At 60.7% G+C, this 52,458-nt stretch carries 46 protein-coding genes and 5 pseudogenes; 22 read left to right on the top strand and 29 right to left on the bottom strand.

Features of this window, described 5'->3' with window-relative positions; translation table 11 throughout:
• Nucleotides 1-158, bottom strand: a pseudogene (locus M3I54_RS32865) (IS5/IS1182 family transposase); the annotation flags it as partial.
• An 89-nt stretch (nucleotides 159-247) separates the two neighbouring features.
• Here M3I54_RS32865 and M3I54_RS32860 point away from each other — a divergent pair.
• The 3 genes and pseudogenes from M3I54_RS32860 to M3I54_RS32850 all read left to right on the top strand — a co-directional run.
• Nucleotides 248-841: pseudogene (locus M3I54_RS32860) on the top strand (glutathione S-transferase family protein); the annotation flags it as partial.
• Between the two features lie 179 nt (nucleotides 842-1,020).
• The gene (locus tag M3I54_RS32855) at nucleotides 1,021-2,103 is read left to right on the top strand and encodes an alpha-hydroxy acid oxidase (protein WP_254343328.1); all 1,083 of its coding nucleotides are present in this window, start codon (nucleotides 1,021-1,023) and stop codon (nucleotides 2,101-2,103) included.
• Between the two features lie 94 nt (nucleotides 2,104-2,197).
• Nucleotides 2,198-2,896 carry a substrate binding domain-containing protein gene (locus tag M3I54_RS32850; RefSeq protein ID WP_254343322.1) on the top strand — a complete coding sequence of 233 codons (699 nt, stop codon included), beginning with the start codon at nucleotides 2,198-2,200 and terminating at the stop codon, nucleotides 2,894-2,896.
• Nucleotides 2,897-3,246: 350 nt separating this feature from the next.
• Here M3I54_RS32850 and M3I54_RS32845 read toward each other — a convergent pair whose 3' ends face one another.
• Nucleotides 3,247-3,561, bottom strand: coding sequence for a helicase (locus M3I54_RS32845; protein WP_254343320.1), 315 nt, complete (start codon nucleotides 3,559-3,561; stop codon nucleotides 3,247-3,249).
• Between the two features lie 20 nt (nucleotides 3,562-3,581).
• On the opposite strand from M3I54_RS32845, the gene M3I54_RS32840 reads away from it, so the two are divergent.
• From M3I54_RS32840 to M3I54_RS32830, 3 genes are all read left to right on the top strand, one after another.
• On the top strand, nucleotides 3,582-3,728 hold the full coding sequence (locus M3I54_RS32840; protein WP_254343318.1) for a hypothetical protein: 147 nt from the start codon (nucleotides 3,582-3,584) through the stop codon (nucleotides 3,726-3,728).
• Nucleotides 3,729-3,909: 181 nt separating this feature from the next.
• Nucleotides 3,910-4,554 carry a hypothetical protein gene (locus M3I54_RS32835; RefSeq protein WP_254343317.1) on the top strand — a complete coding sequence of 215 codons (645 nt, stop codon included), beginning with the start codon at nucleotides 3,910-3,912 and terminating at the stop codon, nucleotides 4,552-4,554.
• Between the two features lie 159 nt (nucleotides 4,555-4,713).
• Entirely contained in the window at nucleotides 4,714-5,166 is a 453-nt protein-coding gene (locus M3I54_RS32830; protein WP_254343316.1) for a VOC family protein, read from the top strand.
• A 324-nt stretch (nucleotides 5,167-5,490) separates the two neighbouring features.
• Here the strand turns inward: M3I54_RS32830 and M3I54_RS32825 are convergent, their stop codons facing one another.
• A complete protein-coding gene (locus tag M3I54_RS32825) occupies nucleotides 5,491-5,694 on the bottom strand; it encodes a hypothetical protein (RefSeq protein ID WP_254343315.1) in 204 nt (67 codons plus the stop codon).
• A gap of 632 nt (nucleotides 5,695-6,326) precedes the next feature.
• Here M3I54_RS32825 and M3I54_RS32820 point away from each other — a divergent pair.
• Entirely contained in the window at nucleotides 6,327-6,491 is a 165-nt protein-coding gene (locus M3I54_RS32820) for a zinc ribbon domain-containing protein (RefSeq protein WP_158762296.1), read from the top strand.
• 15 nt (nucleotides 6,492-6,506) lie between these two features.
• On the opposite strand, the gene M3I54_RS32815 is transcribed toward M3I54_RS32820, so the two are convergent.
• From M3I54_RS32815 to M3I54_RS32805, 3 genes are read right to left on the bottom strand one after another with little or no spacing between them, the layout of a single operon-like run.
• Entirely contained in the window at nucleotides 6,507-9,560 is a 3,054-nt protein-coding gene (locus M3I54_RS32815) for an efflux RND transporter permease subunit (protein WP_254343314.1), read from the bottom strand.
• A gap of 11 nt (nucleotides 9,561-9,571) precedes the next feature.
• Complete coding sequence (locus tag M3I54_RS32810; RefSeq protein WP_254343313.1) at nucleotides 9,572-10,723, bottom strand: efflux RND transporter periplasmic adaptor subunit; 1,152 nt, start codon at nucleotides 10,721-10,723, stop codon at nucleotides 9,572-9,574.
• 37 nt (nucleotides 10,724-10,760) lie between these two features.
• Nucleotides 10,761-12,200: an efflux transporter outer membrane subunit gene (locus M3I54_RS32805; protein ID WP_375542258.1), complete on the bottom strand. Its 1,440-nt coding sequence runs from the start codon at nucleotides 12,198-12,200 to the stop codon at nucleotides 10,761-10,763.
• 463 nt (nucleotides 12,201-12,663) lie between these two features.
• Here M3I54_RS32805 and M3I54_RS32800 point away from each other — a divergent pair, with 463 nt between their 5' ends.
• Complete coding sequence (locus M3I54_RS32800; RefSeq protein ID WP_254343309.1) at nucleotides 12,664-14,190, top strand: FAD-dependent oxidoreductase; 1,527 nt, start codon at nucleotides 12,664-12,666, stop codon at nucleotides 14,188-14,190.
• 77 nt (nucleotides 14,191-14,267) lie between these two features.
• Here M3I54_RS32800 and M3I54_RS32795 read toward each other — a convergent pair whose 3' ends face one another.
• The 6 genes from M3I54_RS32795 to M3I54_RS32770 form a co-directional block, all read right to left on the bottom strand.
• Nucleotides 14,268-14,612, bottom strand: a complete 345-nt coding sequence (locus M3I54_RS32795) for a hypothetical protein (RefSeq protein ID WP_254343308.1) — start codon at nucleotides 14,610-14,612, stop codon at nucleotides 14,268-14,270.
• On the bottom strand, nucleotides 14,613-15,344 hold the full coding sequence (locus tag M3I54_RS32790) for an alpha/beta hydrolase (RefSeq protein WP_254343327.1): 732 nt from the start codon (nucleotides 15,342-15,344) through the stop codon (nucleotides 14,613-14,615).
• A gap of 107 nt (nucleotides 15,345-15,451) precedes the next feature.
• Complete coding sequence (locus tag M3I54_RS32785; protein ID WP_254343307.1) at nucleotides 15,452-15,634, bottom strand: hypothetical protein; 183 nt, start codon at nucleotides 15,632-15,634, stop codon at nucleotides 15,452-15,454.
• A 119-nt stretch (nucleotides 15,635-15,753) separates the two neighbouring features.
• Nucleotides 15,754-16,080, bottom strand: coding sequence for a hypothetical protein (locus tag M3I54_RS32780; protein ID WP_254343306.1), 327 nt, complete (start codon nucleotides 16,078-16,080; stop codon nucleotides 15,754-15,756).
• Between the two features lie 154 nt (nucleotides 16,081-16,234).
• The gene (locus M3I54_RS32775) at nucleotides 16,235-16,717 is read right to left on the bottom strand and encodes a hypothetical protein (RefSeq protein ID WP_254343305.1); all 483 of its coding nucleotides are present in this window, start codon (nucleotides 16,715-16,717) and stop codon (nucleotides 16,235-16,237) included.
• Nucleotides 16,718-17,208: 491 nt separating this feature from the next.
• Nucleotides 17,209-19,707, bottom strand: a complete 2,499-nt coding sequence (locus M3I54_RS32770; RefSeq protein ID WP_254343304.1) for a glycogen/starch/alpha-glucan phosphorylase — start codon at nucleotides 19,705-19,707, stop codon at nucleotides 17,209-17,211.
• A 1,209-nt stretch (nucleotides 19,708-20,916) separates the two neighbouring features.
• On the opposite strand from M3I54_RS32770, the gene M3I54_RS32765 reads away from it, so the two are divergent.
• The 4 genes and pseudogenes from M3I54_RS32765 to M3I54_RS32750 all read left to right on the top strand — a co-directional run bounded on the left by M3I54_RS32765 (nucleotide 20,917) and on the right by M3I54_RS32750 (nucleotide 23,617).
• On the top strand, nucleotides 20,917-22,107 hold the full coding sequence (locus M3I54_RS32765; RefSeq protein WP_254343303.1) for a glycosyltransferase: 1,191 nt from the start codon (nucleotides 20,917-20,919) through the stop codon (nucleotides 22,105-22,107).
• Nucleotides 22,104-22,583: a hypothetical protein gene (locus M3I54_RS32760; protein ID WP_254343302.1), complete on the top strand. Its 480-nt coding sequence runs from the start codon at nucleotides 22,104-22,106 to the stop codon at nucleotides 22,581-22,583. The genes M3I54_RS32765 and M3I54_RS32760 overlap by 4 nt, the downstream gene beginning before the upstream one ends.
• A gap of 151 nt (nucleotides 22,584-22,734) precedes the next feature.
• Nucleotides 22,735-22,971 (top strand): annotated as a pseudogene (locus M3I54_RS32755) (polyhydroxyalkanoate depolymerase); the annotation flags it as partial.
• 43 nt (nucleotides 22,972-23,014) lie between these two features.
• Nucleotides 23,015-23,617: a rhomboid family intramembrane serine protease gene (locus tag M3I54_RS32750; protein WP_254343300.1), complete on the top strand. Its 603-nt coding sequence runs from the start codon at nucleotides 23,015-23,017 to the stop codon at nucleotides 23,615-23,617.
• A 153-nt stretch (nucleotides 23,618-23,770) separates the two neighbouring features.
• On the opposite strand, the gene M3I54_RS32745 is transcribed toward M3I54_RS32750, so the two are convergent.
• The 7 genes from M3I54_RS32745 to M3I54_RS32715 form a co-directional block, all read right to left on the bottom strand.
• Nucleotides 23,771-24,001, bottom strand: coding sequence for a hypothetical protein (locus M3I54_RS32745; RefSeq protein ID WP_254343298.1), 231 nt, complete (start codon nucleotides 23,999-24,001; stop codon nucleotides 23,771-23,773).
• A gap of 153 nt (nucleotides 24,002-24,154) precedes the next feature.
• The gene (locus M3I54_RS32740) at nucleotides 24,155-24,406 is read right to left on the bottom strand and encodes a hypothetical protein (protein ID WP_254343296.1); all 252 of its coding nucleotides are present in this window, start codon (nucleotides 24,404-24,406) and stop codon (nucleotides 24,155-24,157) included.
• Between the two features lie 20 nt (nucleotides 24,407-24,426).
• Entirely contained in the window at nucleotides 24,427-24,705 is a 279-nt protein-coding gene (locus tag M3I54_RS32735) for a hypothetical protein (protein WP_254343293.1), read from the bottom strand.
• A 372-nt stretch (nucleotides 24,706-25,077) separates the two neighbouring features.
• Nucleotides 25,078-25,338, bottom strand: coding sequence for a hypothetical protein (locus M3I54_RS32730; RefSeq protein ID WP_375542257.1), 261 nt, complete (start codon nucleotides 25,336-25,338; stop codon nucleotides 25,078-25,080).
• Between the two features lie 530 nt (nucleotides 25,339-25,868).
• On the bottom strand, nucleotides 25,869-26,288 hold the full coding sequence (locus M3I54_RS32725; protein WP_254343292.1) for a cytochrome c: 420 nt from the start codon (nucleotides 26,286-26,288) through the stop codon (nucleotides 25,869-25,871).
• Entirely contained in the window at nucleotides 26,281-27,864 is a 1,584-nt protein-coding gene (locus M3I54_RS32720; protein ID WP_375542256.1) for a flavin monoamine oxidase family protein, read from the bottom strand. The genes M3I54_RS32725 and M3I54_RS32720 overlap by 8 nt, the downstream gene beginning before the upstream one ends.
• Before the next feature lie 1,115 nt (nucleotides 27,865-28,979).
• A complete protein-coding gene (locus M3I54_RS32715) occupies nucleotides 28,980-29,174 on the bottom strand; it encodes a heavy-metal-associated domain-containing protein (protein WP_254343290.1) in 195 nt (64 codons plus the stop codon).
• Nucleotides 29,175-29,597: 423 nt separating this feature from the next.
• On the opposite strand from M3I54_RS32715, the gene M3I54_RS32705 reads away from it, so the two are divergent.
• The 3 genes from M3I54_RS32705 (at nucleotide 29,598) to M3I54_RS32695 (ending at nucleotide 32,514) form a co-directional block, all read left to right on the top strand.
• The gene (locus M3I54_RS32705; protein ID WP_254343289.1) at nucleotides 29,598-29,825 is read left to right on the top strand and encodes a hypothetical protein; all 228 of its coding nucleotides are present in this window, start codon (nucleotides 29,598-29,600) and stop codon (nucleotides 29,823-29,825) included.
• 62 nt (nucleotides 29,826-29,887) lie between these two features.
• Entirely contained in the window at nucleotides 29,888-30,709 is an 822-nt protein-coding gene (locus M3I54_RS32700) for a DUF4377 domain-containing protein (RefSeq protein ID WP_254343288.1), read from the top strand.
• 41 nt (nucleotides 30,710-30,750) lie between these two features.
• A complete protein-coding gene (locus tag M3I54_RS32695; RefSeq protein ID WP_254343287.1) occupies nucleotides 30,751-32,514 on the top strand; it encodes an MOSC and FAD-binding oxidoreductase domain-containing protein in 1,764 nt (587 codons plus the stop codon).
• 103 nt (nucleotides 32,515-32,617) lie between these two features.
• Here M3I54_RS32695 and M3I54_RS45460 read toward each other — a convergent pair.
• Nucleotides 32,618-32,839 (bottom strand): annotated as a pseudogene (locus tag M3I54_RS45460) (methyl-accepting chemotaxis protein); the annotation flags it as partial.
• Nucleotides 32,840-33,245: 406 nt separating this feature from the next.
• Here M3I54_RS45460 and M3I54_RS32685 point away from each other — a divergent pair.
• The 3 genes from M3I54_RS32685 (at nucleotide 33,246) to M3I54_RS32675 (ending at nucleotide 36,252) form a co-directional block, all read left to right on the top strand.
• A complete protein-coding gene (locus tag M3I54_RS32685) occupies nucleotides 33,246-34,334 on the top strand; it encodes a hypothetical protein (RefSeq protein WP_254343285.1) in 1,089 nt (362 codons plus the stop codon).
• A 35-nt stretch (nucleotides 34,335-34,369) separates the two neighbouring features.
• On the top strand, nucleotides 34,370-34,996 hold the full coding sequence (locus tag M3I54_RS45455) for a hypothetical protein (RefSeq protein ID WP_375542255.1): 627 nt from the start codon (nucleotides 34,370-34,372) through the stop codon (nucleotides 34,994-34,996).
• A 317-nt stretch (nucleotides 34,997-35,313) separates the two neighbouring features.
• Entirely contained in the window at nucleotides 35,314-36,252 is a 939-nt protein-coding gene (locus tag M3I54_RS32675) for an alpha/beta fold hydrolase (RefSeq protein WP_254343283.1), read from the top strand.
• Between the two features lie 363 nt (nucleotides 36,253-36,615).
• On the opposite strand, the gene M3I54_RS32670 is transcribed toward M3I54_RS32675, so the two are convergent.
• Both M3I54_RS32670 and M3I54_RS32665 read right to left on the bottom strand, forming a co-directional pair.
• Nucleotides 36,616-38,016 carry an NAD(P)-binding protein gene (locus tag M3I54_RS32670; protein WP_254343281.1) on the bottom strand — a complete coding sequence of 467 codons (1,401 nt, stop codon included), beginning with the start codon at nucleotides 38,014-38,016 and terminating at the stop codon, nucleotides 36,616-36,618.
• A gap of 164 nt (nucleotides 38,017-38,180) precedes the next feature.
• The gene (locus M3I54_RS32665) at nucleotides 38,181-39,974 is read right to left on the bottom strand and encodes a radical SAM protein (protein WP_254343279.1); all 1,794 of its coding nucleotides are present in this window, start codon (nucleotides 39,972-39,974) and stop codon (nucleotides 38,181-38,183) included.
• A gap of 840 nt (nucleotides 39,975-40,814) precedes the next feature.
• Here M3I54_RS32665 and M3I54_RS32660 point away from each other — a divergent pair.
• A complete protein-coding gene (locus tag M3I54_RS32660) occupies nucleotides 40,815-41,462 on the top strand; it encodes a cysteine hydrolase (protein ID WP_254343277.1) in 648 nt (215 codons plus the stop codon).
• 60 nt (nucleotides 41,463-41,522) lie between these two features.
• Nucleotides 41,523-41,615: pseudogene (locus tag M3I54_RS45450) on the top strand (alpha/beta hydrolase); the annotation flags it as partial.
• 524 nt (nucleotides 41,616-42,139) lie between these two features.
• On the opposite strand, the gene M3I54_RS32655 reads toward M3I54_RS45450, so the two are convergent.
• A complete protein-coding gene (locus M3I54_RS32655; RefSeq protein WP_254343275.1) occupies nucleotides 42,140-42,607 on the bottom strand; it encodes a hypothetical protein in 468 nt (155 codons plus the stop codon).
• Nucleotides 42,608-42,940: 333 nt separating this feature from the next.
• On the bottom strand, nucleotides 42,941-43,741 hold the full coding sequence (locus tag M3I54_RS32650; RefSeq protein WP_254343273.1) for a helix-turn-helix transcriptional regulator: 801 nt from the start codon (nucleotides 43,739-43,741) through the stop codon (nucleotides 42,941-42,943).
• Nucleotides 43,742-43,997: 256 nt separating this feature from the next.
• On the opposite strand from M3I54_RS32650, the gene M3I54_RS32645 reads away from it, so the two are divergent.
• Nucleotides 43,998-44,381, top strand: a complete 384-nt coding sequence (locus tag M3I54_RS32645) for an ATP-dependent protease (RefSeq protein ID WP_254343271.1) — start codon at nucleotides 43,998-44,000, stop codon at nucleotides 44,379-44,381.
• An 84-nt stretch (nucleotides 44,382-44,465) separates the two neighbouring features.
• Here the strand turns inward: M3I54_RS32645 and atzF are convergent, their stop codons facing one another.
• From atzF to M3I54_RS32620, 5 genes are all read right to left on the bottom strand, one after another.
• Nucleotides 44,466-46,280, bottom strand: a complete 1,815-nt coding sequence (gene atzF / locus M3I54_RS32640) for an allophanate hydrolase (RefSeq protein ID WP_254343268.1) — start codon at nucleotides 46,278-46,280, stop codon at nucleotides 44,466-44,468.
• An 18-nt stretch (nucleotides 46,281-46,298) separates the two neighbouring features.
• Nucleotides 46,299-49,898, bottom strand: a complete 3,600-nt coding sequence (gene uca, locus M3I54_RS32635) for an urea carboxylase (RefSeq protein WP_254343266.1) — start codon at nucleotides 49,896-49,898, stop codon at nucleotides 46,299-46,301.
• 172 nt (nucleotides 49,899-50,070) lie between these two features.
• Nucleotides 50,071-50,712 (bottom strand): urea amidolyase associated protein UAAP2, encoded by a 642-nt coding sequence (locus M3I54_RS32630; RefSeq protein WP_254343264.1) that lies wholly within the window; start codon nucleotides 50,710-50,712, stop codon nucleotides 50,071-50,073.
• Between the two features lie 14 nt (nucleotides 50,713-50,726).
• The gene (locus M3I54_RS32625) at nucleotides 50,727-51,431 is read right to left on the bottom strand and encodes an urea amidolyase associated protein UAAP1 (protein WP_254343262.1); all 705 of its coding nucleotides are present in this window, start codon (nucleotides 51,429-51,431) and stop codon (nucleotides 50,727-50,729) included.
• 12 nt (nucleotides 51,432-51,443) lie between these two features.
• The gene (locus M3I54_RS32620) at nucleotides 51,444-52,223 is read right to left on the bottom strand and encodes an ATP-binding cassette domain-containing protein (RefSeq protein WP_254343260.1); all 780 of its coding nucleotides are present in this window, start codon (nucleotides 52,221-52,223) and stop codon (nucleotides 51,444-51,446) included.
• A gap of 69 nt (nucleotides 52,224-52,292) precedes the next feature.
• Here M3I54_RS32620 and M3I54_RS32615 point away from each other — a divergent pair.
• Nucleotides 52,293-52,458, top strand: a 166-nt coding sequence (locus tag M3I54_RS32615) for a transposase (RefSeq protein WP_254340981.1), incomplete at its 3' end; no start/stop codon positions are given.

The following is a 52,458-nucleotide window of genomic DNA, read 5'->3' as shown; positions in this document are numbered from 1 at the left end:
ATGTCCGCTTCGTACATCTCGGCGAACAGTCGATCCATCTTCGCCAGCGCTTCGTTCGCCATTACGCGGATCGAACGCAACGGATGCGACTTGGGGACGAAGTCGTCCAGCTTGCGCACGGAAAACAAACTCTCGGTGAAAGTGTCGGCGCCGCGCATGATCTCCAGTGGGTAAGTGGTGGTTCATCTATCAACGCTTCACGAACTCTGCGCGATGACATGTTTCAGCGGTACTTCAGCAACCTGCTAATGGCCGCAAGGCCAGCGTCGCGCTCGAGGAAATGGCGTTGCCGTACATCGTTCGGCCTGTAAATATCGCCAACCGCGAGCAGTTCGAGCCGTCATTTCTATCCATCAGCCCGAACAACAAGATTCCGGCCATCATCGATCCAGACGGCCCCGATGGTCAGCCCATCAGCGTGTTCGAATCGGGCGCGATCCTTCTCTATCTTGGGGAAAAGACTGGCCGATTTCTCCCACGCGGCCTACGCGAGCGGGTGCCCGTGATCGAATGGCTGATGTGGCAGATGGGCGGGTTCGGGCCTATACCCGGGCAGGTGCACCACTTTGCCGCCCTCGCGTCAGAAGACGATAGACGCTACGGTCTCAAACGCTTCTCAGACGAAACACGGCGGCTTTATTCGGTGCTGAATAAAAGGCTGGCCAGCCATGAGTACGTGGCTGGCGACCTTTCGATCGCCGACTTTGCCATCGTTGGCTGGGCGTGGCGACACGAGCGGCACAAGGTCGATCTTGCAGACTACCCAAACGTCAAGCGATGGTACGACGCAATGTTCGAGCGCCCCGCGGTACGACGCGGCTTCGAGGTCAAGCTTGATTAAAATAATTACATAGCCATCCTGATTAACTCTCCATGGGCAGTCACCAACAGGCGCGCGAGCTCAATTCAAGTTGGGTTTGATGGGGCACGACCGGTGAGCAGCGCAAGGGATTCCTTCACGAATGCGCGAACGGCAGGAGAAAGCTCCCGCCGCCTGCTGAGACGACGCCCGTCGGGCGAATTGAACAAGCGGCTTACGGGGTCAAGCAACATCTCCCCCGGCGGCTGCGCCAGATCCACTCACTCGCGGACTTCGAGGGGGCGGCACGGCGCGTTCTGCCGCGTCCGCTCTTCGGCTATATTTCCGGCGCAGCGGAGGACGAAATGTCGATCGCGGCGAATCGCGCTGCGTTCGAACGCTTGAAGTTCCGCACGAGAGTGCTTGTCGACGTGTCTCACCGATCACAGCAGACAACGATCTTCAACCACACCTACTCGTCCCCGTTCGGAATCGCACCGGTCGGAATTAGTGCCATTTCGGCATATCGAGGCGACATTGCGTTGGCCACGGCCGCGATGGATGAAAATATCCCTGCGATCATGAGCGGTTCCTCGCTCATTCCGATGGAGACGGTGCAGGCAGCAGCGCCGCGCACCTGGTTTCAGGCCTATCTCCCCGGCGACGTGCGCACGGGCTTCTCGCTGCCGTTGCGCCCGTCGCTGCGTCTCGCGATGGACGGCATTTCCCATCCGCGCTGGCTGCTTGGCACCTTCGCCCGAACGCTGATCCATCACGGCATGTCCCACTTCGAGAACTCGTTCGCGACGCGAGGGGCGCCGATGCTGTCCGCTTCGGCGGTACGCGACACCACCGGACGCGACCATCTGTCATGGTCGGACATCGCAAGCATTCGTCAGCGTTGGAGCGGGAATCTGGTCATCAAAGGCATCCTTCACGCGGACGACGCGAGGCGCGCAGTCGCGATTGGCACGGACGGGATCATCGTGTCGAACCACGGAGGGCGCCAACTGGACGGGGCGGTCGAACCGCTATCCGTATTGCCGCAGATTTGCGATGCGGTTGGTGACAAGACTGTCGTAATGATGGACAGCGGAATCCGGCGCGGCGGAGATGTTCTGAAGGCGCTCGCGCTCGGTGCGCAGTTCGTATTCGCCGGGCGCCCGTTCATGTATGCCGCGGCGGTGGGCGGCGCGTCGGGTGTTCGGCATGCAATCGGCCTTCTCAGGGACGAAGTCGACCGAAACATGGCAATGCTCGGCACGGTGGCGATTCGCGAGATTGGTCGCGCAATACTGGCCTGAACGACGCGTTCCGACTGAATGGCGTGTGGCCCTGCTGGTGTCGGAAACCGGCCGCCTATAGGATCAGGCGGAGGCGGAGGCATCGAATGCACACTTGCAGCCGTCGGGTCGCCTGCGCGTACATGCCACCGCCAGTTTCGGTCAGCACTATGTGATGCCCGCGGTCCTGCGCTACCAGGAGCTGTTTCCGCAAGTCTCCGTCGAATTGACGCTTTCACAGCACGTTCCCGACCTGATCGAAGAAGGCTACGACGTGTCGATTCACCTGGGCGCGACTGAATTGCCGGACTCCGGACTCGTGTCTGTCCCGGTCGCGAAGACCTGTAACGTTTTGTGCGCGTCGCCTTCGTATCTCACCCGGCATGGCATCCCTTCCACGGTGGCCGACCTCGCCGCTCACACCTGCATGCGCACCAGTAGTCCGGTATTCCCGCAGAGTCGATGGAATCTGGATGGTCCTCATGGCACGGAAACCTTTGAGCTTCCTCCGTCGCCCTTTCAGGTCAACGTAGCGGAAGCCATGGCGCTTGCATTGCGCGACGGCCGAGGCATTGGCGCGCTGCCGCTATGGACTGCGATGCCGTGGCTGCGCAACGGCACGCTGCTACGCGTACTGCCGACGCATCGCATGAATGAGACTCACATTCGCGTTCTTTACGTATCTCGCGAGTATCTGGATGCGAAGATCAGAAGCTGGGTAGATTTTCTGCAAGACTTCATTCCACAAACGCTCGACGAAAGCGATATGGCGCCAACCGCGTCCGTGCTTGCTGACGCAGACTTGACGATGTAACGCAGATTAGGCCGCCGGTGACTCACGCGACGCCGCGAGTTCGCACGGGCTGCGCTTCAGCCCAAATTCGCTGGTTTGCTGCCGTGGCCAATGACCGTTGATTCACGGCGGGTTCAACCGGTCGATGCGATAGTTTGCTGACCGTCTGCCGAGCTGTTGCAAATTTCCAGGGTACGGCCACATTCGGCCGTTCGGGCCCCTGAAATCGCCAACGATCTGCTTCGCCAAGCGGTGGCACAATTGAAGAATCGGAATCAGGCGTCCGGGTCATTGAAACGGCTTCCCGACATGACGCCGCCGGCCGTGTAGTTTGTCTCTCAGGTTTGAGGCTGCTTCGGTCGTCCCGATTTTTACGCGTCTTTTAGCCAGGGCATTTCGACGGGTGACACCACCAGATGTCGGAACTCGCGTTTCAGTTCGAAAATGAACCCGACCAGGATCATGGAGTCGGCATAGGGAATCGGGAAGACGTGAGGATTTTCCGCAGCACGCAGCGGGCGCGTGGGTGTGTCCGCCGTCGTCGCGGCGTTCTGGCGGATGCTCTCCAGTTCGTCAGCCATTGCCTGCCCACTGACTTTCAGGACGCGGCTACGCAGGTCGCTGAAGGGTTCGATGCGCGCCCCGTCTTCGTTGTATTCGGGCACTTCATAGATGAACCAGGACATTTGTTGTTTCCAGGAAAAAGGTGACGATTCTAACACTGGACGTAACCGACTATCTCCGGACGGCCATCCTGCTCCCCCCCGTTCATTCGCCGTCCAGCGAAGGCAATGCAACGGGCGACACCGTGAAGCTGGTAACGTTGTTGCCGTATTTCCAGGCGAACCCGTAGCTGAAAGATAGCGGGTCCGGACGATGGCCGCGCCGGCCGCGTCATTGCGGCCGCAAGCCGTTAACAAGCGAATGGCGCAGAATAGGATCGCGAGCGTGTTCAAGCGCGTGAGAGAAAGTGGCGCCTGATTTCGGTCGTCAGAGCCCAGGTGTTGATGGCAACCTTGCTGTAGAGAGACAAAATGAAAAAAGGAAAGACGAAACTTACCCGGCATGATGCTGAGCGCCTTTTTGAGGGATTGCCTCAAGGGAAGGCGAGAGTATCGAGCCGGCCCGAGAACCCATTTGAGGCAGCGATGTTCGACGAGGTTAAGCGCGTCGACGACGAAACCAGACTCTGGAAAGACAACCTTATCGCTCTTCCGATGGCAATCGAGTTGCCTGCTGGCTACGAGTCGGTGTCTCGCATGCGCGAGTCGATGGCGCGGGCATGGCGCTTGAAGTGGGTGAGGGAAAGTAAAAACCAGGTTGTCACCGAGTTCCCTGAAGGATGGACGGCCGTTCGCCCGGCAAGCGGACCCACAGAGCTGCGAGATCCCTCTGGAGTGGTCCGCGCCGTATACGGATGGGCCGAGGATGCTGAGCTCAGGATCTTGCCAAGGTATCTGGTTGAGTCACAGACGAACAGTTCAAGCGGACTAGGCAGTTTGCTGGTCCGTGATCGCGGGAACGGTCAAATTCTTGAACGGTCGTCGATCTGGTCTGCTCAAACCGGTACCAACCATCCAGATTGGACCAGGCTTTCAGAGTGGCTCAACTTACGCTATCCACAACATCTCGACCCGCTTCGGTACTGGGAAGACTGCGAGGAAAACATCCAGAACTGAGCGACTTTTGAAGGCGTACGCCTGTGACGTGACGCACACAGTCGATGCCGCGAGCGCTACCGAACCCGCGCGATCGCCTGGCCGCCACATCAGTTCGACGGGCGCGGGCGGACATGTTCGTTCCGCATGGCGCCGCTCATTCGCAGCAAAGGAGAAGCCATGGAAAAGGTCCCCAAAACCACGGCCCTGTTCATCGCAGGCTTTGGCCCGATTGTGATTGAAGCCCAGGCAAGCCGCGAGCTCTACAGCCGGGACTTCGGTATCCCCTTCGAGGAAGAGAAAGGCGGCTACCTCCATACAGAGAGTCTGAGAGGCGCAAATACTTTCGCTTTGTGGCCGCTCTCTCAGGCCGCCCAGTCGTGCTTCGGCACGGATTCGTGGCCTCGTGACGTACCCATCCCGCAAGCCTGGATCGAGTTCGATGTCGACAACGTCGAAGCGGCTACGGCAGAACTTGAATCACGAGGGTATCGCATGCTGGTCAGGAACCGGAATGAGCCGTGGGGCCAGACCGTCAGTCGCTTCATCGGGCCGGAAGGATTGCTGGTAGGAATTACCTTTACGCCATCGATGCGGGAAGAGAAAAGCACGACTTCCCGAATGCGTCGATGACTACATCGGGCAGGACAATCCGGTCCGGTTGTCATGGGTCGTCCCCGGGGAGTAGCAGCGAGTTCGCAATCCAATATTAGAACGGCCATATGCCTGGCGACGGCGGGGATTAGCTGGCGCGGACGTGAAAGCCCGTACGCCTCGGAGGTGACCAAGGATCGAACTGGGACTGGCAGGCAATGGACGGACAGTGGGACCGCCCTCAAGGCAAATTACCTCAGCCGCCGAGCGCCCTCTCCTGCCTGCTCCATGCCCGCAATGTATTCAGGATACCTTCATGAATGCGGCGCAACGTGCGTTAACCCGCTGCACACATGGGCGCAGCTACTGATCGTGTGCGAGCGCTTCGAGACGAGCGTGGCCCGCGTCCTTCGCCGCGCGCTCCGTGGAGAAGGGTTCTTCGGCTACGAGCGAGCGCCGCACTTCGCGCGCATCGAAGTCGACGAGCGAGATAACCCACACCCATCCGCCGATCTGTTCGGCCGTCTGCACGAATGCACGCACGTCGCCTTTGTCCTGGGTCTTCATGTGACCTCCTCGATAGAAAAACACGGGTCGCGTCGCCCGCGCAGCGCGGCGGGGAGCATGGGTTACGCGGTCGGCAGGTCACAAGATCAAGGCAGCTTGCCGATGATCGCGCAGATGCCCTGATCGGTGAATTGTGCAAGCCCTACATAACTCGCCATCACGGTTCCCCGTTACAGGCAACGTTCGGGAGAGCCGCGTGGGGTACGGCCCTGCTGCCCCTGCCCCCGCAACACTTCATTTTAGGCAATGGGAATAGACATACCACAGGGTTGCGGACGTGATCCGTGCTACGCGCGCTGATCGGAAATGATCGCCGCGACAACTTTCTGGGCGAATTCCGCCGCCTCGGCACTAGAATTCAGGCATGGTCGCATTCCCGAAGGAGGCTGCCATGACTCAGTCAATGATCAGTTTTTGGGTTGGCCTTGTGGTTCTCGTTGTCGTTGTCATGGCCCTGTCCCGTCGCTACAGGCGCGATCACCCGGGAGAGAGCCTGAGCCAGTGGCTCGACACGCATCACTTGAGCTGGATGCATCGCAAGCACTAGCTGGCGGCGCGGGCCGACACCGAAGAGCGCACCCATTGCCTGCACTAGAACGGGTTCTCGCCCGGATTCTCGTTAGAGGAATACCATGCCGACTTACCAGTACAGGTGCGAGAAGTGCGGTGAGATGTTCGAGCATGCCGAGCATCTTGCTGAACATGTAACCGCTCATCCGCCTTGCCCGAAGTGTGGAAGCGAGAAGGTTCAGCACATACCCACACCATTTGTGGCGAAAACATCCAGAAAATCCTGAAATCTCTTCAGTTGCTCAGGTCTGCTCCGGATGCTCCCTGTCCCGATGATGGTCCGCGGCGAGGAACATATACATCGCGGGCACGACGAACAGCGTGAATAGCGTGCCGATCGACATCCCCGTGAAGATCACGAGTCCCATCGCGTTGCGGCCGGCCGCGCCCGCACCCGATGCGATCACAAGCGGCACGACGCCCAGCACCATCGCGGCCGTCGTCATCAGGATCGGCCGCAAACGCACGCCAGCCGCTTCTTCGAGCGCTTCACGCTTGCTGCGCCCCGTGCGTTGCAGTTCATTCGCGAACTGCACGATCAGAATGCCGTGCTTGCTGACGAGGCCCATCAGCGTGACGAGGCCCACTTGCGTGTAGATGTTGAGCGTCGTGAGTCCCACGTTGATGAAGATCAGCGCGCCGAACAGCGCCATCGGCACCGAAACGAGAATCACGACCGGATCGCGAAAGCTCTCGAACTGGGCGGCGAGTGCGAGAAACACGATAATCGTCGCCAGCAACAGCGTGGTCACGAAGCCGCCAGATTCCTGCACGAACTGCCGCGACAAACCCGAATAGTCGGCCGTGTAGCCCGTCGGCGCGACGTCGCTGGTGGCCTTGCGCAGGAAGTCGAGCACTTCGCCCTGCGAGATGCCCGGCGCGAGCACGCCGGAAATCGTTGCCGAATTGAGCTGCTGGAAGTGATTGATCGACTCGGGCACGACGTTGCGCTTCAGATGCGTGACCGTCGATGCTGGAATCACGCTGCCATCGGGCGTGCGCAAGTAATAGTCGAGCACTTGCGATGGGTTCAGCCGGTCCGTTTGAAGCACCTGCGGAATCACCTTGTATGATCGGCCAGCAATCGAAAAGTAGTTGACGAAGTTACCGCCGAGCGCCGCGCCCAGCGTCTGCCCGACATCGCTTTGCGTCAGACCGAGCGAAGCGACTTTGTCGCGGTCCACGAGCAGCACGCTTTCCGGCTTGTCGATCTTCAGATCGCTGTCGACGAAGAAGAACATGCCGCTTTCGCGTGCTTTTTGCAGGACGGCTTGCGACACTTCGTTGAGGTTCCCGAACGGCTCCGTCGTGCTGATGACGAATTGCACGGGCAATCCTTGCGCGCCCGGCAGGGGGGGAAACTGAAATGCGGCGACACGCGCGCCCGCGATCCCGTTCCACTTCTGCTGTAATTCCTGCTGTAACTGCGTCGCGCCCTTCTTGCGCTCGTCCCACGTCTTGAAGAGCACGCCGCCAATGCCCTGATTCAGCGTCGGCACGCCCGTGAGCTGGAACATCTGCGAGTATTCGGGCAACTGCTTCGAGATCTCGAAGACCTGATCCGCGTAGGTCTGCATCTGCTGGATCGTCGCGTTCGGCGGACCCAGGATCTGGGATAGAACGATGCCCTGGTCCTCCTGAGGTGCAAGCTCCGATTGCGACGTCATGAAGAGATACACGGTGCCGCACAGGAGCAGCGCACCCATCACGACGAACACGGGCCACGTGTCGAGCATTGCATGCAACAGACGCCGGTAGCCGTGATGCACGCGTTCGAACTGCCGGTCGACGAAGCGCGCGAAGCGACCCGACTGCTGGTCCGTGCGGAAAAAGCGCGAGCACATCATCGGCGAAAGCGTCAGCGCGATCACGCCCGACACGGTGACGGCGCCCGCCAGCGTGAACGCGAACTCGGTGAAAAGCGCGCCAGTCAGTCCGCCCTGAAAGCCGATGGGCACGTACACGGCGATCAGCACGACCGTCATCGCGAGAATCGGGCCGCCGAGTTCGCGCGCCGCGATCAGTGCGGCATCGAAAGTCTGCTTGCCCTCCTCCTTCATATGCCGGTCGACGTTCTCGACCACGATGATCGCATCGTCGACGACGAGGCCGATGGCGAGCACGAGCGCAAGCAGTGTCAGCAGATTGATCGAATAGCCGAGCACCTGCATCACGAAGAACGTGCCGATCAGCGAGAGCGGCATCGCGATCACGGGCACGATCACCGCGCGCAAACTGCCAAGGAAAAGGAAGATCACGACGGTCACGATCAGCAGCGCCTCGACGAGCGTCTTCACCACTTCTGCGATCGCCGTGTTGATGAAGTCGGTCGCGTCGTAGACGACGTCGCCCGTCATGCCGGTCGGGAACTGCTTCTGCAGGTCCGGGAAGATCGTTCTCACGCGCTTCGCGACATCGAGCACGTTCGCGTCGGGCGCCGCCTTGATGCCGATGAACACCGATCGCTTGCCGCTGAACGCGACGTTGAAGTCGTAATTGTCCGCGCCGAGCACGACGTTCGCGACGTCTTCGAGGCGCACGATCGCGCCGTTCTTCTGCTTGACGACGAGCTTCCTGAAGTCCTCGACGGAATGCAGGTCGGTGCCCGCATTCAGATCGACGCTGATCATCTGGCCTTTGGTCGTGCCAAGCGTCGCCAGATAGTTGTTATTGCCAAGCGCCGTGAAGACGTCGGCGGCCGTCACGTTGTGTGCGGCGAGCCTGCTCGAGTCGAGCCATGCGCGCAGCGCGAACTGACGGCCGCCGAGCACTTCCGCCGTTTGCACGCCCTGGACCGAGTCGAGCTTCGGCTTCACGACACGCAGCAGATAATCCGTGACGTTGTTGCTCGGCAGCACGTTGCTGTAGAAGCCCATGTACATCGCGTCGGTGGTTTGACCCACTTGCACGGTCAGCACCGGCTGTTGCGCCTGCGGCGGCAATTGGTTGCGCACCGAAGCGATCTGCGTGTTGATCTCTGTCAGCGCGCGATTGGAGTCGTAATTGAGGCGCAGCGTCGCGGTGATCGTCGACACGCCCGTGGTGCTCGTCGACGACATGTAGTCGATGCCCTGTGCCTGCGCGATCGCGGCTTCGAGCGGCTGCGTGATGAAGCCCGCCATCGTGTCGGCGCTCGCGCCATAGTACGCGGTGGTGATCGTCACCACGCCGTTTTCGGTTTGCGGATACTCGCTGACTTTGAGCGCCGCAAGCGAGCGCAAGCCGAGCACGAGTATCAGCAGGCTCACCACCGATGCGAGCACCGGGCGTTCAATGAAGATGTCGGTGAATTTCATCGCGCGCTCTTCTATTGTTCCTGAGGCGTCGGATTCGGGCTGTCCGCAGGCAGCACGCGGTTGTCGATCACGAGGGGCGTGCCGTTTTTCAGTTTCAGCTGGCCGCTCGTCACGACCTGCGTGCCTTCGCTGATGCCCTTGAGAATCGCGACCTGGTCGCCGCGCGTCGGCCCCGGCGTGACGAATACCTGTTGCGCGACGGGCATGATCTTACCTTGCGCATTCTTTTGTTCGCCGGCCTTCACGATGAACACGGTCGCGCCATACGGGTTATAGGTGATCGCCGTTTGCGGCAAGGTCAGATAGCGCTGCACGCCACCCGCATCGATCTTCACGTTCGCATACATGCCGGGCAGCAGCTTGCGCTCGCTATTGTCGACGGTCGCCTCGATCTGGACGTTGCGCGTGGTGCTGTCCACGCGCGGATTGATCGAGCGGATCTTGCCATCGAACGTGCGGTTGCCGAACGCATCCGTATCGACGACGATGGTCTGGCCAACCTGCAATTGGCCGAGCTGCTGCTGCGGCAGAAAGAAGTCTGCGTAGATCGGGTCGATGGCTTGCAGCGTGACGATGGCGTCACCCGGATTGAGGTACTGGCCGGGGTTGACCGTCGTGATGCCGACGCGCCCCGAGAACGGCGCACGAATCGTCTTCTTTTCGACCAGGGCGGCCTGTTGATCGACCTGGGCTCTTTTACTCTTGAGGTCGGCGGCGTCGGCGTCGAGCTGCGCCTTGGCAATCGCCTGAATATCGAACTGCGCCTTGTCGCGCTTGTAGACCGTTTGCGCCAGGTCCGCCGCTGCTTGCAGCGACGCGAGCTGTGCGCGGTCCGAATCGTCGTTCAGGCGCACGAGCACCTGGCCTGTCTTCACCTCCTGGCCCGAGTTGAACGCGATCTCGCGCACAAGCCCGGCCACTTCCGTCGTCACGTCGACGCCGCGCACCGCGCGCAGGCTGCCCACTGCGGCAAGCTGCGGCTGCCATGTTTGATAGCTTGCGATAGCGGCCGTGACGGTAGCGGGCGGCGCGGCGTCGCTCGCCATGAACTTCTGGATCATGTGCGCCCTGAACAGATTGAAGCCGACCAGCGCGCCGAGCAGTATGCCCACGCAGATCAGCATGATGATCATCCGCTTTGCCATCGGTTTTTTTGTCGTCATCGTCATGTCCTGGCAGGGGCGGCCACTGCGAAAGGATTCATTTCGGCATAGCCTGGGTGGGCTGGGCTGCCTGGCTCGTCGCCGTGTCGTTCCACCAGCCGCCGCCGAGCGCCTGAAACAGCGCCGCCGTGTCCGCATAGCGCGCAGCCTGCGCCTGCGCGAGATTCACGACCGTCTGCTGGTATTGACGCTGTGCATCGAGCAGCGCCAGATAGCTGACGCCGCCGATGCGAAACTGGCCACGCGTCAAGTCGAGCGAATCGCTGGCAGCACGCCATGCTTGCGTCTGCGCGCGCAGGCCGGTTGCATCGTGCTCGAGCGCGCGTAACGTATCAGCGACGTTCTGGAATGCGAGCAGCACCGTTTGACGGTATTGCGCGTTGGCCTCGTCGAACGCAGCTTCTGCCGCGCGCTTTTGCGCGCTCAACTGGCCACCGTGAAAGATCGGCTGCGTGATGCCTGCGCCGATGCTCCAGATCATGTCGGCATACTTAAGAAGGCCCGCGGGCGTCAGCGCCTGCGGACCGTAACTCGCGGAGAGCGTGAGCTGCGGATACATGTTCGCTGTCGCGACGCCGACCTGGGCGCTCGCCCGATGCAGCGTGGCGTCGGCGGCGAGAATGTCGGGGCGCTGCCGCACGAGCGAAGACGGCACGCTGACGGGCAACGTTTGCGGCAGCGTGAACATCGACATCTTGAACTCGGGCACGCCCGTATCGCTCGGCGGCTTGCCCGCAAGGACCGCGAGCTGGTGACGGGTCTGGTCGAGCGACTGACGCAACGGCGGCAATGTCGCGCGCGTCTGCGCCACCAGCGTTTCCTGCGCAAGCACCGTTGTGCGGCTCACGCCGCCCAGTTCGAGCTGCTGGCGCATGATGCCGAGTTGCGCGTCTTCGTCGTCGGCGATGCGCGCGGTCGCTTCGATCTGCTCCCGCAGCGAGGCTTCCTTGATGGCCGCCGTCACGATGTTCGCGGACAACGCGAGATACGCAGCTTGCAACTGGAAGCCCTGGTAATCGACCTGCGAGCGCAACGATTCGAGCTCGCGCCTTCCGCCTCCGAACACATCGAGGTTGTACGACACGCTCACCGATGCGTTATAGAGGTTCAGCAGTTCCGTGAGCTGCGGCTCGCCGAACGTGACACCGCTGAACTTCTCGCGGGTCGCATTGGCCGTCGCGTCGACGGACGGATACAGCGTGGTGCCCATTTGCGCCCGAAGATTTTCGCCGGCCTGCCTGAGCGCCGCTTGCGCCGCGGCAACGTTGGGACTGTTGGCAAGCGCTTCGCGGATCAGCGCGTCGAGCGGCTCGCAATGAAAGAGTGTCCACCACTGGGCGGGAATGTCCTGGCCGGCCACGAACTGTTGCGGGAGACCCGATGCGCCCGGCGCCGAGGCCGTTTGATCGGGTAGCGGCGTGGACGTGTAAGTGCCGGTAGCGGGCGGCGCGGGCGTATGGTAATTCGGGCCGACCATGCAGCCGGACGAGACGATCAGGACAGTGACCCATGCAGCACGCGTGACCGTCTCGCAGGCTGCATGGCGGCGAGACACACTGCGCGAATGCCAGTGCAAGCGGCTGCGACTGAAACCGTGGTTGACGTCATCGATCATCGATCCACCTTGTTTCACTGCGCGGAATACGAACGAAACGGCAGATGCAGAGTTTGAAATCATGCCACAACATGTTCACGCGACCCGCGAACGGACTTGCCAGGGGCCCAAGCCTCACCGCAGGTGCCCGCCGAATGGCGGAATCCCGAAGCTTTCGGATGACTGAAAGGGTCCCGAAAGCGGACTGATATCTCCCGATACGAGGTGCTGTTTGTGGTTGCCACCGGTCACGGAGTTCTGATCAACCTGGACTAACATTGGGAGTGGCTGCCCCTGGACGCTAGTGGTGGTGCATGGGCTGGGTCACGTGCCCGTGGAGGTCGACATGAGTAGTGATGCATCGAATGAAAGCGGTCCTGATCTGGCACAAGGCGTGCCCATCGAATCTCTCGGCGAAGCTGGCCTGTTGTCAGGACACGTCGGTAATGACGCGGTGCTGATTGCACGGCTCGGTGATGAATTCTTTGCTATTGACGCTGCCTGTACTCACTACCACGGCCCGCTCGCCGAAGGGTTGATCGTCGGGGACACGGTACGGTGCCCATGGCATCACGCGTGCTTCAGCCTGCGCACGGGGGAAGCGGTGCGGGCTCCTGCGCTCAGCCCTGTCGCGTGCTGGTCTACGGAGATCCGGGGCGACAAGGTTGTCGTACTGCACAAAAAAGCGCCGCCCGCTGCTTCCGTGACCTCGCCGGCCGGAGCGCCACAGAAGATCGTGATCGTCGGCGCAGGGGCTGCAGGTTTCGCTGCTGCCGAGCGTCTGCGGCGCCTCGGCTACGCGGGCAGTCTCACGATGCTGAGCGACGACGAGGCGCCGCCGGTGGACCGGCCAAACCTCTCCAAAGACTATCTGGCCGGCAGCGCGCCAGAGGAGTGGTTGCCGCTTCGAGATGATGCTTTTTTCGCAGATCAACGCATCGATCTGCGGCTGAACGCCGGCGTCACACGCCTTCACGTCGCCGCGCAGGAAGTGGAACTCGCGGATGGGAGCAAGGTGCCCTACGACCGTCTGCTTTTGGCCACGGGAGCCGAAGCGGTTCGCTTGCCTATCCCCGGCATGGATTTGCCGCACGTGCATACCCTGCGCACATTGGCCGACAGCCGCGCCATCATCGCTCGCGCGGCGAACGCGCGGCGCGCGGTGGTCATCGGAGCCAGCTTCATCGGACTGGAAGCGGCGGCGTCATTGCGCGCGCGTGGACTTGAAGTCCACGTCGTGGCGCCGGAGCAGCGTCCGATGGAACGTGTGCTGGGGCCGCAGATGGGTGAATTCGTGCAGCGGTTGCACGAAGAACACGACGTCGTCTTCCACCTCGGGAACACCGCCAGCGCAATCGATCCGCAGCATGTATCGCTCAAGGCGGGCGGCAAACTGGAGGCCGATCTGGTGGTGGTCGGCGTCGGCGTGCGGCCACGACTGGCACTGGCTGAGCAAGCCGGCCTCGCGATCGACCGCGGCGTGGTGGTCGATGCCTGCTTGCAGACCAGCGCGCCTGGCGTCTTCGCTGCCGGCGACATCGCTCGCTGGCCCGATCCGCACAGTGGCACGGCAATTCGCGTGGAGCACTGGGTCGTCGCGCAGCGCCAGGGACAAACGGCGGCGATGAACTTGATCGGCGGACGGGAGAAGTTTGACGCCGTGCCATTCTTCTGGAGCCAGCACTACGATGTCCCGATCAACTATCTCGGGCACGCGGACAGTTGGGACGAGATTTCAGTTGACGGCGATATTGCGGGACGCGACTGTTTCCTGCGCTACAAGCGAGACGGACGTGTCGTCGCCGTAGCCTCTATCTATCGCGATGTAGAAAGTCTGCGGGCAGAAGTCGAGATGGAGCGCGACTTACGTTGACGCCGGAACGAATCGCAAACGGATTCCTCGCCAGGCTGGGATCGTTCGCAGCAGACAGCCGTGAATTTATGCACCGGTCACTTCCCGGTCAGACTCCTGAGGATTTTCTGAACGATGCGTTCGTGCTGCGCGAGCGCCTCTTCGAGCGTGCCGGCGCCATAACTCTCGTTGTTATCTCGCACTTCCATTCCGGCGATTCGCGTCACGAAGAGCGCGGGTTCCCCAGCCCTCGCGTCGGCCACACCGCGAAAGCGCGTCGTGACCGTCACGCCGGACTCTTCGAGCAACGTGCGGCGAAAGATCAATTCGTTCTCGGCCATCCAGCGCGACCACTCGCTGCGGTCGAACACCTCGACAGGCCTGTTCTTCGCATCGAGGACGTAGAAGCGTTCACCCTTGGGCGGGACAGAGCGGGATCTCATCTATTGGTCAGGCGCGTGCAGGAAGCTGATCGCCTCCCGCCACCAGCTATTGTCGACATGGCCAATCCAGTCGTTATGGTCAGCCGCCTCCACGATCTTCAGCTGTTTCGGACCGGGCAGCGCGCTGTGTAGCGCTTCGCCGAAGCGCGCCGGGACGATGCTGTCGCGTTCGGCCACCACGACGAGAACGGGTTGGCCGAACGTAGCGAGGTGGGTCACGCTGTCGTATCGGTCATGCATCAGCCACTTCACGGGCGCCCATGGGTAGTGGAAGGTGGCGACGTGCTCGAGCTTATCCCACGGCGTAATGAGCATCAGGCCGGCGACCTTGTCGCGTTCGCGCGAGCCCGCCGCTGCGGCCACGCCCGCTCCGAGCGATTCCCCGATAAGCAGCAAGGGGGCGCCGTAGAGACGATGCGCAAGCCCAATAGTCTCTTGCGCATCGACGACCAGACATTCTTCGTTTGGCGAGCCTTCGCGTGGCCCATAGCCCGGATATTCTGCGAGAATCACGCGCAGTCCCAGTCGGTTAAGCACAGAGGCATAGAAGGACCGGTGCCCTACGTGCCCCGCATTGCCATGAAAGATAATGGCCGTGGCGCGCACGGTTCCGGCCGGTTCGCCAGCGAGGCCTCGGAACGCCTCCGTAGTCGGCCAGGTCACAAGTCGATCGGAGACGACGTCCTCGATTGCAACCTTCTCAGGAAAGTAGATAAAACGTTCCTGCAACATGGCAACGCCTTCCAAAAGGACCGACCCGCGAAGGCTAGACGCGGCCCCATTCCTCCCGAGCATCCCGGCGACGTTCATCGCTTCGAACTGCTTCTACTTTCCGCAGTTCACGGCTTTGGAATCTTCCGATGCGCGACGATACCGCCTCCATGCAACGTGCGTTTCCACGCTTCATCGGCATGCTGCTGCGCAGATTTCAGGGTGCGCGCGGTCCGTTGCCCTGCTTTGGGCATTGACGTGAACGCGGAAGTCAAGCCAGAAAATGCACGGCGGACCGTCTTGGCGACCATGATTTGCTCCGCGTAGACATCGGATGAATCAGTCTAACCGTTCCCCCCGGGGCTTGCGAGACTGTACGTTTAACCAGCCATCGCGATGCCGCCAGGCGACGCAGAATGCATACATACGACTAGTCGAGTTTCATGATGCCCATGTGCATCGCGGTGTCGGCACACATGACTACCAGCTTGTCGTGCGAAACACCTTCGGTCAAACCATGATTTAGCACCTCATCGAATGTCCCGGCGCACTCCGAGACCGCGCTCATCGCGTCTCCTTCCGTCCGGTTGTAGGCGCCAGCGAGAAGCCATCGGGCTCGGCATTTTGCGGCGTCAATCGTTTCCTGAACTGAAGCATCAGGGCCTGCAGCCTGACATTCGGGAATAGCTAGAGGCTGGAATGCTTGCGACAAGGTGGGGATGAGGAAGGCAGCGGCAGCGATGTATCGACGGCACATGGCAGCTCCTTTCTTGAGGTTCTTCTTACCGCCGTTACGCGATGATCACGGGGGTCATAAACTCGGATCGCGAGCAGCGAAGCGCCGTTGATTCGCGACGACGAGCCAATTGACAATCTATCACCTCTGCCAGTGCAGGTGGGTCTGCCAGCCGTCACATCAGCGCCGACTCCTTCCGTTCGACGCGGAGTCGATCCATCAAGTCGTTGGTGACCCGGCGAGTTGTCAATAAATCGCGTCGCAACCGTTCGAATGCAACCAGGGCCCATGGAACGACAAATACGAATACAACGCATTCCAATCCGGCAAGCACTGCAGCAATCGTCCGGTTTGCCTGCGTACCGCCATGCGGCAACTTGTGGCGGAGCCACACACATTCCGGTTTGATCCCAGCGTCGAAAGTCATCGCCAAAACCAGAATCAAAGCGACATGCAATGCCAGCTGCATTTCGAGGAAAACCGTCGTGTCGTCATTCTCTTCGTGAATGAGCACGATCATCCGGCTAGCGATCGCAAGCGTAACTAACGCGAGAGCGCAAAAACAACTCAATTCGAACATGGTGATTTTATCGTCCCTGGTTTTCGTTCCATCGCGTATGGTCAATCGGGCCAGCGCGAGTATGCATTCCGCCGCCATAGACCGTCGCCAATGCCCTTCATCAGAAAGCCGGCCGCGACTGCACCAACGTTGCCACCCGCGCCCAGCACGGGGCGCACCTCGAGAGACTCAAGAGTTCGATGCGGGTGGCTTTGCCTGACATAGGGTGTCGACCAAAACGAGAACGGCGTCCTGCGCATCAGGTCTTTCAACCCGTTACGCAGGACGCCGTTGCCCAGTGAGCCCGTTGCCGGGCAGCTCAGTATTGCGTGATGTTCAGTGCTACGGAGCGAATCGCCGTTGACTCGCCTTGGTGCAGTGCAACGCAAGTGCTGTGCCAGTCCGTTGCGCCCGTCGCCGGCGTGGATATCGCTGCACGGCGGCGCAGCGCGGCACAGTTCTGGTGCGCAACAGCACCCAGCAGGGTCGCTCTGCACTACAGGGCTGCTTCCGACGGTCCCATCCGGGCGGATGCACCGGCGTAACCCCGCGACCTGGCTCGCACCGCCTGGCGCGGATCGCGTTCAATATCATGGTTGATCAAGGCAGATTCGCACGGGTGCAATCTTCCAGATCCGTTCACAGTATTCGCCGATCGCACGATCCGACGAGAACTTCCCCGAGCGCGCCGTGTTGAGGATCGACATGTGCGTCCAGCGCGCCTCGTCTTTCCAGACGTCGCTCACGCGCTCCTGGCACGCGACATAGTCGGCGTAATCGGCGAGCACAAGAAATGGATCCACCCGCATCAGGTTCTCGACGAGTGGACGAAACACCTGCTGGTCGCCACGCGAAAAGTATCCGCCGGCAATCAGGTCCAGCACGTCGCGCAACTCCGCATTGCGTTCGACATATTGCGCGGGTCGATAGCCTTCGCGTTTGACGCATTCCACCTGTTCGGCAGTCAGACCGAACAGAAAGAAGTTTTCGTCACCCGCTTCCTCGCGGATCTCGACGTTGGCGCCGTCCAGTGTTCCGATCGTGAGCGCGCCGTTCATCATGAATTTCATGTTGCCGGTGCCGGATGCTTCCTTGCCAGCCGTCGAAATCTGCTCGGACAGGTCGGCGGTGGGATAGATGAATTGCGCGTTCTTCACATTGAAGTTGGGAAGGAACACAACCTTCAGCCTGCCCTCCATTATGGGGTCGTTGTTCACGACTTCGGCGACGCCCGTGATCAGCCGGATCATCAGTTTCGCCATCTTGTAGCCTGGTGCCGCTTTTCCGCCAAAGATAAAGCAGCGCGGCACACAACCCCGCTCCCGATTACGGCGCAGACGCTGGTAAAGCGTGATGATATAAAGCGCGTTCAGATGCTGTCGCTTGTACTCGTGAATGCGCTTTACCTGAATGTCGAAGAGTGCTTCGGGATCCACAATGACGTTCGTCACGTCGCGGATGCGCTCCGCCAGCACCATTTTGTTCGACCGCTTGACTGCACGCCACTTTTCCCGAAACGCCGGATCGTCCGCGTACGCCTCTAGCTTCCGAAGCCGCGTGAGGTCGGCGACCCACCCCTCGCCCACCGTTTCGTCAAGCAGGCGGGCAAGGCCCGGATTGGCGAGCAGAATGAAGCGGCGCGGCGTGACGCCGTTCGTGACGTTGAGAAACCGTTCGGGCCACATCTGCGCAAAGTCGCGCAGCACGGTCTGCGTGAGAAGCGCAGAATGCAGCGCAGCAACACCGTTCACGGCGTGGCAACCGATGGTCGACAAGTGGGCCATGCGCACGTTTTTCCCGTCCGCCTCGTCAATGATCGACATGCGCGCCACACGCGGCTCGTCACCCGGGAAAATCTGCCGCACCTCGTCGAGGAAACGACGGTTAATCTCGTAGATAATCTCGAGCGGACGCGGCAGCAACCGTCCAAAAAGCGGCAACCCCCAGGTCTCCAGCGCTTCGGGCAACAGAGTATGGTTGGTATAGGCGAGCGTGCGCCGCGTAATGTCCCATGCCTCTTCCCAGGAGAGCAGCCGCTCGTCCACCAGTAGGCGCATCAGTTCAGCGACGGCGATGGCAGGATGCGTATCGTTCAGTTGGGCGGTGAACATCTCGGCGAAGCGCGAAACGGGTTCGCCCTTCAGATCGAGCAGACGCAACATGTCCTGCAGCGAGCACGAGACGAAGAAGTACTGTTGCGCAAGGCGCAGTCGCTTGCCGACTTCGGGCTCGTCATTCGGATACAACACCTTGGACAGCGTTTCGGAGATCACCTTTTCCTGCACCGCCTGGTAGTAGTCGCCGGCATTGAAGTCCTCGAGGCCAAAGGACTCGATAGCCTCGCTCTTCCACAGGCGCAGCGTGTTGCACGTATTGACCCGAAAGCCGGGCATCGGCGTATCACAAGCCACGCCCTTGACCATGCGCGCAGGCAGCCAGCGAACGCGAAGGCGGCCTTGCGCGTCGTTCCACATTTCAGTATGTCCGCCGAACGAGACGTAGTAGTTCACGTTTGGGCGCACGATCTCCCATGGATTGCCCTTTTGCAGCCAAAGGTCGGTGACTTCGACCTGCCAGCCTTCGCGAATTTCTTGATTGAAGATACCGAACTCATAGCGGATGCCATAGCCCACGGACGGAATTTCGAGCGTCGCGAGCGAATCCAGATAACAGGCCGCGAGCCTGCCGAGCCCGCCATTTCCGAGCCCAGGCTCCTCTTCGAGCGCCAGTAGTTCGTCGAGATCCTGACCGAGCGCGTGCATGGCGTCGCGCGCATTGTCTCCGATACCGAGATTGACGAGGTTGTTGCCCAGTTGCGGTCCAATCAGGAACTCGGCAGAGAGGTAGCACGTCACCCGTAAATCGCGCTCGGCATAGGTCTGGATCGTCGCAGCCCAGCGTGCCAGCATGCGGTCACGCACGCTATAGGCGAGCGCCATGTACCAGTCGTGCGGCGTGGCTATGCCCGGCGTGCGGGCCTGCAGGCAGATCAGATTGTCGAGCACGCCGCGCCGCAACGCGTCGCCGCTCAGGCCACTACGCGCGGATTCGGCGCTCGGATTCGCGCCTGACGTCGGGGTGATGGCCACGATGCTCCACCATGTTTCATCGATTCAAGCTTTGCCACGCCGAGGGCCACCCGACGCCTGCGCGCGGGCATCGGGTTTCGCAAGATGCAGGATATCGAAGGCTGTTAGCCGTTTGATGAAGAGAATGATCCAAACTCGCCGTTTCTCAATTTCCGGTTGCAGCTTTTGATCACGCGCGTCCATGCAGAACGTCGAACCACAATTCAGGTCTTCTATAAGTCACCTTTTCCCGGTTTCCGACATGGTCTCGCCGCACGTCTTGCACCTATAGCATGTGTACCCGTGCAAGTCCGTACCGTTGTCCACCAGTCCGGTCGTGCGAATCGATTCCCACTGAGACGAGTACTGTTGATCGTCTTCGCACGCCACCTCTTCGCCTTCGTGTCCGTTGATGCACACGAAGTATCGCCGTACCAACGTCGTCATCGCTGTCCTCCTGCGGCTTAAGGTTACTGCGAAGCGGCGCTTCAGCCGCTCAAGCTGGCCCTACAGGCCCTCTGGTACAGGTTCGAACTCCTGAAGAGTCGTCTCCTGCACCATCCGCTCCGTAATACGCTATCCAGTCATCCCGCGAACGACTGACGTGTTGCATTGCCCAACGCCCGCTTTTTGATGGCCCCGCATAATGTCGGTCAAAGACGCGCACAAGCAGCGCGCCGCACCAGCCTGGGTGATAAAACGGCACGCTAACGGGGTCACCGTCATCGGTCAGGCACAGAGGAATGCATGGGTCCAAACCGGGACGGTGTCCGGCGCAGTGCAGATGCCATGGTGCGCCAGCGCCATGTTGCACAATGGCACGTCAGGTAACGGCGGCGACTTTGGGAGTCCTGGCGAACGTGATGGGTCTTAAAGCATATGATTCCGGCATCCCTTTCACGGTGCGAATCTGGCGAATCCGGGGGGCGTTACAGGGAGTATGGTCGGTCCATACCAGTTTCACAACCTGGGCCGCTTGATTCCTCGCCTTCCAGGAAAATGGGCGCACGAGCGCTGGAGTTTCGCCGGCCGCGCGCCCTCCGGCCATCCGCGTCAGCACTACCTGCGACTCACTCGCCCGCTCGGCCAATTCTTGTCGTGCGAGTGCGGAAAGTTGAATTACCACCAGAAAGGTCGTTACGGCAGAACTGGCGTGCGGTTGCCTGGAGCCCCGTTGCGACAGTATGGTGCACCGCATCAAGACAAGGCCGTCTGGATTGACACGATGACATGGTCAAACGAAAAACAAGAATTCTGCTGCTGAGCGTCAGTGCAGGCGCCGGCCATACCCGGGCCGCCGAGGCTCTGCTTGCCTTCGCCCAGGAGCATCCCGCAGGCGTCGTGGCTTCGCACCTTGACGTCATGGATTACGTGCCTGCCACCTTTCGCAAGCTCTATACGGATCTCTATATCGAAGTCGTGACCAGTCAACCCGCGTTATGGGGCTATCTCTACCGTAAGACGGACGAAGCCGATCCGGCCTCGCTGCCGCAGAAAGTCCGGCGAGCCGTGGAGCGGCTCAACTGCAGGGCGCTGCTGGCCGAAATTGCGCAGCATCAGGCCGATGCCATTATCTGCACGCATTTCCTGCCCGCGGAGCTTTTGTCGCGCGAAATTCGTCACGGTCTGGTTCAGACGCCGGTCTGGGTGCAGGTCACCGACTTCGATCTTCACAGCATGTGGGTCGTGCCCAGCATGAGCGGCTACTTCGCCGCAAGTGACGAAATCGCGTGGCGCCTGCGCATGCGCGGCGTGCCCGCCGGGTCGGTGAACGTGAGCGGCATCCCGATCATGCCCGCATTCGGTCAGCAACTCGATCGAGTGTCGTGTGCCTCGGAATTCGGCCTGAATGCGAAACGGCTGACATTCCTCATGATGTCAGGCGGCGCCGGTCTCGCGGGTCTCGAAACGTTGGCGGCCCGGCTGCTGGAAATGAACGCCGACTTCCAGCTCATCGCACTGGCCGGTCGCAACGAGGCAATGCTCGCGTCGCTTCAGGCGCTGGCGGCACAGTACCCCGGGCGCCTGTTCCCGCAAGGTTTTACACATCGGGTCGAACGTCTGATGGCGTGCGCGGATCTAGCCATTACCAAGCCGGGCGGTCTCACGACTTCCGAGTGCCTCGCGATGCAATTGCCCATGATCGTCACGTCGCCGATACCGGGGCAGGAGGAACGCAACGCCGATTATTTGCTCGAACAAGGCGTGGCATTGAAGGCCGTCGATGTCGACGCGCTACTCTACCGGATACGCGCGCTGCTGGACGAGCCAACACGTCTTGCCGCCATGCGTCAGCGCATCGCCCCGCTTGGGCGGCCACTCGCAGGGCGTGTTGTGCTGGACCGTGTGCTCGACTCACTTTCCGGCCGTTCGCCGGGCGGCGCAAGCGTCGTCGAGTCCGGCACAGGGACGTCCACGTGAGCCGCACCGGCCTCAACCCGGATCTGCGTCTGGCAGCACTGATTGCGTGGGTCCTGCTGCTGGGCTTCTTTTTCGCCAACGTCGAAATCCAGATCGAGGGTAGCGCGGGCTGGGCGGCCAACCTGCCGACGTGGCGCATCGACCATCACTGGCTGCTTGATATCTTCTGGGGCGGTCGCCCAATGACCGGGTATCACGCCTGGGTCTTCCCTTTCATGGCGTTATTTTTCCACCTGCCCCCGCTCTTCAACTGGCAATGGTCGTGGCGCATCGAGGCGCGCATCGTCGCCTGCATCATCCTGTTCTGGCTGACCGAAGATTTTTTGTGGTTCGTGCTCAATCCTGCTTACGGTCTCGCGCGCTTTGCACCGGCATATGTGCCGTGGCATATCCATTGGTTCTGGTTCGCGCCTACCGACTACTGGACCATGAGCGTCGCCGCAGTCGTGCTCTTCTTCGCTTCGCGCTCGCGCTGAAACTTTTGATCGATTCCGGATTTCACTAAACATGCCTCGCGCGAGACCGCGCGAACGCTGCTGCAGGACCATAAGGTCTATATCACGGACTGGACCGACGCTCGCATGGTCGCCGCCGGCGCCGGCTCGTTCGATCTGGACGACTACATAGCTCAGCGGCGACGGTCAGACGCGCGCCGCGCACGACTTGTGCACGGCTATCGCCGCGCATGACAGGCGTCACTTCGCGGCTGAGAAGTGCGGACACTATGGGATTTTCTCGGGCAAGCGCTGGCGTTCCGTCGTCTATCCGCAGGTCCGCAGCTTCATTCTGGCGCATCATGGGGCGGCGCAAGACACGGAACTCAACGAAGCGCTTGTGGCGCAACACGTTCGCGGGTATCTGTAGCTTCTCCAGCGGGCCACGCGCGTCGCGTTCAGATAACCAGACCATGTCGAACTCAGCCAAAAATCGAAGCCTCGCCACGCAGATCGAGATCCGGATCGTGGTGCTCGCCCTCTTTGTCGGCTCGATGTGGGCAGTCTTCTTTCTGTCAGCGGCCTTCCCGTCGCTGAGCCTCACCTACCACGGTGTCGTGCCGCGCACCGTCCCCGGCCTCCAGGGGATTCTGTTCGCGCCTTGGCTCCATGGCAGTCTCGGCCACATCACGGCGAACACGGGCGGCCTCGTGGTTCTCGGGTGGCTCGCAATGTGGCCGCGCACCGGGAATTTTGTCGTGGCGACCGCGGGGGGCATGCTTGGTGCAGGGTGTTGCGCGTGGCTCCTTGGCGCCCCACATAGCGTCCATATCGGCGCGAGCGGACTCGTTTTCGGCTACGCGGGCTATCTGGTCGCACGCGGCATCTACACACGTCACTTCCTCGCCATGCTGGTCGCCCTCTTCGTCGTGCTCGCGTACGGCATCAGTCTCCTGTCCGGCGTGCTGCCGATCTATCCCGGCATCTCGTGGCAGAGCCATCTCGGCGGCGCGCTCGGCGGCGTACTCGCTGCACGCCTGACACTCCAGCCGAAATTGCGCCTCGCCCGGCCCTGATTGCGCACTGGCCCGGGAGCGCCATCCCGCGCTGCTTCTGCCCGCCGGATGAGGGCTAGCCAAAATAGACGGAGGACTCAAGGCGATACCGGGACACCTCTCCCTCGCGTTCGTTCTGACCGACTGAAACGACAAGAGCAAACGCGTCGCAATTTACCTGATCTGGTGGCTGGAGACCAGGCTATGCAGCCTGAGAAACTGTTCTTCGCGTCGTGCCCTCAACATGGCCAGATCCGTTCGCAGAACGATTCGCGCTTCGTCGAGCCACGGCGCCAGACAATCTTCAGCGCCACGTTCCATCTCGGCAAGGCGCGCCAGGCGTGCCCTTATCTCAGCATCGATATTTAGCATGGCCACCAGCACGTCCTCGCTCCGCTGTCCCATCGTCTCGGCTCCTGATCATCAGGTCTTTTCAGTGTTGTCCAATTGGTGAGGCAATCCAGCTTCGTGCCAAGCTGTCATGTCCTCGTTTTCCATGCCGCTGATGTGTGCGGCACGCGGCAGCTTGCACTCCCATTTGCTTGCACCAACTCGCCCTCAGTTCGCAGACGGTCGATGAATCGTGTAGCCACAGTGGTGCTCGTAAAGCCAGTAGTGGCAAGTCGCAGCATGGGACGCAAAATCGTCGCCTCGTGCGTGCAACAGCTTCACCCAGGTCAGCACGTACTGGACCGGAAGAGAATCCTCGTGGTCGCCAAACAGCACTGCCACCAGGAAGCGGTCTGCCTCGCTGGGCGAACCATTCACGAGTACAGGGGGCTCAGTCTCGTATGGACGGCTTACTGTCATTGCGACTGTCCGCCGCCCTCTCAATGAGAAGAGAACGGCGAGTAGGCATCGCCGCTGGCCTTGGGGCAAGGTCCCTGGTTCTCGAGTCGATCGAGCCGATTAACCAGGTCTTTTGCCTGTTTCTCAATATGCATGGGCAGCAAAGGGATAGCCAGAATGGTATGGACCCTGGCCCGCCAGTAACTCAGATTGACCACGGTCCCGCTTTCCACAGCGCGGACGCTGTCGGCCGAGTGCTCGAGATGGCTTAGTACGTTCCTGATATGCGCCAGATCCCGTTCAGCAAGTTCGTCGCTCACGATTGGCTCCCCGTTGTCTGTGTCCGGTCTGTTCGACGTTGTTTGCACTATCCCGCTTCCGAGATCGTCCACCTGCGGTGCAGGCTGCACCTGGCAGACTCCGACGACACTCAACGTCGTGACAGCGTGCGTTGCCACCATTCATGGTGATCGAGATTGCGCAGAAGTTCAGCCCGACGCCGCTCGCGGAGGTAGTGCACAGTCACGCCAACCACAGCGATAACTAGTACGATCGTGCCGGCAGCGATACCCAGCCAGGTTTGGTCCACGTCAGCCTCCTCAGTAACACCCGGATCGCCCCTCAAACCGCAGGCGGCGCGCATCATGAATCTGGTCTGCCCTTGTGACGGACCATTGGTCAGTTGGCTGCGCTCAGCGCGCCCTGGCAACCGCGCGCAGTACTGCGTCGCCCCGCGGTGTCAAGCGAGGAATCGGCAGGCCGGCTTCGGGCGGCTCAATCGCGATCAATTCAAGCTCGCGAAGCGCACCGAGTTCCAGGCGGTCCGCTTCCATCCGCTCAGGCGCATCCTTCACCAGCATCAACGTGGCAAGTTCGTGGGGGCTCAGCATGGCATTACCTGGCTTTGGGACGTCGAGAAATAAAACCGTATCCAGCGGCGATCCGGTCGGCAACGGCTCTCCAGAAGACGGGCTACGTTAGCGCGAGGGACTTCGCCGCACGCGGCCTGTCGGCGCCGCGCCAGTGACGGAATCCGCTTTCTTGCGCGTGATGTCCTGCAAGGCAGCAGGAGGCATCGTGGCTGCGGCATAACCGGAATCATCGGGAGGGGAACGCAGCCGCACAGGCTGCAGTTGTGGCAAATGATTTCTCTTGAGGATTGCTCACGAATTGGCTCCAGGTGCTCACCAACAGGCGTGACCGCTGCCACCGCGGCCGATCTTCGGCTAGCTGCCGCTAGCGAAACTGCGCTGCCTCGCCGAACAATCTAGAGACTTGATTCTAACTTTGTTAAATCTGCGCCGCGTAGCTGTCTTGATCGGGAATTTCCCCAATATGTGGGAACCGGCGCGCGTGGTGGTCTGTGCACCAACGCTGGATCGATGTTCAGTCGTGGCCCCACCGCGTAGGGTAGACCTGCGCCAGGTCACGCGTATTTCAAAGGTCGAGCCGCGATCGGGGCCGTCGCGACTGGCACTTGAACCTAGCGCAAACTTTTCACCTGACTCGGTGTGACAGTTCCGGAAAACTGATTGCCGAAATGGTTTCTCGTGTAGTTGACGACCGCGGCGACCTGATCGTCGTTCATCACGCCGCCAAACGGTGGCATCGCCTTTCTGCCGTGCAGCACGGTAACGATGACGTAGGGTGCTGCCTCGAGTGCCGGGTTGTCAGCGAGCGCCGGATAGTGACCCGCGCCCTGCGCCCCTTTCCCGTCCGGCATATGGCATCCCGCGCAGCTAGCGTTGTAAAGCGCTTCGCCGCTTGTTTCGGTGAAGCGATAGCCCGGTGAGATCGTGAAAGTGCGTGGCTCTTCCTGTGCCATGACCTGAGCCGACACCATCGCACCGCCCATCAGCAAAGCGCTCAGCATCACGCAGAGGATCTGCGTCGGCCTATCCATTCACGATTCTCCCATGCAACCGGGTGATCGCATCCAGTGACGACAGCACGGCGCCTTCCTGCCACGCCGGGATATGCGAAGCGTGCTCCCCGGCCAGGACGACCCGTCCGTCGATCTGGCAGAGATTCGCATAATGCGCCTTTCTCAACGCATCCGTCCATGCGGCGAAGCAGCCATTCGTGAACGGTGATCGGCTCCAGTTCATCGCGAAGCCGCTCTGGTACTCGCGTGCGTACTGCGGATGAATCTGGCTGCCCTGACTCAATGCCACCGCGATCCGTTCGGCAGGGGGCAGCGCACCGATCTCGTAGCTGGCGGGCCCCCACATGTAGGCGCCGAGCAGCACCGCAGGACCGGTTGACCCGTAACCCGTCGCCGGATAGCCGATCGTCGAGATTGGCAGGTCGGTATACGTGATGCCGCCGTAGATCTGTTCGTCCTCTTCCCAGAATCGACGTCCGAATTGCAAGCCGATTTTCACCGAAGTCTCGTAGGGCACGGCATCAATAGCGGCGCGCATGGCTGGCCCGACCGCAATGTCGATCTGACTCAGAATCGAGAGCGGGATGGTGCATACCACCCAATCCGCGTGAGCAGTCCGTTCCGTGCCGGTGGTCGTATCGGTATAGCGCACTGTGACACCTTGCTCATCCTGCAGGATGGCCGTGACTCTGGCGTTGAACACTACGGAGCTTGCGACCTGCGAATGAAGCGCGTGGACAATCCTGTCCATGCCGCCGACGGGCTGAAAAATGGTGCTCTGGAAGTCCAACTCGTTTCCAGACGAGAGCCATTGCCACAAACGCGATGCAAGCAATGCATCGTTCGGGAGCAGATTCGACGGCACGGCCCGGGGCGCCAGCCCACCGCCGGGCGCAGTCAAGAAACCGCGGCGCTCACTACTTCGCCGGCCCGCCTGATAGCGACCATCCCGATCGAGCGCCCCCCAACGGCGCAGGGATTCAAGTAGCAGATGCGCATCTTCGACTGACAACGCATCATCGAGCGCGTCTTTGCGGATTGCCTTGGAGAGCAACTCGGCAATATACCCTTGATAGTCGGTCTGCACCGCGCGGAATCGTTGCGGCTTGCCGCCAAAGGCCTCCGTCGAATGCAGGTACGCGTTGTAATTGACCTGGATGAACGGCTCGAGTGGCACCTTCAGGCGTTTCGCATAGTCGAGTACGCCCCGATGATGGTACGGAATGCGCCATGGCCCCGGGTTCAGATAAAGCCCCTCAGCGAATGTACAGTCCTGGGTGGCACCGCCGAGTTCTGTATAGCGATCACCGCCCCTGACAGTCCAGGCCCGCCCACCCGCGCGATTGTTGTACTCGAGCACCTGCACGCGGTAGCCCGCGTTCCTCAACTCAAAGGCCGCGACAAGGCCAGCCATGCCCGCGCCGAGCACGAGAATCCGGGTTCCTTGGGGTGCGCCATCGAGTCTGACCGGCCCGGCATAGCTCGAGGTAGCGGCGAACCCAAGCGCGCCCATGCCTTGCATCATGGCGGCCGCGCCGAGGTTCCTGCCGATCAGCGTCAGCAGGTGCCGGCGGCTCATCGCATGTGTGGTCATTCTCGACATAAGGACGTGGTGCCCCGACTGAAATCACGGTCGCGAACAAAATCAGATGGCATCCCGGATTGCAAAGACACGGGCCTGCTTCAAATGAAACCGGGTTTGAGACGAACCGAAACTATGAACCGATTCTCGTCACCGCGTGCGACTGTCCGTTACCAGGGCAGGTCTCTGCGCCTTGCGGTTCGTTCTCGTCCGGGCGCCCGGGACGGTAGTCTGCCAGGAACGGACGGTCATTACCGCACTCCAGATTGCTTACAATCTCACACGGTCGATTCCTGAAGTAGGCGCCGAGGCGCGAGGGCACCCCTTGTTAGCGTGTCGCGAACACTCTGAATATGTGCGATAGAGCACCAAAAGGCACCGATACAGGAGAGAGCATTGTCGGCTGCGTGACCTGACCGTGGGTCACTCCGTCCTTCACGTCTGTCTGGGGATGGTCTCTGCTACGGAAGGCCAACGTGGTTCAGGAACGCGCACGCGAGATGAGGGAAACACCGTAGGGCACCCGCATCTACGGCCGAGTCGCATGAAAGACGGCTCGGGGTCAGCTTATGCCGCGCGCATAACTCGCCGGCCGTTGGCGCAAGACAACGCAGCGTGAGAGCGAGTTCGACCAGAAACCGTCAGTCGACGCGCGAAGATCGTCGACCAATCGATTCCGCGAACGCATGGTTCGGAGATTAACTGTGACAATCTATTGGACTTTGAGACATGTCCCGGAGTTAGCGACGCTATCACCACGTGACAGACGCCGACTGTGGCGACGCGCCTATCGTCGAATCTGGGCCCATTGGCAGCCTTGGGCAGGATTGCTGGCGTGCGCTCTATGTACCGGCTTGAGCGCTCAGCTTGGTGCAATTGTCGACCACCAGATTGTTGGTGCAATGATCGGTAGTGCTATTGGCGGATTCGTGTTCGGACAAATTGCGATGCACGTCGCACGTTTGCATTGTAAAAGCGTTCTGTTAGGTACAGACGCGTAAGCAATAGCCCGAGTACCTTGTAGAAGACTTTTAATCGGTGTCTTCCAAACGTGACCACGTTAACGCCGATCTCCAATGCAGCCGAAACAGCGCAGGCCGCCCGTGCCATTTGCGGGCTGCTGGAAGTTACTTCGAACGCGGAGGGAAACCAGCCTCACGCAGCGCTGACGCGATGTCTTCTTCTGGCGCCGAGGTCTGGATCCGCACGAGCCGGGTTGACGGGTCCGTCGCGATGCTCGCGCCGGCATCAATCGACTGAATCACACGGCTCACAGTGCGTGCACAACCGCCGCAGGTCATGTTGTCGAGATAGAACTTCATGATGAACTCCTGAAGAAAGATACCCTCAGCTTAGGGGTTACCATCATTGGAAGGTCAAGCGTCTCGACTGCGACAAAACGGCTCGTGGCCCCGTTTATTCGATTGCCGAGGTCGGTGGTGCCCTACTGTGGTGAACTGCACTCGACCTGGAACGCTTTGTCTCTTTGACGTCAAGCCGCGAACCATGGACGACGAAGAGCAGGCACTTTCGCGATCTCGCGCGCATGGCCGAGCAGCCGTTGAACGCAATTCAGCTCGCCACGCCTCATAGGAGCAACCGGCGTCCAGATGACGCGATCCATGAGCTAGTATGGGCAGGTAAAACGGAGGATCGAAGACAGCATCGGCCTTGTGCTGCCGTCAGCTGCCCGCTTTGTCCTGCTGTTCAGCCACTTGTATCGCCGCGTTCCGACGGAGGTCGACATGAACGAACAATCCGTGCTCGGTATCATCCATGCGCAGGAACTGCTGATGGTGTCCCTCATCCGCATACTTCCGCCCGACGAACGGCGCAAAGTTTCCGACGAGTTCCAAGGCCAGGTCGAGCTGGCCGAAGCGCCGCATCTGAGCGACGGCCATAACCGCGAGATGACCGAAGCGTTCAGGGCGCATATCCGCAAGCTGTCTATCTTGCTGGCGTCGTTGAGTTGATCAGGCCGAGCCTCGCGCCGCCGGATGCCTGAAACATCCACCGAACCAGCTGAGGTACCGCCGTGAAATGCAACACGCTATCTCTGCTGCTCGCCCTTGCCGCATGTTCGCAAATACCTGACGCAAGAAGCCCGGCGCCTTCAACGAGCGCGTCGACTGCTGCGGCAGCGAGCGCGCTACCGGCGATCGAGCCTGGGATCCTCAGTCAGTATCACTGGCAACTCAGCGACGCATTTGACAGCAAAGGCATGCGTATCGATGCGTTATTTGTCAGTGCAGAAAAGCCAGTGCAACTGGAATTCAGCGCCGACCGGTTAAACGTAGTCAATAGCTGCAACAATATGGGAGCCAGCTACAGCGTCAAGAAAGGAAGGCTGCAGATTGGCCAGGTGGTGAGCACCATGATGGCCTGCCCTGACGCCGCCCGCGCCGCCCTCGACGACGCTATTGCCCAGCGCCTGCATGGGAGCCTCGGCGTGAGCCTGCTGGCCCGTGGCAACACCCCGCGCATGCAACTGGCTACCGACAGCGGCGACACACTGACTTTTACGGGTGTGCCCACTGCTCAGACGCGTTTCGGCGGCCCCGGTGAAACGACCTTCCTCGAAGTGGCCGCGCAAGCGGTGCAGTGCCAACATCCGCTCGTTCCGGACAAGCAATGTTTGCTGGTGCGAGAGCGCCACTTCGACGAGCAGGGTCTGCCAATGGGAACACCGGGTGAATGGCAACCGCTGTATCAGGATATCGAGGGCTATACCCACTCGCCTGGAATGCGCGAAGTACTGCGCGTCAAGCGCTATACCATCAAGAACCCGCCCGCCGACGGACCGGCCATTGCATACGTGCTGGACATGGTGGTTGAATCGGAAAAGGTCAAGAACTAGCGCATCGCTTCGCGCTCGGCTCCGCCGCGGAGGAACGGAAAATGGCTCGACTGCTATCGGTGAATGTCGGACTTTCGCGCGACGTCGAGTGGAAAGGCCGCACTGTACATACCGGAATCTGGAAACGCCCCGTGCAAGGCCGTTGCTGGGCCGGACGACTGAATCTGGCGGGAGACGGTCAAGGTGATCTTGCCGGACATGGAGGTGAGCAGCGGGCCGTCTTCGTGTATCAGATCGAATCGTGTCGCTACTGGCAAGAACAATTGAAGAGGAATGACTTCGCCTATGGGGCGTTCGGCGAGAACTTCACGATCGAAGGCATGCCCGACTCCGCGGTATGCATCGGCGACCGCTATCGCATCGGCAGTGCACTGTTCGAAGTCACGCAGCCTCGCGTCACCTGCTATCGCGTGGGCATCCGGACGAACGCGCCGGGCATGCCTGCTTTGTTGACTTCCAGCGGACGGCCAGGATTCTACTTTCGCGTTCTGCAGGAAGGCGAAGTGGGCGCTGGCGACGAGATCGTGAAAGTGGACGAGGCGAAGGAGAAAATGACCGTTGCCGAGGCCAACGCTCTGCTCTACTCGCCCAATCATCCGCTAGATCAACTGGCGCGCGTGTTGCGGATCGAGGCGCTTTCACCCGGATGGCGGCGGTCGTTCGAGGCGTTGCTGAAGAGCGGCACGACAGGCGTGACGAGTGGGAACGCCGGGCTCGCCCCCGCAGCGGCTTCGTACCCGGTGGCACCAGGATTCCGTCCACTGACGGTGGCGGCGATCGAACGGGAGTCTTCGGATGTTTTCTCGTTCACGTTGACGAGCGTTGATGGCGAGCCTCTGCAAGCGGCATTGCCGGGCCAATACGTGGTATTGCGCCTGCACCCGAGCGCGGGCGGACCGCCACTTTTCCGCAGTTATTCGCTCTCGGGCGCTGTCTCCACCGCGCGCTATCGGATCAGCGTGAAAATCGAGCCGAATGGCAAGGCCGGGACCTGGCTGCGGGAAAGTGTGCAAGTGGGCGATGTGCTCGATGTGAGTTCGCCGCGTGGAAGCTTCGTACTGCTACCTGGTGATGGACCGGTGGTCCTGCTCAGCGCGGGCATTGGCGCGACGCCTGTCCTCGCAATGCTGTTCGCGCTGTCGGCCGCGCGCTCGACACGGCGAATTCTGTGGCTGCACGCGGCGCGCGATCGCGAGCATCATCCGTTTGCCGTCGAGGCACGCCGCCTGATGCATGCGCTCGCGCATGGAAGCAGCTATGTCTGTTACAGCACGCCGGGCTCGTTTGACCGTAGGGGGAGGGATTTCGATGCCGACGGCCACCTGTCGCAAACGGTCCTGAGCGAGATCGGTATCCCTCGGGAAGCGGATGTCTATCTCTGCGGACCAGCGTGTTTCATGGCGGACATGAAAGCAGCGCTCTCGGCTTTGAGCGTACCGCCGCAGCGCATTCATGCTGAGATCTTCAATGGCCGCGAGGCCTTCAATCCTGGCATTGTCGGCGCTCCAGAACGTACGCCTCATCCGCCCAGCGACGACGCAGACACGGGTCCGCTGGTGTCGTTCGCGCGCAGCGGCATCGCTGCACACTGGAACGCGGCGGCCCATCAGAGCATTCTGGAACTGGCTGAAGCCTGCGACGTCCCGGTGCGCTGGTCCTGCCGGACGGGTGTTTGCCACAACTGTGAGAGCGGATTGATCTCCGGGGCCGTCACTTACCAGCCTGATCCGCTCGATCCGCCCGCAGACGGAAATGTCTTGATCTGCTGCGGAAGGCCGCAAGGCGATGTCGTGATCGACATCTGAGCAGTCGTCCCGAAAGCGCCCTGTTCTTGCGCGCGCTAATATTGGCCGTTATGTTTTTGCTCAATAAATTCCCGGCTTGCGCGCCGCAGACTACACGGTCGCATCCGCGATGCCTAAACACCGCTACCGACGCCTTCAGTTGCCCCGCCTGATCGTCCATCGACTGCGCCGCAGCTGCGGCCTGTTCGACGAGTGCTGCGTTCTGCTGGGTCACCTGATCCATCTGGCTCACCGCGGAATCGACCTGTTCGACACCACGGGTCTGCTCGTCGGATGCCACCGTGATCTCTGCGACGCGCCGGATGGCCCGCTTGACGGCAAGTATGATGCAGCGAGAGCTCCGTCCGCTTGCGAACTGACAAGCGTCACTGGTGATACACGCCTGTTGTCGGTCATTCCCGGTCTGTTCATGGTGGCGAACGAGCCAAACGATGTCGCTGATTGCACTCGCCACGCGCTTGACGGCAGGATAGATCGATTCCAGAGCCGGCTCTCACCAGCGACTGCATGATTGACTGTTGTCGTTGTCACGCCTCCGCTAACCATCGCGGCAACTCCCCCTACACTCGCGGAAAGAAAGTCGAAACGGATGCCATATCAACCGGCGTCTCATGCGCCGTCACGGTTAAGTCACGCGCCCGTGTTTCCATCTATTTCGATTTATTACCGGCCGCCTCGAAAACGACGGCGGCCTGACTTTCCCGACTGCATACCTGCCTCAGGAGATGAGCATGCGAAGCATTCAACCTCTTTACGCAGCAAGCCGCATTTTCGGCCGCACCGCGCTAGTGTTCACCGCACTCTGCTTCGCGGCTGGTGCCGCCGACGCGCAGACCTCGGCGAAGCCGCTCGTCACTCCGGGTTTTAGCCTGGCCGTGTTCGCGACGGGTTCAGGCGGGCTGATGAGCGCGCCTGACTCACTGGCCGCGCTTGATGATCACGTTTGGGTTGGCTATGCAAACAACGGCGCACCGGATGGCTCGAATGGCGCAACGAGCGTGATTGTCGAATACACGCTGGACGGCAGCGTCGTGAAGACGTATCAAGTCGCGGGACACAACGATGGCCTGAAGGTCAATCCGTACACGCGCGAGATCTGGGCGATGCAGAACGAGGATGCGAATCCGAACCTCGTCATCATCAATCCCGCGACCGGCCAGGCCTCCAAGCCGTATTCCTTCGCCAAAACGCTGCACGGTGGCGGCTATGACGACATCGTGTTCAAGGACGGCCAGGCCTACTTCAGTGCGTCCAATCCCACCCTTAACGCTAGTGGCAAGAATACGGGGCCCGCGATTGTTCGCGTTGTGCACCTTGATGCAAACAGCTACAGGATCGACGTTACGCCGGTTATGAGCGGCTCACTCGACGCCAGCAACATTCCGTTTGGCACGGTGGCGACCCTCAACCTGACCGATCCGGATTCAATGACGCTAACGCCGTCGGGCGATGTACTGCTCGATGATCAAGGAGATGGCCAGCTTGTCCTGTTGCGCACGTCGGGCGATGAACCGCGCGTGCAATATCTGCCACTTCTCGGCAACGTGCAGGTTGACGACACGGTATTCGCCACTGCGCGACGGGGCTATCTGCTAGTGTCCGATACGAAAGCCAACACGGTGTACAAGATTAGCGCCAATGTCTGGCAGCGTGACGCAGCTTTCTCCGCCTCGACGGGAGTGGCCGCTACGGGTGGCACGCCGGCAGTGCCGGCTTATGTTGGCCAACTCGATTTGCGGAGCGGAGCGCTTCTACCGCTGGTAACCAATATGGCCAATCCGCACGGCATGGTCTTTGTACCGACAGGGGACCAGCAATAACGGCCGCGCATTGATTGCCGGGTGACGTGATCGCCGTGAGCGGTTTCGCTGCGATCACGTTAGCAGGTACGGGCTTTCCCGACATCTGCGCGACTTGCCGGGCAGAGGCTTTAGCGGCGTTGAAAGCGTCGGATATCAACTGCACGTATTTCAGTCCGCCGATGCGGATTAATCCGGGCGTGCGCACGGGCAAGTTCCGCCTTGGCGGCGATGACCTCCTCGTGGACGAACAGCGCAAGAGCTGGGTCTCGTTTGAGGACTACGCAGTTGCTCTGGTCGACGAATTGGAAAAGCCTGCACACGCGCCGCGGCAGACTCACGGCCATGTGAATGAGGGCAGACGCCCAATAACCCTTAACGCTTCCGGAAGCTCGCGCGATGCCACTATCAGCGGTCACCGCGTGGTTAGTGAACTTCCGGGGGCCATGAAGGGACGCCCACGCGCCGCTGCTGACGGGCTGTTAACCGCCCAAAAGCCGACGATCACGCGTTCGCACGTTCGCGATCCCGGGTCACGACTGTTTGCACTTTTGCGACACGCCAGCATGTCCACCTTGTCCTTTCTCTGGATCGCTCGACTACATGGTTCACCGCACGTACGCCATGCGAACAGCGGTGTCCGAAATGGGTACCGCCGGAACTCGGGCGAGTCCTGTTCATGAGGAGTGGCCTACAGTATGTTGTTGTCTTTCAAGGATTTTATCGGGATCGCTCGGTCACGATGCAATAGCTGTACGACCGCCGCGGATCGATTGCCGCGATAAAACCGAGGCCGCCTACCTCCCGTGCAAACTCGTTCAAACTCGTTCGATAGCACCGAACGTCTTCGTCACGTCGGTGGTACGTCTAGGCCGCTCGGCCACAACACAATGACACGAGCATTCGAGTGCGGTTATGCAGACCGGTGCAGGGCATATCGACGCAGGCTCCCGCTCCACTCGAATTTTTCGTTGAAGTCATTCAAAGAGAGGGGCAGGCGATGAAATCACTCGGACTTTCGGTGCGGCGCGCTGGCGCCGCGTTGGCTTTCCTGTTGGCTTTTCAGGCTCAATCGTACGCGGCGGACCCCGTGGTCACGGAACATTCGCTGACGGTCAACGGTATCGAACTTCACTACCTGGAGGCGGGCGCCGGGACCGGCACGCCCATCGTGCTGCTGGCCGGCTATGGCGAGACGAGCCACATGTGGCTGCCGCTCATGCCGAAGCTTGCCGTGAATCACGTCGTGATCGCGCCGGATCTGCCCGGCGCCGGCGCGTCGGACATCCCTGCGGGCGGCTACGACAAGAAGACGATGGCCCAGGATATCCACGCCCTGGTGAAGGCGCTCGGCTATCGCGAGGTCCAGGTCGTGGGACACGACATCGGCCTCATGGTGGCGTACGCCTACGCCGCCCAGTACCGGGACGATACCAGGCGCCTTGTGCTGATGGAATCGTTTCTGCCGGGTGTCGGTAACTGGCAGCCGTACTATTACTCGCCTGCGAAGTGGCATTACGTGTTCTATGGCGAAACGCCGCTGAAGCTCGTGCAGGGCCGCGAACGGATGTACTTCGACCACTTCTGGAACGACTTTGCCGCCAATCCCGATCATTCGGTTTCGGAGGCGGACCGCGAGCTCTACACGAGCATCTATGCGCAGCCGGGCCGCATGCGCGCGGGCTTCGAATGGTTTCACGCTTTGCCACAGGACATGCAGGATTTCCAGCAATTCGCCAGGACGCCATTGCAGATGCCGGTTCTCGTCCTTACCGGACAGAAGGCCGCCGGCAATTTTACGATCGATCAGGTCCGCGGGGCGGCGGTGAACGTGCAAGGGGACATGATCGAAGGGGTTGGCCATTGGCTGATGTCCGAGGCGCCCGATAGAACGATGAGTGCGCTGGTCACTTTCCTCAATGCGGACGAGTCCCACTGAGCCTGACGGTCTTCATGATCACAAGCCTGATGGCGCATTCTCGGCAATCGTCGGATGAGTGCGCCATCCGCACCTCGCGCCTATCCTGGAAGATGCCAACCTGAGCAAGTGGCTGGCGCGAAACGGATTGTTTCGATTTCGGGCACCCGCTGTAATAGATCCGGGTTCGGTACTTCATCTGCAACACTCCTGCTGCTCACGCAGCTTCGATTGTGTTGCATCGACCGGCCGAATCCGCAATTGCCAGTGGACGTTGATAGACCCGTGACGCGAGCGTAATCGGCGATATACGCAGCCAGCCTGCCTGTGCTCCTGTTCGTCGCGATTCGAGCCTTCAATTGGCATTACCGACACGCTACGCCCCTACGTCCGGGCGGCGTTCGTCGGGAGGAGCTGCGCCAGGTTGCTAACGGCCGTCGCCGCATAGCGCTTGATGCGGTCCCGCGCGTCGATAACATCCGGCGCATCGCGATAGTGTTTGATTCCGCCGAACGGGTTAAGCCGCGTCTCCTTTGCCCAGCTCGCAAGCGCCGGATAGGCCATCCTGGCGCGCTCGTTCGCGAGGGTCGAGAGGAAAGCGCTGATGTAATCCACGCTCGTATCCCAATAGGCGATCGGCGGACAGAGTCTGTTCTTATGCTCGTCGCTCTCCACCAGGGCCTCGATCACGCCAAGCATGGCGAACTGGTAGCACGCGAACCCCCAGAGAAATGGCTGAATTGTCACCCGCCCCGCCTCGAAGATCGGGCGCAGGGGACGGCGCATTAACCCTCTCGCCGCGCAATGGATGTGCACCGTCGCTTCGCTTGTCGGGACGCGTCCCGCGTCGAGGACGATCTCATCGCGTTCGATTCTGCGCACGTGACCGAGACGAACGACATCACCGATCTTGCGCAAGAGTTCCAACTCGGCCTCGCTGATCACTGCTCCGCGGAACATACTGGGCACGAAGCCGCGGTCAACGCGAAGGAAAAACTCTGCCGCTTCGAGCCGGGCGAAGAGATCTTCAACGGAAGCGGCCTGAGCCATCGCCTCAAGCTGAATCGCCATGCCGCGATACGAGCCGGGAAGTTGCGCCAGCGGCTGCTGGAACCGGCGGTTCAGCCACCAGGCCTCTCGCGGCTTGATCCAGCGGATGGACGACGCGGACACGTTCTGCTCGAGCAGCCACACGCAGGTGTCAAGGGCAGTCTTGCCCGCACCAATGACAACAAAACGCTCAGGCCGCTCCGTGATGCGCGCGATATCACCTGCAGGCACGCAACGAACGCCTTCTGCCACTTCGAATGGGGGCGCGCTCGTCGCAGGCACGGTGCCTTCGAGATATGTCGTGTCTATGACCTTACGCCGCACGCGCACGTTCCATGACCCTTGCGCGACCCGCGACACGACATGGCCGTCTCCAAGGTACTCGCTGCAGGGGAAGTAGCGCACGCGCCCGCCCGGCAGAAAGCGGTCGCGCATGACGTGCGCGAAGTAAGCGCGAATCTCGTCTGCTCCGGCGAGTTCGTAGTAGCCGGCGTTCGTCCCTGCCGTATCGAGGACGTCCCGTCCAAGCGGCGCCGAGCTTACCCCGTAAAACGCGGACGGCTGATGGAGACGGACGTAGGGATAGGCGTCGATCCAGTGTCCGCCGGGCGCATGGCGGCGATCGACAATGGTCAGTGTTGCATCGGAATGTGCGAGCAACGCGTCGGCAAACGCCATCCCGGCGGCTCCGGCCCCGACCACGAGATAGTCCGTTTCGAGCGTTTCGTCTGACATTTACCCATACCTTCTTTGCGGCATGGTAACTGTCTTCCCATGCAGCCGCGCAGGTTTGGTTCGTGAATTGATGCCATCGGCTCGGTGAAGCCATCCGCTCCGCGCATCGTTTCGGTCTCAGTGCTTTCCGTTCCTCTTGCCCAGGAAAACGGGTGTCAACGATATCAGGCTGCAGACGGGCCCGATGACCGGATGGCAATACGCCGGTGGTGGACAGCCAGCGCTGCCTCGCCGCCGCTCGTGGCGTGAAAGAGTCCAAGCTGCTCGAACTCCTCTTCCTGCAGCGGCGTGATGGCGATATCCGTGTAGGCGTAACGTTCCGGTGCCTTCATGACTTCCCTGAGGATAGCCTCTGTCCTGAGGTAGAAGCGCAGATATTTTGTCACCTTGACAGCGGTCTCACCCCAGTAGCGCGGATAGAAGCGAAGCGGCGATTCGACCGGTAGCCCCCAACGGCGGTCACGGCGGTGTTTCATTCGCAGGGCTCCCCCTTCGAGCGGATGCACACCCTCGTGTTCGATCATCAGTCTGAACCAGGCGATTGTGCGCATGATCGTCTTCGGTCGGCCGTTCGGGATCTGCGCTGCCCGCTTGACGATCGTGCGGATGTGCTCGTACGAGTAAAACGCGCTCCAGGCGCACCGATACGCTTCTTCCCATTCAGCGTCCGACATTTTCGGGTGGTGCGTGACCCGGTGGTTGGTGTCGTATTTGTTGATGTCCGGGTCCATCCATTCACCGTTCCTTACCATCGTCTGATGGTCCTCGGAGCCCGGAAGCGGGGTGAGCATGAAGAATTCGAGAATGTCGATTGGCAATTCACGCTTGATGATCTCGATGTCGCGCAGGATCGATTCTTTCGTGTCTGCCGGGAATCCGATGATATAGCCCGCGTAGGTAATCGCGCCGTGGGCGCGCCACTTCTGCAGCATGGCGCGGTATTCGGTGATCTTGTTCTGCCGCTTCTTGGCCGCGATCAGATTCTCGGGATTGATATTCTCAAGCCCGATGAACACGCGACGCACACCCGCGCGCGTTGCCTTCTCGATGAAGTTTGGAATCTTGTGACAGAGCGTGTCGACCTGGATCGTGAAGCCGCAGTGAATGCCCGCCTTTTCCCGAAGTTCGATGACGCGGTCGAGAAGGATTTCCCAGTCGTGGTTGCGGGCGAAATTATCATCCGTGACGAAGAACCGGTCGATGCCCTGCTTTGCGTTCTCGCGAATGATCCTTTCAAGATCGTCGGGAGTGCGAAAGCGACTCTTGTGCCCCTGCACGTTGATGATGGTACAAAACGAGCACTGATACGGGCAACCACGGCCGAGGTCAACCGAGGTATAGGTACCTGCCGTGCGTTCGATATGCTTGCGCGGCAAGAAGGGCTGGGGAGCACCTTCGAGCGAGGGTAACGTGTCCATGAAATTATACAAGGGCTTCATTGCACCATTCCACGCGTCGAGAAGGACCTCATCAAAACGCCGTTCCTCGGTCTCCCCAGCGAAGAGCGCCACACCCATTGCTTGCGCTTCCGTAAGCTCAGCAGGCATCTCGGGCAGCATGGAGATGCAGCCAGAAACGTGGAAGCCACCGATCGCAACCGGCAAGCCTGCGGCACGGAACTGGCGGGCGAGGTCGAGTGCGCGCGGGTACTGGTTCGACTGGACACCGACCAGACCAATCATCGATCTTCCGCCCTTTGCCTTCAGGTCACGAATGATGCGCTCTGGCCACACCCGCTGGTTGGTTTCGTCGCATGTTTCGATCTCAAAATGGACGCCAGGGCCCAGCAGGTTTCGCTTTCGCGCGTCATCAGCGAGCGCATACATACAGGCGAGTGTATTGGAAGGCATGACCGAGCGGAGCCACTGGATCGGGTAGCCGTCGTCGTCGTAATGGGTCGGCTTGATGAGGACGAGAGAGAATCGGAAACCGTCAGAAATCGAGTGCATCGTGTCCATGGTCTGCTCTGTAGCCCTGTCTGGAAGTCACAAAACCGTGAAGGTCGTCCGTCTTCCGAAAATTGGAGATGGATCATGAACTGGCATGCAGTACAACAACGCGCATCCTACCCGCCTGGCCCCCTGCTGTGTTTACAATTCCGCAGGCGCCAGATTTCGAGGATTGGGATCCTGTTCGTTAGGATTGGACAACGGCGAAAGGACGCAGCGTTTGCATGCGATCCTCGAGCAGCTTGACAACTCTGCGCCTCGTATCATCGGTTTTGGCGTCCGGACCCGCGAGATACATATATTTTGCCTGGCGGACGGAATCGTCCGAAAAAGCCCCCTGCTAATCGGACCACGCGAACGGCCGTTGTACCTTTTAATATTGCCGTTGAGGGAACACCGGGTCGACCGGCAGCAACGGGTCGACTACGGCAGTTCGGAGCGGCGGTAGGATGAACGATTTGGATGTCGGCTTGGCACCCGACAGCGGGCCTTAAAAATGGGCATCGGCAGGAACATAACAGTGCTGCCTGCCGATGCGGTGAAAGCACAGGACTCGTCGCGGCTTTGCTCTTAAGAGAAAGGCTATCTCGGGACTCGCATTTTGCAGACCCACGCCCTCCGTCGCATTGGCTTCTTAAGCATTAGCTTCTTAATAGCACGCTCGCGGCGCCAAACCTGTGAAACTCTTCACGCGCCCCGTCGCCCAGCGCTCGTGCGCAAGAATCTGGATGCGCCGTCCAGATCTGCCGGACCGCCGTTGCTTTTCAAGCCTTCCTTTCCTAATCTGATCGGGCAGGCTCGGAGTGATGAAAGTTAATAGGCCATCACGCATCCTACTGGAGGTCCGAAGTGTCCTTTGATCGAACTGAGACAGCCGTGGTTTTCATCGACCCGCAAGTCGACGTCTTAAGCAAGAACGGCAAGAACTGGGGCGCGGTGGGAGCCAGTGTGACAGAGAATAAGACCGTAGAAAACATGCTGCGAATCTTTAAGGCGGCAAAGACCGCCAAGTTTGCGGTCTTTATATCGCCACATTACTTTTTCCCGACCGATCGCGTATGGAAATTCAACGGACCGTTGGAGACAGATGAATTCGCTACGGGCACGTTCGCGCGTAGTGGTCAGCTGAGTCTGGAAGGTTTTGAGGGATCCGGTGCTGACTGGCTCGACGAATTCAAGCCTTACATCAACGACGGCGAGACGGTTGTTGTGAGTCCACACAAGGTCTTCGGACCACAAACCAACGATCTCGTCCTTCAACTGCGCAAGCGGGGAGTCAGGAAGGTGGTACTGGGAGGCATGCTTGCCAACATGTGCGTGGAGTCGCATCTGCGCGATCTGCTCGAACAGGGATTCGAGGTTTATGTTGTAAGCGATGCTACGGCCGGACCGCGCCATCCCGTTTGGGGCGATGGCTACAAGGCGGCTATGATCAACTACGCGTTTCTCGCGCACGGCGTGGTGACTACAGACGAAGTCGTAGCCTCAATGGAATGACGCTCCAGTGAGATCGGTTGATAGCCGAAGAGACTGTTGGCCTGAAAGGCGGATTCGGAGGGGGGAGCCAAAGCGCACTACGACGGGATCGTGGCCTTTTCCCAGACGAATTTCACCGAAGACCTGAAGAAGATCGCAGTCCCAACATCAGTTCCTGAATCGTCAGGCGGGGACAAGATATTGCGTCCGACGACGTTGTGCTACCCGTGTTGGAGTGAGCAATACAGGTCCGGGAGGCAAAGCGCAATTTCCAGGGGCAGTAATGGCGGCCCTGTATCCGACGGCGCATGCAAAGGGAAGAAGCGTGGGAACGGTGTGGCTCCTGGATGGGGCGCGCCCCCGGAGTCACCAAGCTCGAACTCGGCTTCGTCGGGAGCTGCAACGCATTCTTGACTCCCTGCAGCCACAATCGCCGCGAAAGCACAACAGGCTAAGACTTTTGTGGTCCGGATCTGGAATCTCATGTCCTGGTTCCCCATTCGGTTGCGTCGGGCTCCTCACCAATGGTTCCGTAGTGACTTCCCTTGCGCATGACAGCCACTGCTTCTACTTTTACCTGTAGAGACAGCGTTTGATAACCTCAGAGCCCATTGGGTGCGGTCAAGCCGACGACATGACGACGGAAGCCGCGCAGCCTGCCCTGTAAGGAGAGCGAAATCGCCCTCACCCTCAGCCCATCATGTGGGTCGATCGTCAATGACGAACCATCGGAGCGTGCGAGCCGGTTGGTCAGGCACGGCAATTTGCGTGGGCAGGCTGCTGATCACGCCCTTCACCTGGGCGACAAACGCGTCACCCTTCATCGACGCAAGCGAGACGGTTTTCAGGCCGCACTGCGCCGCCGTGTTCAAGCGCGAGTGAACGACGGTGAGCCACCTATCCGTCATCGTGTAGCCGGTGTCGAGGGCTTCGATGCACGTCCGATAGTTCGAGGCGACAAACTTCCCCGCGTCACCGGAGGCCGCCACCACCTCCCACGCCTTCTCGGAAGTCGCGCCAGCCCGTCCCGGAGCGTCCCCCTCCATCGGCTGCGTTTGCAGCTCATAGAGGTTGACCACTGCGACACCTACAATTGCAACGAGTCCAGCGAGATAGACGGGATGACGCTTCGCTGCCTGACGGCCCGTTTTCAGTACAGAAATCATGACGTGATCTCCTTCCTTCGTCGACAAGGTCCGGTCCATGGTCACCCTGCAATACACTAGCGGCCTGTATCTTCTACGGCATCGTAGGTTATTCGCTGACGCCCGAACATAACCTGAATAGGTGACACGCGTGAGCCCCGCCCAGCCAGTGCCGACGGCACCTCTCCCGTCCACTTCGGACAGACATAGACCAGCGCTTCCGGGCAAATCGGGCCCAATTGTTGTCGGCTCATCTCAGCAATTCGGCACGCGGCACGCGTATAGCGGCAACATTGCATCGAGAAGACGGCGGCTCGGCATCGTTGCCCGCAACGCGACAGCGCCTGCAGTTCGCTATCGCAACTTGCCGAGCCACAGCGCGGTGAGCGTTGAGCGACTCCGGACGTTGAATTTGGTGTAGATCGACTTGATATGGACATGCGTCGTGTTCGGACTTTGGTCGAGCTTCTGCGCGATCTGCTTTTCCGTGAGTCCGTCGAGCAGCCCAAGCAGCACCCTTCGTTCGGCCGACGTCAGGGGAGCGTCGGCGATGAGCAGGCCGTGGCTGAGCAGTTGCTGCCGGTAGTACCATCTCAGCCCATGCATCACGAAAGCCAGAAGTTCGAGATCCAGCGCAGAGAAGCGACGTGCCTGCACATCGCGAAACACAAAGAGATGAATCCGCACATCGTCGTTGAGCGAGCATCGCACCTGGATGCTGTCGCCGTGACCGACTTCAAGATAGTGGCGGCGATAGTGCTCACCTTCAAACCATTCGTTGGGCATCGCCTCGAAGAGCAGGTTGGCGCAGAACGGCTCGTTCCCCGACGCGGCCACGACATGTGACGAGTCGACGTTGCCGGACCAGAGTGTGTCGAACTGCTCCTGTACGGAAGCGACCATCGCGGGTACCGGATGCAGGAGCCGAACCAGACGTGGACGCCAGCCGAACAAAGGATCCTTTGGCGCGGGCGAAGGCAATCGCACAACTACGGCCCAAAGCGCATTCTGTGCCGAGACCATCGCACAGAGCGTGGTGAGCAAGTGGGTCAGCGCGGCATCGCCTTCGCCTGCGGAGAACTCGGCCAGCCTATCCCAGAGTGCAAAAACGCCATCGTGGAGCGGTGGCTTGGCGGAATCCGCGGATGGATGCATGTCGTCCCCAAGAAGAATAGGCGGATCACCGATCTTCGGTGATCTTGGCCTCGCCTGACAAGGGCCTTCGTGCGGAAGGCATGTCGTTGGGCGCGGCGTTCGTCTTCTGAATGCAGCGTCCACGCCTGGCAATCCGGTTTTGATCGCCCCGACCGGTAGGGCATCTGCACGGCGCTCGGCATCAGCGCAATCCTCGGCTCGCAGGCGCAGGGGGCGGCCCGTGGCATGATGTGCCACGGCCAACATGAGATATGGGATGACAACTACCTTCGACGAGGCAACAACGGCGGCGATCGCCGCGTTTGCCCAACTGGACTTCTACACGGCTGTACAGGCGATGCGCGCCGAGGCCGACTACGACCGCGAACGGGACCAGTGGATCTTGCGCTACATCGACGAGCACGGCGGCGGCGCGGACGACGCGGCATACGACGCCTTGCACGCGCAGGCCCAGGCAACCCCGGAATACGCGCAGTTCGTCGATGCCGTTCGCAGGGAAATCCTGGAATACTTCGGCGTGGCCGACGATCAACTGGACTGGGTGGTCCTGCTGCGCAATGACGACAGAGATGAGCTTTGGGCGGAGGTCAACCGGCGGCGGAGCGTGCTGGGAACCGGTGAAGTGCGCGGAGATCTCTGATCATCGCTTGCCAATCGAGCCGCCCTTCCGTCCGACGCGGAGCCGATCAATCCTGAAGCCCCTTTCCCCTTCACTGCAGGCCCCTCAGCCGTTAATGCAGCGCTCGCTGGCGAGCCACGCTCGCCAGCCGCCAAATTCGGATATATCGATTCCCGGCAGTACGCCATAGGGTTCGCACAAGAAACCGGTCACCCACGAACCGTCCGACAGCTCGACCTTCCCCAGCACCAGCGGAGACGGCACGGTTGCAATGAACGAGCCCAACTCAACGCTCGGCATTTCCCAGACTTCGACCGCAACCTTGAAGCCGTTCTCAGCCACTCGCCACAATCCCGGGCGTCTGGTGCCGTCCGCAGAAGCCGGCAGCGCGGCCAGCCGATAATGGGCTGCCGTATGCGTTGCCTGCATCCGTTGTGCGCCTCGCGAAACCAGGTCCTTGTTCAGCGGCAGCCCTTGCATGTGAGCTCCGCACACGGCGACGCGAATCCGGTCGTTGGCCGCTACTCGCCGCGCGGAAGGCTCCGGGTGGCTTCCGCCAACACATTCGATGCCACTCGCCATTTGCAGCATATCGGCAACACCCAACAGATATTGGTCCGTGAACGCGCGCCCAAAAACCGTTACGCCCCACGGGAGTCCATTCTTCATGAACCCTGTTGGCGTGGCGACAGCCGCGTAATCCAGCAGATTCATGAAGTTCGTGTAGTAACCGAGCAATGAGTTCGGCCCAATCGGGTCCTCTTCCAGTTCAGCCAGCGTCACAGGGCGCGGATAAGTCGGCGTCAGCACGAAGTCCAATGAATCGATCACCGCATCACAGACTGCCTTCAACGCCTGCAGGCGATATTGCGCGCGAAACAGTTCAACCGCCGTCGTACCCGGCGCCCTGGCCAGCACATCTCGAATGACGGGAAGCACAGCGTCTGGCGTTGCTGACATCAACTCGCCAGCCACGCTGAAACGCTCGGCAACCCACGGGCCCTGATAAAGGAGATTCGCGGCGTCGACAAAGGTTTCGAAATCAATCTCCACAGCCTCGCCACCTGCGGCTTCCAGACGCGCCCGAGCCTTGGCGAACAGTTCCGGACTCTCGGCGCATCCCGCGAATTCAAGGCGCGCCGGAACCCCGAACCGGAACGACGAGGGCTTGCCGAACGCGCTTGCCGAGTTCCACTGCGGGTTTCTACGACTGTATGCATCGCGAGAGTCGGTTTGCGCCGTCAATGAGAGAAGTTCACTGGCCTCTTCAGCCGTGGCCGTGAAGAACGTCACGCAATCAAGCGTACGGCAGGCCGGGACTACACCCGCCGTCGACAGGATGCCCCTGGTCGGCTTGAGTCCGATGAGATTATTCAGGGCCGCAGGCACGCGGCCAGACCCCGCCGTGTCGGTACCGAGCGCGAAACTTGCCACGCCTAATGCAACGGCAAGCGATGAACCCGCGCTAGAACCACCCGACGGATAGTCAGGAAGCACACTGTTGCGACATTTTCCGTATGGCGAACGCGTGCCGTTGAGACCCGTAGCAAACTGGTCGAGATTGGTCTTCCCAATCGGGATTGCGCCAAGCGAAATCAGTTGGCTGACGAGAGTCGCGGACTCCTCCGGCGTGTACGCAAAGCCGGGGCAAGCGGCGGTCGTGGAAACTCCGGCAAGGTCGATGTTGTCCTTGATGGCGAACGGCACACCGTACAACGGCAGACGCTCAAAGTCTTGCTTCTCGAGCCAGTCAAGGTACGGCGCGACTTCGCTTTCGTCCAGAAGACGAATGAAGAGGTTGAACTCCAGATTCAGCGCGCTCGCTTTTCCGAGCAGTTCTGCCACAAGCTTGCGCGGCGTGAGGCGCCCATCACGATACGCGTTACGGAGCGTGGAGAGTCGCAGATCGAATGTCGGCATGGTTCTCTATCCTTGTAATTAGTGACGGTCAATGACTGCGACTCGCTGCCCTGCGCGCACGGGCGAACCAGGTGCCACGTGAATTTCGCCGACTGTCCCCGCACACGAGGCGAACACCGAGATCTCCATCTTCATCGACTCGATAATGAGCAGCACGTCGCCAGCGGCAACGACGTCTCCAGTCTTCACCTTCACCTGCCAGAGGCTGCCAGCGATTTCACAGTCCACCGGGACTTGTCCGTCCTTTAGGGGAGCCAGTTGGGCGTTCTCCAGATCCGGTGCCTCGATTGCCTCTTCCGGAGTGCCCGCTTCGCGCCAACGCTCGCGTTCGGCCTCGAAGGCAGCTTTCTGTCGCGAACGAAACTTGCCGATGCTGACCGCTTCGCTCTCGAGAAACGCTTGATAATCCGGCAGCGAAAGTTCCGACTCATCAATCTTCAACGGATAACGCCCAAGCGGAAAATCAGCGCGGATGCGAAGCAGTTCGTCGGCCGACACTTCGTAGAAGCGAATCTGGTCGAAAAAGCGCAGCAAGTAGTGCTGACCGGCGAAATCTGCGACCTTGCGATAGCGATTCCACATCTGCAGCGTGCGGCCGACGAATTGATAGCCGCCGGGCCCTTCCATGCCGTACACGCAGAGATACGCGCCGCCGATGCCGACCGAGTTCTCCGCGGTCCACGTACGGGCCGGGTTGTATTTGGTCGTCACAAGGCGGTGACGTGGATCGAGCGGTGTCGCAACGGGTGCACCCAGGTAGACGTCACCGAGGCCCATCACGAGATAGCTCGCGTCGAAAACGATTTCTTTTACCGCGTCGATGGTCTCGAGGTCGTTGATCCGGCGAATGAACTCCAGGTTGCTCGGGCACCACGGCGCGTCTTTGCGCACCGTGGTCATGTATTTTTCAATCGCGAGCTGACAAGCCGGGTCATCCCAGGAGAGCGGAATGTGAACGACTCGCGACGGCACACGCAGATCCTTTTTCAGCAAGACCTGCTCCCACGCCTGGCGTACGACATCCAGCAGTTGCGCGAGCGCTAGTTTCTCCGGTCGATAGTGAATCTGGAGAGAACGGATGCCCGGCGTCAGATCGATAACGCCGGGAAGTGCCATGGCCTCGAGAGACTGCATGAGCGCGTGCCCACGAAAGCGCGAGACGAGGTCCAGCTCAGCGGGTCCAATCTCGAGCAGCAGATGCGTGTCACCGGACACGCGCGCAACAAGCCGCTCGCCGCCCGAACCCACGTCAAGCACGATGGGTGATGTCAGGGACGGCCGTTTCCGGGTCGGCGCGTTCGACTCGACCTCGAGACTTTCCAGTTCGCGGGCGCGTTGGCGTGCGGCTTCACGCGCTTCTTCCACCTCCACCGGAACAAAGCGAATCTTGTCGCCCGCCTTCAACTGCCCGATGTGCCAGAGGTCGGCCTCGATGATGGTCACCGGACAGACGAAGCCGCCAAGGCTCGGCCCATCGGGACCGAGAATCACTGGCATATCGCCGGTGAAGTCGATGGCACCGACCGCATAGGGATTGTCGTGAATGTTCGACGGGTGCAGCCCTGCCTCGCCGCCGTCTTCGCGTGCCCACTCCGGCTTCGGCCCGATCAGGCGCACACCGGTACGGCTCGAGTTGAAGTGAACTTCCCAATCGGTGTCGAGGAACCGATCGACGTAGCGGGAGCTGAAATATTCGGGCGCGCCATGCGGACCATAAATCACACGGATGCTCCGAATATCTTCGAGCTTCGGCACGTCATTCAGCGTCTGGCCAGCCTGCGAATTCTCGAGGGGATAGAGGTGAAGCACGTCGCCCGCACGCATTGCGCGGCCGCCATGCCCGCCGAACTGACCGAGCGTGAAAGTGCTACGGCTGCCAAGATAAACGCCGACGTCCAAACCTCCCCGTACACACAGATAAGCGCGCGCGCCGGCGCCTCGAATGGTGCCGAGCGACAACGTCGAGCCTGCCGGGACAAAGAAGCTCGTATTCAACGGTTGCTTGACGTCGTCGAGCAGCGCGGGAATATCTGCCCCCGTGATGGCGACGACCGAGTCCGTATTGAAACGGAGCGTCGGGCCACTCATCGTGATTTCGAGCGCAGCGGCATCAGGGGCGTTGCCGAGCAGCCGGTTGCCCAGCCGCATGGCGCGGTCATCCATCGGTCCTGAAGGCGGAATGCCGACCGCCCAGTATCCCAGACGGCCGGGGAAGTCCTGCACCGTCGTCTGCGTACCGCCACTGACGACCTCGACTGTACTGGCCTGGTACTTGAGTCCCGCGAGGCACCGGGTCCATGGTTCGCCCGATGCAAACGGCGTGTCGTCCAGGATCTGGCGCAGATAGTCGCGGTTCGTCTCCACGCCGTAAATGCGCGTGTTTTCAAGCGCGTCCTTGAGTGCGGTGCGCGCCTCGTCGCGAGTCGGTGACCAGGCGATCACCTTGGCGAGCATGGGGTCGAAGTACGGCGGCACTTCGCAACCGGCTTCAATCCACGTGTCGATGCGTAGCGCGCGACCGTCGGCTTGCGGGAACGCAACGTCGGTCAGCAAACCGGGGCTCGGCATGAAGTCCCGACCGGGGTCTTCTGCATAGAGCCGCGCCTGAATCGCATGGCCGCGCGGCGTCAGGTTCGCTACGAGTTCCTGCAACGGCTTGAGCGTGCCCGCTGCCAGCTCGATCATCCAGCGCACGAGGTCGACACCCCACACCTGCTCGGTTACGCCGTGCTCCACCTGTAGGCGCGTGTTGACTTCGAGGAAGTAGAACTGCTCGGCTGCGCTGTCGTACACGAACTCGACGGTGCCGGCGGAGCGATAGTCCACGGCCTTCGCGAGCTTCACGGCAGCCGCACAGAGGGCCTCGGAAATCCCATCCGGCAGGCACGGCGCGGGCGTTTCCTCGAGCACTTTCTGGTTGCGCCGCTGCACAGAGCAGTCGCGCACGCCGAGTGCTATGGCATCGCCCTTCCCGTCTCCGAAGATCTGCACTTCAAGGTGTCTTGCCCGCTCAATGTACTTTTCGAGGAAAACGCCGGAGTCGCTGAAATTGTTTTCACCCAGTCGCTTCACGGCATCGAAATGCGCACTGAGTTCGGCTGCATTCCAGCACACACGCATGCCGATACCGCCGCCGCCGGCTGTGCTCTTCAACATCACCGGATAGCCGATGACTTCTGCCGCTGCCAGCCCCGCCATCAGGTCACCGAGCAAGCCGGTACCCCTGAGCATAGGCACGCCTTCCTTCTGCGCGATTTCACGCGCCGTGTGCTTCAGGCCAAAGGCACGCAGCTGCGCGGGCGTTGGCCCGATGAACGCAATCCCTGCCGCTTCGCAAACCTCGCCAAAGGCTGCATTCTCGGACAGGAATCCATACCCGGGATGAATGGCCTGCACGGCCTCGCGGCGAGCGATCTCAAGGATTTTTGCCGTGTCGAGATAGGTCATCGCCGCGGGGCCATCGCCCAGGCAGTGCGCGATGGATGCCTCGCTCACATGACGGCTCGCTCTATCCGCCTCCGCAAAAACGGAGACTCCGGTGACATCGAGTTCGCGCAGCGTTCTAAGAATCCGGCACGCGATAGCGCCACGATTGGCGATAAGAATCGTCTCGAACATGGGAGGAATCTTGATTCAGAGGCGGGCCGTCCCGCCGTGGGAGATGCGAGCCGCGGTCGTCCACGGCCGTATTCGCGTCAGCGATCTGCCTGACTCAGCGCTTCGCGCGTGAGCGTGAAATGACGTCCTGAGCGCACGAGCATGAGGAACGAGAACCAGCTACGGATACGCTTCAGTCCCATATCAGCAGCTCCGCTGGCGTCGGGTTATAGGCGTTGCACGGGTTGTTCAACTGGGGGCAGTTGGAAATCAGCACGATGACGTCCATCTCGGCACGCAGTTCGACGTACTTCCCCGGCGCGGAAATGCCGTCTTCGAAGCTGAGCCCCCCTTCCGCCGTCACCGGCACGTTCATGAAAAAGTTGACGTTCGCGCCAATGTCCTGCTTCGAGAGGCGGCCGTCATGTGCGCAAGCGCGCAGGAAGTTGTCACGGCAGCTGTGCATATAGCGCTTTCCCAACGCATAGCGCACGGTATTGCTCTCCTGTGCGCAGGCACCGCCGAGCGTATCGTGGCGTCCACAGGTATCGGCAACGACGGTCAGCATGGGATTGCCGAGATTCGAATACAACACGGAGCCAGCCGTCAGGTAGAGCCTCTTCTGTCGACGCAACGTGCGTTGTGGATCGAAGCGTTCCCGCGGGTCGGCGAGGCTGTAGAACAGGGTATCGACCGCCTGGTTGCCCTCCAGATCGACGATGCGCAGTGTTTGGCCCGCCTTCACTTCGTGAAGCCAGGGCTCACCCGCAGCCACTGTCTCGCGGTAGACCGCGCTCTCGGGCTGTCTGTCGCTGACGACAAGCGTGCTCATCATGAAGTCGCCTCCGCTCAAAGAAAGAATCGCTCTGTGTTGATGAAGCCGCGCACGTTTTCCTCGCATGCGGTACGACACACTTCGGCCACGTTGGGCTGCGCCTCGCTCAACCCGAGTTTCACCGCCTTGGGGGCATATTCAGGGTTCGGGTCAACCGGGTGCTGAATCGCGGTGAGCACGACAAGCGTGTTCATTGGCGCATACAACTCAACGTAGTCACCGGCCTTCGAGTTGTTGCTCACGAAATTGAGCTCCCCTTCGCCGGTGACATCAACGCGGCTGAAAAGGTTGAGCGTCATCAGCAGGTCTGAGATGTCGAGCCCCCATTTGCTCATCTCGACGAGCAAATTGTCCGTGCCATTTCGGTAGAACGCGTTGCGCAGTTCCTGATAGCGGCCAGGACCATACCGCGCCGTGACCTCCTCGGCGTTCGAGACGCCTCCGATGCTGTCGTGCCACCCGCATGTGTCGTCGACGATGGCAGCGAGAACACGCCCCATATCGGAGTACAGGCAGTGACCCGTCGTGAGCTTTGCGGTGTGCTGGCACTTCAGCGAATCCGGGAGGTTCAGTCGCTCACTCTTCTCCATTGCATTGACCATCATGACGCTGACATTGGCGCCACCGTGCAGGTCAGTCACGCGCAACGATTGCCCGCGCTTCACGATGAGCGAGGTATGGCCGCCCCCTGGTACAGTTTCTTCAAGCAATAACTTCATGTTTGTGTCCCTTCATGAGACCACTTCGATGTTGGACGCGCCTTGAACCGCCGCGCGTGCCAGATGAACCGCGGACACCGATTCGCGGCTACGGTCGAGTGGAATGTTGTAGGTGATACGGGCTCCGTAGGCGCCCGGCGCCTGGGGGTCCACGCGTACCTTGTCGAATACCAGCACACGACTTCCCAACGTGAAGCCCTCTTTCAGGTCATGCGTAACCATGAAAATGGTTAGCTTCGCTTCGCGCCACAGGTCCGAGAGCAGCGCGTGCATGTCCTTGCGGATGCCGGGGTCGAGTGCGCCGAACGGCTCGTCGAGTAGCAGGACGCGCGGCTTCATCATCAAGGCCTGCGCAATGGCGAGGCGTTGTTGCATACCACCGGAGAGTTGCTGCGGGTACTTGTTCAAGGCCGCGCCGAGTCCCACCCGCTCGAGCATTGCCGCGGCCTCGTCTCGCGCGGCGCGCCGTTGCGCTCCGAAGAGTCTGCCCGTGAGCTTCGCTTTCGGAAGCTCCAGTCCCAGCATCACGTTGCGCAATACGCTAAGGTGCTCGAACACCGAGTAGCGTTGAAACACCACGCCACGATGGGCATCCGGTTCGCCGGGCAGCGGTTGGCCGTCGAGCAGAATCTCGCCGCGCGTCACTTGCTCCTGACCCAGCAGCAGTCGCAGAAATGTCGACTTTCCGCAGCCGGAAGCGCCGACCATGGAACAGAACTCGCCCTCCTGGATCGTCAGATTCAAACGCTCCAGGACCACCTGGCCGCCGTACTCTTTCCGTAAGCGATCCATTATCGACGTCTACCCAATGCGACTCTGAGCGAGGAGCATAGGTGTCCACCTATTTGGAGGTGGACACCTATGGCTGACAAAGACTCAGGGTTGAGGGTGGTTCGGCAAAGCAGGGATGGCCGTCGCCGCTACGACGAAAGCGGCAAACGCACGTTGGTCGAGGCTGCATTGCGCCCAGGCGTGTCGGTGGCGCGCATTGCGCAAGAGCACGAGATCAACGCCAACCTGCTGCGCA

It is taken from the genome of Paraburkholderia sp. CNPSo 3274, from assembly GCF_024206475.1.
Taxonomy (GTDB): domain Bacteria; phylum Pseudomonadota; class Gammaproteobacteria; order Burkholderiales; family Burkholderiaceae; genus Paraburkholderia.
Note: the sequence above shows the minus strand (reverse complement) of the source record. Positions and strands in the feature narration are given on the sequence as shown.

Bases quoted from the DNA above. Each gene is read 5' to 3' on its own strand.
- M3I54_RS32790 (WP_254343327.1), bottom strand. From the start codon at position 15,344: ATGTTGCAGGAACGTTTTATCTACTTTCCTGAGAAGGTTGCAATCGAG.
- M3I54_RS32715 (WP_254343290.1), bottom strand. From the start codon at position 29,174: ATGAAGTTCTATCTCGACAACATGACCTGCGGCGGTTGTGCACGCACT.
- M3I54_RS32740 (WP_254343296.1), bottom strand. From the start codon at position 24,406: ATGACAGTAAGCCGTCCATACGAGACTGAGCCCCCTGTACTCGTGAAT.
- M3I54_RS32675 (WP_254343283.1), top strand. From the start codon at position 35,314: ATGAAATCACTCGGACTTTCGGTGCGGCGCGCTGGCGCCGCGTTGGCT.
- M3I54_RS32725 (WP_254343292.1), bottom strand. From the start codon at position 26,288: ATGGATAGGCCGACGCAGATCCTCTGCGTGATGCTGAGCGCTTTGCTG.
- M3I54_RS32670 (WP_254343281.1), bottom strand. From the start codon at position 38,016: ATGTCAGACGAAACGCTCGAAACGGACTATCTCGTGGTCGGGGCCGGA.
- M3I54_RS32800 (WP_254343309.1), top strand. From the start codon at position 12,664: ATGAGTAGTGATGCATCGAATGAAAGCGGTCCTGATCTGGCACAAGGC.
- M3I54_RS32765 (WP_254343303.1), top strand. From the start codon at position 20,917: ATGGTCAAACGAAAAACAAGAATTCTGCTGCTGAGCGTCAGTGCAGGC.
- M3I54_RS32825 (WP_254343315.1), bottom strand. From the start codon at position 5,694: ATGAAGACCCAGGACAAAGGCGACGTGCGTGCATTCGTGCAGACGGCC.
- M3I54_RS32645 (WP_254343271.1), top strand. From the start codon at position 43,998: ATGACAACTACCTTCGACGAGGCAACAACGGCGGCGATCGCCGCGTTT.
- M3I54_RS32630 (WP_254343264.1), bottom strand. From the start codon at position 50,712: ATGATGAGCACGCTTGTCGTCAGCGACAGACAGCCCGAGAGCGCGGTC.
- M3I54_RS32665 (WP_254343279.1), bottom strand. From the start codon at position 39,974: ATGGACACGATGCACTCGATTTCTGACGGTTTCCGATTCTCTCTCGTC.
- M3I54_RS32745 (WP_254343298.1), bottom strand. From the start codon at position 24,001: ATGGGACAGCGGAGCGAGGACGTGCTGGTGGCCATGCTAAATATCGAT.
- M3I54_RS32785 (WP_254343307.1), bottom strand. From the start codon at position 15,634: ATGGTCGCCAAGACGGTCCGCCGTGCATTTTCTGGCTTGACTTCCGCG.
- M3I54_RS32810 (WP_254343313.1), bottom strand. From the start codon at position 10,723: ATGACGACAAAAAAACCGATGGCAAAGCGGATGATCATCATGCTGATC.
- uca (WP_254343266.1), bottom strand. From the start codon at position 49,898: ATGTTCGAGACGATTCTTATCGCCAATCGTGGCGCTATCGCGTGCCGG.
- M3I54_RS32695 (WP_254343287.1), top strand. From the start codon at position 30,751: ATGGCTCGACTGCTATCGGTGAATGTCGGACTTTCGCGCGACGTCGAG.
- M3I54_RS32795 (WP_254343308.1), bottom strand. From the start codon at position 14,612: ATGAGATCCCGCTCTGTCCCGCCCAAGGGTGAACGCTTCTACGTCCTC.
- M3I54_RS32845 (WP_254343320.1), bottom strand. From the start codon at position 3,561: ATGTCCTGGTTCATCTATGAAGTGCCCGAATACAACGAAGACGGGGCG.
- atzF (WP_254343268.1), bottom strand. From the start codon at position 46,280: ATGCCGACATTCGATCTGCGACTCTCCACGCTCCGTAACGCGTATCGT.
- M3I54_RS32685 (WP_254343285.1), top strand. From the start codon at position 33,246: ATGCGAAGCATTCAACCTCTTTACGCAGCAAGCCGCATTTTCGGCCGC.
- M3I54_RS32815 (WP_254343314.1), bottom strand. From the start codon at position 9,560: ATGAAATTCACCGACATCTTCATTGAACGCCCGGTGCTCGCATCGGTG.
- M3I54_RS32820 (WP_158762296.1), top strand. From the start codon at position 6,327: ATGCCGACTTACCAGTACAGGTGCGAGAAGTGCGGTGAGATGTTCGAG.
- M3I54_RS32805 (WP_375542258.1), bottom strand. From the start codon at position 12,200: ATGGTCGGCCCGAATTACCATACGCCCGCGCCGCCCGCTACCGGCACT.
- M3I54_RS32705 (WP_254343289.1), top strand. From the start codon at position 29,598: ATGAACGAACAATCCGTGCTCGGTATCATCCATGCGCAGGAACTGCTG.
- M3I54_RS32620 (WP_254343260.1), bottom strand. From the start codon at position 52,223: ATGGATCGCTTACGGAAAGAGTACGGCGGCCAGGTGGTCCTGGAGCGT.
- M3I54_RS32655 (WP_254343275.1), bottom strand. From the start codon at position 42,607: ATGATTTCTGTACTGAAAACGGGCCGTCAGGCAGCGAAGCGTCATCCC.
- M3I54_RS32830 (WP_254343316.1), top strand. From the start codon at position 4,714: ATGGAAAAGGTCCCCAAAACCACGGCCCTGTTCATCGCAGGCTTTGGC.
- M3I54_RS32750 (WP_254343300.1), top strand. From the start codon at position 23,015: ATGTCGAACTCAGCCAAAAATCGAAGCCTCGCCACGCAGATCGAGATC.
- M3I54_RS32835 (WP_254343317.1), top strand. From the start codon at position 3,910: ATGAAAAAAGGAAAGACGAAACTTACCCGGCATGATGCTGAGCGCCTT.
- M3I54_RS32650 (WP_254343273.1), bottom strand. From the start codon at position 43,741: ATGCATCCATCCGCGGATTCCGCCAAGCCACCGCTCCACGATGGCGTT.
- M3I54_RS32775 (WP_254343305.1), bottom strand. From the start codon at position 16,717: ATGGCGGCGGAATGCATACTCGCGCTGGCCCGATTGACCATACGCGAT.
- M3I54_RS32720 (WP_375542256.1), bottom strand. From the start codon at position 27,864: ATGACCACACATGCGATGAGCCGCCGGCACCTGCTGACGCTGATCGGC.
- M3I54_RS32780 (WP_254343306.1), bottom strand. From the start codon at position 16,080: ATGTGCCGTCGATACATCGCTGCCGCTGCCTTCCTCATCCCCACCTTG.
- M3I54_RS32625 (WP_254343262.1), bottom strand. From the start codon at position 51,431: ATGAAGTTATTGCTTGAAGAAACTGTACCAGGGGGCGGCCATACCTCG.